This window comes from Nocardia amamiensis (assembly GCF_015477605.1).
Lineage (GTDB): Bacteria > Actinomycetota > Actinomycetes > Mycobacteriales > Mycobacteriaceae > Nocardia > Nocardia amamiensis_A.
Genome location: NZ_JADLQX010000006.1, coordinates 57,483 through 113,234, shown reverse-complemented (window position 1 = coordinate 113,234; position 55,752 = coordinate 57,483). Strand labels below are relative to the sequence as shown.

Below are 55,752 nucleotides of genomic sequence, written 5' to 3'. Positions count from 1 at the left end.
GGCTCGCGGACGGCACTCCAGCAGGCGCCCGCCGCGTTCCTCGGCGTCCTGTCCGGCGCCGATATCGGCAAGATGCCGGTGCGGCCGGCGTGATCAGTTCCGCCACACCTGCGCGGCGACCCGGCGGAAGTTCCCGCCGAACACCGCGGCCCGCTCTGTCGCGCTGAAGCCGCGCCCGGCCAGCACTTCGTCCAGGCCGGGCAGGTCGGTGGCGCCGAGCAGGTCCTCCGGTGGAACCCACTGCAGCGGGCCCCACCGGGTGTACGACTCGGAGAAGGCGCCCGGGTTCTGCCGCAGCTCGGCGTTGAAGTCCTCGGCGTCGAAGGAGTAGTCCGATCCGATTCCGATGTGCTCGATGCCGACCAGCTCGGCGCCGTACTCGACGTGCCGCGCCATCGCCTCGATCCGCGCGGCGCGCTCATCCTCGGCATTGCGCCCCAAAAAGATCCCTACCCCATTGATTCCGATTACGCCGCCGGTCGCGGCACAAGCACGCGCCTGCTCGTCGGTGATGTTGCGCGGGTGGTCCCACAGTGCGGCGAAATTCGAGTGGCTGTAGATCATCGGGACGGCGCTCAGGTCCGCGATCTCCAGGCCGGATCGCCGCGAGCAGTGCGACCCGTCGGCGAACATCCCGGCCTCGTCGAGCGCGTGGATTAGGTCGCGGCCGTACCGTGTGAGTCCGGTGTCCTCGGTATCCAGGCACCCGCAACCCGCGGCGTTGGCGTGGTTGTAGGCGGGCAGCAGCGATCGCACGCCGAGCTCGTAGAACCGCGCGACATTGTTCAGATCACCGCCCAGCGGCCCGGCGTCCTCGAGATCGAACGCCAGCGCGACCGTTTCGGGGACGCCGATGTCATCCACCGTGCGGACGAGATGAAACCGACCGTCCGCCAACGCATCCCGGCGAAATTGCCGCAGCAGCGCCAGAGCGTCGGCGGTCGACTGGCGGGAGTACCCGACGTTGACCGACAAGTACGACCCGGCCGGGTAGCGCGCGAGGTCGCCGATCCGGGCCGCGGACGACAGCGGCAGACAGCAGTGCTGTTCCCAGAGAAACGGCGGCAACCTCGAACCTCCTGGTCGGATCGGCCTCGGAGCAGCGATCCTACTGGCAAGGCGGGCCCATCGGCGGTGTGCAGCAAATACCGAGTCGCCCGAGCCGCATGCGATGGCCGATGGCCAAGCTCCCCAACACATTTCAGCATTCCTGTGCGTAACAGCCGGTTCTCGGCGGCCGATTCACCCAGTAGTTCATCCTCCCTGCCCACGAAGGCGGTGCGACCATGCGTCGCTTGCTTCTGCTGATTGTCTCCGCCGTGACCTTCGCCGGTCTCTGGATCGCGCCCGGCCCCGCGTCCGCGGCCCCGGATTGCACCGCGACCTGGGGTTCGCTACCCAAGACGAGCCAGGCCCGACCGTTCGCGACGCTGACCGGCGTGCGCGCCGGACGACACGAGTGCTTCGACCGGCTGGTGTTCGACATCGCCGGACCGGTCACCGGGTACCACGTCGGCTACGTCGAGCGGGTCGTCATGGATGGTTCCGGCGCAGTCGTCCCGCTGCGCGGCGGCGCTGCGCTGAGCATCAGCCTCAACGCGCCCGCTCACGACGACGCGTACAACGCCACCTACCACCCCGGCGACCGCGCCGAGCTCGCCGACGTGCGGGACTACCGAACCTTCCGGCAGGTGGCCTGGGCGGGCTCCTTCGAGGGCCAGACGACGGTCGGGCTCGGGGTGCGCGCCCGGTTGCCGTTCCAGGTGCACACCCTCACCGGACCGGGCAGCGGATCGCGCATCGTGGTCGACGTAGCACACACCTGGTGAACCCGGGTTGCGCCGCTCGGCAACAATGTGGGCATGAGCGGCGTTGAGCAGAACGTGACCGACCCTTACCTCTGGCTCGAAGAAGTGACCGACGAGCGGGCCCTGGACTGGGCTCGCGCGCGCAACGCCGTCGTGCACGAGCGGTTCGCCGACTCGGAGCGCTTCCGCGAGCTCGAACGCCGCATCCTGGACATGCTCGACACCGACACCAAGATCGCTTACCCAGCACGTCGCGGTCCTTGGCTGTACAACTTCTGGCGGGACGCGCAGCACCCGCGCGGCCTGTGGCGGCGCACCACGTTCGCCGAGTACGGCAAGGACGTCCCGGACTGGGACATCCTGATCGACCTGGACGCGGTCGCCGCCGCCGAGGACGAGAACTGGGTGTGGGGCGGCGCCGCGGTGCTGCGCCCGGAGCAGTCCCGCGCGCTGGTCAGTCTGTCGCGCGGCGGTGCCGACGCGAAGGTGGTGCGCGAGTTCGACCTCGAGCGCAGGGTGTTCCTCGACCCCGAGGACGGCGGCTACTTCCTGCCGGAGGCGAAGTCGGAGATCCGGTGGATCGATATCGACTCGGTGTATGTCGGCACCGATTTCGGACCTGGCTCACTGACCGATTCAGGCTATCCCCGGATCGCGAAACTGTGGCGCCGCGGGACCCCATTGGCCGAGGCGGCAACTGTCTTCGAGGGCGAGCCGAGCGATGTCGCGGTCTCGGCGGGCTACGACCGGACGCCGGGCTACGAGCGGCACTACATCGGGCGCGCCACGGACTTCTTCAACGAGGAGGTCTACCTGCTCGAGGCGGACGGCACGCTGCGGCACCTCGACATCCCCAGCGACGCCAGCGAGTCCTGGTACAAGGACTGGCTGCTGGTCCGGCTGAAATCGCCGTGGGAGGTGGGCGGGAATACCTTCCCCGCGGGCGCGCTGCTGGCGACCGATTTCGAGAAGTTCCTGTCCGGCTCCCGCGAATTCGAGGTGATCTTCACCCCGGACCCGCACACCTCGCTGCACGGGTACGGCTGGACGGAGAATCACCTGCTGCTGGTCACGCTCGAGGACGTGCAGACCAAGCTCCACGTGCTCACCCCCAGCGCGGCGGGCTGGCGGCGTGAGCCGCTGGCCGATACCCCGCCGATGGCCACCACCAGCGTGCTGAATCTCGACCCGCTGGAGGGCGGCGACGAGTTCATGCTGAACACCAGCGGATTCACCACCCCGGCCACCCTGCTGACCAGCGCCGTCGGCGGACAGACCGAGCAGCTGAAGCAGGAGCCCGGATTCTTCGACACCGAGGGGGTCGAGACCGAGCAGTTCTTCGCCGAGTCCGCCGACGGCACGCGGGTGCCGTACTTCGTGATCCGCCACCGCGACCGCAAGGGCCTGCCCGGCCCGACGGTGATGTCCGGCTACGGCGGCTTCGAGGTGTCGCGCACCCCGGGCTACAGCGGCGCGTCGGGCATGGGCTGGCTGGAGCGCGGCGGCACCTGGGTGATGACCAATATCCGCGGCGGCGGCGAGTACGGGCCGCAGTGGCACACTTCGGTGCAGAAGGCCAACCGGCACAAGGTATACGAGGACTTCTCCGCCATCGCCGAAGACCTCGTCGCGCGCGGCATCACCACCGCCGATCAGCTCGGCGCCGTCGGCGGCAGCAACGGCGGACTGCTCATGGGCGTGATGCTGACCCGCTATCCCGAACTGTTCGGCGCGATCGTCTGCCAGGTGCCGCTACTGGATATGAAGCGCTACCACCTGCTGCTCGCGGGCGCCTCGTGGATGGCCGAGTACGGCGACCCGGACAAGCCGGAGGAATGGGAGTACATCAGCAAGTACTCGCCCTACCAGAACGCGCGCGCCGACCGCGCCTACCCGCCGATCCTGCTCACCACCTCGACCAGGGACGACCGGGTGCACCCCGGCCACGCCAGGAAGATGGCCGCTCTGCTGGAGGCCCAGGGCCACGAATTCTGGTACCACGAGAACATCGAGGGCGGCCACGGCGGCGCGGCGGACAACAAGCAGTCCGCGTTCCAGGCGGCGCTGATCTACGAGTTCTTCACCCAGATGCTGCTCGAACGACGTAGCTGACCTCCACGAACGCCGCCGGATTCGCGAGCAGGTCTACCGGTCGCGCAGCCACTTCTCGATCTGATCGACGGTACTGGTGTACTGCCGGATCCAGCCGTTGTGGCCGAGCGCTTCCGGCTGCCGCCAGCGCGTCACCTCCGCGTTCGGCAGTTTGTCCAGCAGGTGCTCGGCGGAGCTGGGCGGAGTGAGCTCGTCGCCGGTCATCGTGATGGACAGGACGGGCAGTTTCAGCCGCGCGATCCGCTTCTCGTAATCGATGTCGGCGCCCACCGGGACGAATCGGCCGGTGCGGGCCAGCCGGGCCCAGTCCGAGATCAGGACCTTGGACTGGCGGCCGAAACCCATCGAGACGCGGTCGCCCGGCCAGAAGCCCGCCAGGTTCGCCGTCAGCGAGATCGCCGCGGTGCCGACCAGCATGCCGGGACCCGAAAGTCCGCGGTAGCCGCGGTAATACGGGGTGCCGGAGGCGACCAGGATGACCCCGCCCAGCCTGCCCCGGATCCGGGCGGCGTACATCACGCCGAGCTGGCCGCCCATGCTGTGGCCGAGCAGGTACGGCGTGCTGTCGGGGAACTGGTCGCGCACCACCTCGAAGATCGCCGGGAAGTCCACCGAGACCAGCTCGTGGTATCCGAAGGTGCTGGTGGAGCTCGGCTTCGGCCTGCTGTCGCCGTTGCCGCGCAGCTCGCCGATGGCCACGTCGAACCCGCGCGCGGCCAGGCCCGAGGCGAACAGTTCGTAGTATCCGGCCGGAACGCCGAGACCGGGCACGATCACCACGACCGGGCGCGGCGCGTCCGGCGTGACCTGGTGCCGGTGCGTGCCCTCGGCCGGGATCAACCGCACCGGAACCGTGGTGCCGTCCGGCATCTGGATCGGAACTGTCTGCATGTCCGCACGCTACCGCGCCGCTCTGGCCGAATCCGCAACACTATGCGCGGACCGCGCCGATGATCACCTTGCTCAGCACCCGGATGACGTCGTCCAGCGGTGGGCGCGGGTCCGCACCGCTCCACGAATCCACCACATAGTTGACCGCGCCGATGATCGCGAGCACACGCATCTCGTAGTCGCCGGTGGGTATCTCGCCGTGCAGGGCCGCGTCCTCGGCGGCTCCGGCCAGCAGCGAACCCCACTCCCGGCGCACCGCGAGGCGGAACTTCTCCACCTTCGGGCCCGCGCCGACGACCTCGACCAGCGCGACGCGCGCCTTGCGCGGATCGGATCCGATGGATTCGACGTAGGCGCGCACGGCGGCGTCGATGACATCCAACGCGCTCGCACCGGATTTCGCGTCCAACGCCTTCTTCACAGCGTCCCGCGACTCCCGATCGATCTGCTCGTAGAGCTCTAGGAGCAGGGACTCGCGACCGGTGAACTCCTCGTAGAACTGTCTCGAGGACAGTCCGGCGTCCTTGCAGATGGCGCCGACCGAACTATTGGCGTAGCCGTCGCGCGCGAAGACCGTCAGGCCTGACTCCAGAAAACGCGCACGCCGCTGACGTTGCCGGTCCTCCACGGGTTGCCCGGCATACATTCGACCCGTATTCGCATCCTGTGACATTGGGCCAGACAATACAGAAAGGGCCCGATCGCATCGTCATCGATCGGGCCCTTCGTTACAACCTCCGGCGGAAGACGCGTTTGCCGAAAGTTGGCTGTACAGTAGCTAGCTCATTAATTGGTCGCCGGACCAGAAGCCCGGCGACCATAGTAGTTTCCGCAGACGCACGTTCGTTAGCGGATAAGCCATTCAGCAACTCCGATCTGACCGTATGACTTGCCTGTCACTGGCTATTTGCCGACAGAGACGATACCCAGGCGCTCCGCGTTTGCGGGCAATTTTAGAGGGAAACCGTAGAATTTTTTGAATCAAACCGATTCGCCGGTTACGGGAGATTCGCCCGCTGCGCGCAGATCGGCCAGTAAATCGGGTAACACGGCCACGGAATCGATGACGTGATCGGGCGAACGCTCGGCCGATGCCAGCACTCCGGACCGGAATTTTCCGGTGCGCACCAACACGCCGGTCATCCCGACGTCTTGCGCCGCAAGCACATCCGAGTGCAGATCATCACCGATCATCAACACCTGCGCCGGATCGAGCCCCATCAATTCCGCGCAGGTGCGGAAGCCCGGCGCGGCGGGCTTTCCGAGCACCTCGATCCGCGCGTTTCCCGCGGCCTCCAAGCCGGGGATGTACGCACCCGCATCGATGCGCAGTCCATCGGCCGTCGCCCAGGTGAGACCGCTGTGCATCGCGACGACCGGCACGCCGTCCAGCATCAGCTCCGCAACCCGGCTCAGCGCCGGGTGCGTGAATTCCGGTCCCGCGCCGCCGATTACCACCACGTCGGGCTGGCCGTCGTCGAGGGTCACGCCGGTGAGATCCGCCGCGATGTCGCCGTGGTTGAGCACCCAGACACTCGCGCCGGGATAGCGCCGCCGGACGAACTCGGCGGTGAGCCTTCCGGCCGTGACGATCTCGGCTGGGTCGACGTCGATTCCGGTGCCGCACAGTCGTTCCGCGATCTCAGCGCAGGTACGCGATGTGGTGTTGGTGAGGAACGCCCGGCGCAGTCCGCTCTCGCGGATCCGGCGCACCGCGGCGGCGGCGCCCTCGATCTCCTGCCAGGAGGTCACCAGGACGCCGTCGATGTCGTACAGCACACCTCGGATCCGGCCGCGGTCGGACATGGCTTCAGCGTACGGCCAACGGCCTTCCAGCGCCCGGCGGGCGGCTCCCCGACGACCTGGACCGGCGGCTCGACGCGTCCACCCTGACTTAGGCTGAAGCATGCTCACCGCGCTGCTCTACGGACTCGGGACGGCCGTGCCGCTGGTCTTGGGCGCCGTGGTCGGATTGCACTGGCAGCTACCGAAAGCGGTGCTCGCCTCGCTGATGGCGTTCGGCTCCGGCACGCTCATCGCGGCGGCGTCGGTCGAGCTGTTCGAGCCCGCGTTCCACCAGGCGGGCGTCGTGATCGCCGGGGTGGCGCTGTTCGCGGGCGCGGGCGTCTACGTGGTGGCCAACCATCTCATCGAGAACAAGCTGGGGCCGCGCGCGCTCGGCTGGGCCCTGATGCTCGGCACGTTGCTGGACGGCATTCCGGAGAACACCGCGCTCGGCGTCTCGCTGACCGCGGGCGGCAGCCTGGTCCTGCTGGTGGCCGTGGTCGTCGGCAATGTCCCCGAGGCGATCAGCGGGGCCGCGTTGATGCGCGATCAGCACGGCGTCGCGCAGCGGCGCGCGCTGTGGCTCTGGACCGCGACGGCGGCGGCGCTCGTACTGGTCACCGTGCTGGGAAATCTCTTGTCCGACAATCTTTCCCTCACGCACATCAGCGCCGTGCAGGCGTTCGCAGGCGGCGCGACGATCGCGGTGCTCGCCGACTCGCTGATGCCCGAGGCGTACCGCGAGGGCGGCTGGTGGGTCGGAATGGCAACAGCGGCGGGCTTTCTCGTAGCCTTCGTACTCGGCGGCTGAGTCAGCGCCCGGCACCGGCGACGACCGCGCCCGTCGACCACTCACGGTTCGCAGCGCACGATGACCGTCGGGCTCGTCGGCACGGGCTGAGCCTCGCGCTGCTTCAGGCCCCGCGCGATCACACACTCGGCTCCGGGCGAATAGTGTCCAGCCGGTCGGCGCAGCGGACCAGCAGGGCGAGCATCGTCGCTCGCTCGTCTTCGGTGAATTCCTCGGCCAAAGCGCGTTCGACCCGGATGGCGCGGGCGTCCGCGTCGCGCATCACCGCCGTGCCCTCGTCGGTCAGGGTCGTCTCCAACACGTTCTTGTGCCACGCGTGCGGGGTGCGCGCGATGAGCCCGCGATCCTGCAGGTTGCTCAGCACGGTGTTCATGGTCGGCGGGGTGACTCCGCACAACCGCGCCAGAGCGGCGGCCGAGATGCCCGGATTCTCGGCGAGGAACAGCAGGGCGGCGTACTGCGACACGGTGATGCCCACCGGCTTCAACGCGGCGTTCTTGGCCGCGTTCAGGGATTGCTCGGCGCGCTTGAGATACGAACCGATCCGTTCAGAGGCGGGCATGGGCGTCATGACGGCATCGTATCCGCACGTCTTCTCGGAAGAGTATTGACGACAATTAGAACTCTAATCTAGATTCGTGCTCACACTTTAGAGTGATTACATATGATCGCATGATCTCGAAGAGGTAGAAGATGTCCCACACACTGCCCCGCCGCATCGTGTCGACCCTGGCCGCCGGAATCGCGAGCACCGCGCTGGCGGCCTGCGGAACCGGCGACGATGCACCCGCCACACACGTCCACACCGCTTACGAACTCCCCGGCGACCGGGTCTACCCGGAAGGCATCGCGCTGGACGCCCGCACCGGAGACAGCTACGTCGGCTCCTACGCCACGGGCGCGGTCTATCGCGCGACGCCGAACGCTCAGCGGGCCGAAGTTTTCCTGCCGGAAGGCGCACACGGCCACAAGACGGCCAACGGCTTGAAGGTCGACGCGGCGGGCCGTTTATGGGTGACCGACTCGACTACCGGCGTCGCGGTGTACGACATCGCGACTCGCTCGTTGCTGGCCGATTTCACCGTGCCCGGCGCCGACCCGCGTTTCGTGAACGACCTCGCCATCACCTCGGACGGCACGGCGTACTTGACCGACAGCATCCGGTCGGTCATCTATCGGGTCACCCCCGGCCAGCTGGCCGCCGCGATCGCGCAAGGAGGACGCGGCGAGCTGACCCCGCACGTCGACCTGCGCTCCGCCCTCGGACCGACCGAGCCGGGCACCTTCACGCTGAACGGCATCGTCGCCGACCCGGCCGGCCGCTATCTGCTCACGGTCGACATGCCCCGCGGCAACCTGTACCGCATAGTCCTCACCACGGAAGCGAATCCCATCACCAAAGTGACCCTGCACGGCGGCGATCTCCGGCAAGGTGACGGACTCGAACTGCGTGATGGCACCCTGTGGGTCGCCCACAACACGACAAACACCATCAGCCGCTGGACCATCACCGACGACGGCGCCACCGCCACGCGCACGCACCAGCAAACCGACGCATCCCTCGGTATCCCCACGACTCTGGTCCGCGACGGGAACCGAACCCTGGTCGTCTCCTCCCAATTCGACAAGGGCGGCCCGATGGGCCCAGGCACCCCGAAGCCGTTCGAGGTAGTCACCGTCGACGGAATCTGACCCCGAACGCCGGAAGCCGGCCCACCCGAAGGTGGACCGGCTTCCGGTTCGACAGAGGTTGCCGGGTGGCCGGACTCAGAAGTCCATGCCGCCCATGCCGCCGGTCGGGTCGGCCGCGGGAGCGGCGGCCTTCTCCGGCTTGTCGGCGACCACGGCCTCGGTGGTCAGGAACAGCGCCGCGATGGAGGCGGCGTTCTGCAGGGCCGAACGGGTGACCTTGACCGGGTCGGCGACGCCGGCGGCCAGCAGGTCCTCGTACTCGCCCGAGTCGGCGTTCAGGCCGTGACCCGCGGGCAGGTTGGAAACCTTCTCGGCGACCACGCCGGGCTCGAGGCCGGCGTTGAACGCGATCTGCTTCAGCGGAGCCGACAGCGCGACCTTCACGATGTTCGCACCGGTGGCCTCGTCACCGCTCAGCTTCAGCTCCTCCAGCGCGGGAGCCGACTGCAGCAGGGCGACGCCACCACCGGCGACGATGCCCTCCTCCACGGCGGCCTTCGCGTTGCGGACGGCGTCCTCGATGCGGTGCTTGCGCTCCTTGAGCTCCACCTCGGTGGCCGCGCCCGCCTTGATCACCGCGACACCGCCAGCCAGCTTGGCCAAGCGCTCCTGCAGCTTCTCGCGGTCGTAGTCCGAGTCGGAGTTCTCGATCTCGGTGCGGATCTGCGCGACCCGGCCCTTGATCGCCTCCGCGTCGCCTGCGCCCTCGACGATGGTGGTCTCGTCCTTGGTGACGACGACCTTGCGCGCCTGGCCGAGCAGCTCGACGCCCGCGGCCTCCAGCGAGAGGCCGACCTCTTCGCTGATGACCTCGCCACCGGTCAGGATGGCGATGTCGGCCAGCTGCGCCTTGCGGCGGTCACCGAAGCCAGGCGCCTTGACCGCGACGGACTTGAAGGTGCCGCGGATCTTGTTGACCACCAGGGTGGACAGGGCCTCGCCCTCGACGTCCTCGGCGATGATCAGCAGCGGCTTGCCCGCCTGGATGACCTTCTCCAGCAGCGGCAGCAGGTCCTTCACGGTGGAGACCTTCGAGCCGACCAGCAGGATGTACGGGTCCTCGAGGACCGCTTCCTGACGCTCCGGGTCGGTAACGAAGTAGCCGGAGATGTAGCCCTTGTCGAAGCGCATACCCTCGGTGAGCTCCAGCTGGAGGCCGAAGGTGTTGCTCTCCTCGACGGTGATGACGCCTTCCTTGCCGACCTTGTCCATGGCCTCGGCGATCAGCTCACCGATGGACGCGTCGCCCGCCGAGATACCAGCGGTGGCGGCGATCTGCTCCTTGGTCTCGACCTCCTTGGCGGTGTCGAGCAGCTTGGCGGTGACGGCCTCGACGGCCTTCTCGATGCCGCGCTTCAGGCCCAGCGGGTTCGCGCCGGCCGCGACGTTGCGCAGGCCCTCGCGCACCAGCGCCTGAGCGAGCACGGTCGCGGTGGTGGTGCCGTCGCCGGCGACGTCGTCGGTCTTCTTGGCGACTTCCTTGACCAGCTCGGCGCCGATCTTCTCGTACGGGTCCTCCAGCTCGATCTCCTTGGCGATGGACACACCATCGTTGGTGATCGTGGGGGCGCCCCACTTCTTCTCCAGGACAACGTTGCGACCCTTGGGGCCCAGCGTCACCTTGACCGCGTCGGCGAGGCTGTTCAGACCCCGCTCGAGACCGCGACGGGCCTCTTCGTCATACGCAATTGTCTTGGCCATGGCGTTGTTGAGATCCTCCATGTGTATGGCTGACACACAGGACGACCGCAGGTTTGGATCGCCCCATTTACGCTGGCCAGGTGCGGTGCCCGCGACGGACGACCGAGGGTGTCGTTGGAACCCGGTCTCACCGGCCCGACCTGGCACTCACAGGTCGGGAGTGCCAAAAGCATTTTTAGCACTCTGGGGTGCCGAGTGCAAGGTCATCCCGGGCCGCCGCGCCGGTTACGGACGGTCGTCGACGCGCAGCACCAAGGCGACGAAGGCGTCCGTGCGGCGTTCCTCCGGCGTGCGCGGCTCGCCGCCCTCGACGGTGACGAGCTCGGCATCGTGCAGCAGCAGCTCCGCCTCGACCCGCATGATCGCGCGAATGAACGGCGGCGCCACATCAGGCGGCAGGTCGCCGTTCACCACATAGCTGCCGTCGGGTTGGGACTCGGTGGACACATACGAAAGCGCGCGCAGCAGGTCTGCGCGCCGTTCCCCCGCTATTAGGTCGGAATCCGTTTCATCCGCCATTGCTATAGCTTAGCCGTCGCCGGTTCACATCTCGGGCCGGACGATCAGCCCGCCTCGGCTGCGACGGAAAAAGAACAGGTCGCAGCGCTGCTGCTGCGCTCGCCGGGAACCGGCACCACACCTGGACCTCCAACGCGGCGTAGATTCCGGATAAACCATGATCAGGTGATCCCGAAGGGGTGTGCGGTGGCCGACCTGCCGTTCGATTCGCTGTACCGGCACGGGTTCGCCCGGGTGGCGGTAGCCGTGCCACGGCTCCGGGTGGCCGATCCCGCCTACAACGTCGAGCAGACCGTCGAGCTGGCCGGCGAGGCCGCCGCGGCCGGTGCGGTGCTGACGGTGTTCCCCGAGCTGGGGTTGTCCTCGTATACCGCCGACGACCTGTTCCACCAGGACGCGCTGGACGTCGCGGTCGAGGCGGCGCTGGAGCGGGTGGTCGCGGCGAGCACGGACCTCGACACAGTGCTCGTGGTCGGCGCACCGGTGCGGGCGCAGGGCAGGCTGTTCAACTGCGCGGTCGCGATCTGCCGCGGCGTCGTTCTCGGCGTGGCGCCGAAGAGCTATCTGCCGAACTACCGGGAGTACTACGAGAAGCGTCAGTTCGCGGCGGCGCGGGAAGCGCTGGAAGACCAGGTCACGATCGCGGGGCACCGGGCACCGTTCGGGTCCGATCTGCTGTTCCACGCGAGCAACCTGGAGGATTTCACCTTTCACCTGGAAATCTGCGAGGACGGGTGGGTTCCCTTGCCGCCGAGCGGCTTCGCCGCGCTGGCCGGGGCGACCGTGCTGGTCAACCTGTCGGCGAGCAACATCGTGATCGGGAAGGCGGACTACCGGCGAGCGCTGTGCACTTCGCATTCGGCCCGCTACCTCGCGGCATACATGTATTCCGCCGCCGGGCACGGCGAGTCGTCCACCGACCTCGCCTGGGACGGGCAGGCGCTGATCTGCGAGAACGGCGACCTGCTCGCCGAAGGCGAGCGATTCTCCGATCATCCCCAGCTGGTCACCGCCGATCTGGACCTGCGCAGGCTGGCGGCCGACCGGTTGCGCACCACCAGCTTCGCCGACAACGTGCACGACCACCGCGACCGGCTGGCCGCGATGCGACGCGTCGAGGTGCGGCTGCCGATCCCCGAAGAACCGATCGCGCTGCACCGCGACATCGAGCGCTTCCCTTATGTCCCCGCCGATCCCGCCGTGCGCAACGAACGCTGCGCTGAAGTGCACCACATCCAGGTCGAAGGGCTGAGCACGCGATTGCGGGCGACCGGCCTCGAGCGTGTGGTGATCGGGGTGTCCGGCGGGTTGGACTCCACCCAGGCGCTGATCGTGGCGGCCAAGACGATGGACCGGCTCGGCCTGCCCCGGAGGAACGTGCTGGCCTACACCATGCCCGGGTTCGCGACCAGCACCAGGACCAGGACCGATGCGCACCGCCTGATGGCGGCGCTCGGCGTCACGGCGGGCGAGATCGACATCCGACCTTCGGCCACCCAGATGCTGCGCGACCTCGGCCACCCGGCCGCCGATGGCGCGGCGCACTACGACATCACCTACGAGAACGTGCAGGCGGGCGAGCGAACCTCGCACCTGTTCCGGCTGGCCAATCAGCACGGCGCGCTGGTGGTCGGCACGGGCGACCTGAGCGAGCTCGCGCTCGGCTGGTGCACGTTCGGCGTCGGGGATCACATGGCGCACTACAGCGTCAACGCGTCGGTGCCCAAGACGCTGATCAAATACCTGATCGCCTGGGCGGTGGACACCGATCAGTTCGGATCCGAAGCGGGCGAGGTGCTGTCGTCGATTCTGCGCACCGAGATCTCCCCGGAGCTGATTCCGCACACGGATACCTCGGTGCCGAGCCAGAGTTCGGAAGCCACGGTGGGCCCGTACGAGTTGCAGGATTTCCATCTGTACTACCTGTTGCGCTTCGGCTACCGACCCAGCCGCATCGCCTATCTGGCCCGGCACGCCTGGTCCGATCCCGCTGCCGGGCGCTGGCCCGACCTCGTGCCCGCCGACCAGCGCAATGCCTACGACCTTGCCGCGATCAAGCATTGGCTGGCCGAATTCCTGCGCCGATTCGTGCAGACCAGCCAGTTCAAGCGCTCGACGCTGCCGAACGCTCCGAAGGTCGGCTCCGGCGGATCGCTCTCGCCGCGCGGCGACTGGCGCGCCCCGAGCGACGCGTCGGCGGCGGCCTGGCTGGACGAGCTCGCCCGCAACGTGCCGGACTCCTGACCGGACCCAGCACGCGACGCCCCGAGTGCGGCCCGCCGGCGCGTGCTTATGGTGACGGGGTGAGTGAAAAACCCGGCTGGGATGCCATCGACGGCGCGTTGCGGCCGCTGTACGGCGATAGCGAGCCCTTTCACTGGGCCCCCGACCACCCGTGGTCCCTCGGCGGGCCCGACCCGCTCGACGGGATCAGCGCGTACTCCCGCACCGACCCGGTACCGCATTGGCACTACATCGGTTACGGCATGACCGAGCTGTACGAGAAGGAATGGGACAACCCCGCCGAATCCGGCTGGGGCTTCGAATTCACCTTCCGCTTGGCGCGCAGGCCGGAGCAGACCGAACCGCCCGCGTGGCCGGCGAACTTCCTGCAAAACCTGGCGCGCTACGTATTCCAGTCCGGCAAGTGGTTCGAGCCGGGACACACCATCAAGGCGAACGGACCGATCGCCGCAGGTCACACGGACTGCACCAATCAGGCCGTCTGCTTCGTGATCGACCCGGAACTGGGCAGCATCGACAGTGTGCACGGGCAGGTCAGGTTTCTGCAGCTCGTCGGCCTCACCATGCCGGAATACCGTGCGGCGCAGGGCGGGCGCGGTCTCGAATTGCTCACGCAGCTGGAACCCCGACTCCCCCTCTACGTCACCGACATCCACCGCGAGCCGCTGGTCTCCGAGCCGAAACCGCAGGCTCGCTGGCCGCGGTGGGGCGGCGGCCTGGCCGGGCGGGCGTGATCAGGCCGCGCGCATCATCTGGCGGGTGACCGGAGCGCCTCGGCGAGGTCGTGCGATCCCGGCTCCTCGAGTGCGCAGTGCCCGGCGCCGGCGCGCCCGCGCGGCATGCGCGCCGCGGAATCCGTTGACGGCATTGCGGAATCGGTGATCGGAAGCCGACCGGCGCGCCACGCCGATTACCAGCACGGCCACGGCGAGCACGCTTGCCGCCCGGAGCTGCCCGCCTTTCATCGCCGGATCAGGACTTCCCGGACGTGAACGACGACAGCAACTCGACCAAGTGCGCTTCGGTTCGCGCCTTGTCCATCCCGAGGTCGCTGAGCAGCCCGGAACCGTTCTCCTGTTCGAGCAGGGCGAGCAGCATGTGCTCGGTGCCGATGTAGTTGTGCCCCAAGCGAAGCGCCTCGCGGAAGGTGAGCTCGAGCACCTTTTTGGCCTCGGAGCCGAACGGCACCAGCGCCGGCACCTCGCCCTCGCTCGGCGGCAGCGACGCGGTGGCGGCCGCGGAGAGCACGTCCAGCGCGACGCCATTGGCGACCAGCTCATGCACCGCGAGCCCCTCGGGTTCGGTGAGCAGCCCGAGCACCACGTGCCCGACGGCGATCTCCGGGTTTCCGGCGGAGCGGGCGGCCTCTTGCGCGGCCATGACCACCTGGCGCGCGCGAGGAGTGAACCGGGCGAAGCCCGCGTTCGGGTCCATGGCCGCGGCGGCGGCCGGGTCGGGCACCTTGGGCACGAACCGCTTCTGCGCGGCCTGCTTGCTGACGCCCATGCTGGCGCCGATGTCGGTCCAGGAGGCCCCCGAGCGGCGGGCTTGGTCCACGAAATGGCCGATCAGGTGATCGGCCAGCTCGTCGATGTGATTCGCCAGGACAACGGCGTCGGACAGTTGCTCGAGCACGTTGTCGGGACGGGCTTTCTTGATGCCCTCGATCAGGTCGTCGAGGCGGAATTGCGATGTCATGCGTCAACCATAGGTTGACGTGCGACAGTCGTCAACCATTGGTTGACGATTTTTCAGGGCCGGGCGGCCCAGGCCGCTCCGCGCACTATCCGCTCCTTCACCCACGCCGCGGTTCGTCCGGTCAGCACCATCCCGCCCGGTGCGTCGTCGGCGTGCACGAATTGGACCAGCCCGTCGCGTCGGCCCAGGCTCAGGCACTGGAGCACGTACCGGAACCGCAGCGGCCGCGCCTGGGCCCCGCGCATCAGCGCGACGACGGCATCGGCCGCGTGCTTGCCGGTGGGCAACGCCGTGGCACAGGCCATGCGCAGCTCGCGGCCGCCGGGCCCCGCGACAACGGCGGCGTCACCCGCGGCATAGACGTCCGGATGCGAGACCGAACGCAGGGTGGCGTCGGTCAGCACACGGCCGTCGGAGTCCACCGCGATCCCCGAGCGAGCGGCGAGGCCCGGCACCCGAAAACCCGTGGTCCACACCGTCGCCGCGGCTTCGACCAGTGCACCGTCGGCCGATCGCACGCCCGTGGACGTCACTTCGATCACCTTGACGTCCGACCGGATCTCTACCCCGAGCCGCTCCAGTGTCCGCCGGATATGCGTTTGCGCGCGCGGCGACAGCCAGGCACCCGGTTCATCCGAACCGATCAATAACACCCGGTTATCCGGGTTGGATTCGGCCAGTTCCGCCGCCAGTTCGATCCCGGTCGCCCCGGCCCCGACCACCGCGACCGTTCCGCGCGGCAGCACCAGATTCTTCGTATCCTCCTGCGTCGCAATGGAGTAGGCGTGCTCAGCCACGCCCGGCACGCGCTCGGCATCGGCCACGCTGCCGAGTGCGTAGATCAGGGTGTCGTACTCCAGTGCGGGCGCCGAGCCGAGCACCACGCGTTTCCCGGCCGTGTCGATGTCGGTCGCGACGGCGTGTGCGAAGTGAATACCCTTGGGTTCCAGCAATTCACGCAGATCCCAATCCGGAATCCGTTGCCCGGCCGCCCGCTGGTGCAGCCGCACCCGCTCGACGAACGCCGTGTGGGCGTCGACCACGGTGATTCGCGCGTCCCGTGCCGTGCGGGCGAGCCTGCGCGCCGCCGCCAGCCCCGCGTACCCGGCCCCGAGGACGACGATCCGATGCTGTCCGGTCATGATGTGGCTCCTTTCGATCGGCCATCACCCCTCAGACCGGACAGGCCGTCGAATCCTGACAGACCAGCGCCGTGAAGCGCGTCACAGGGAGCGGCGAGGCCGCGCCGGGACCGTGCCCGCTACCCCGTCCGACCCGCTCGACCTGGCGAAATAGGCCAGCTTCTCCGGGTTGACGATCAACCGCAGCGCCTCGACCGCCCCGTCGGCCACATCGATCCCCACCACGAGCATCGGCGCCCCACCGACGCGCGCCACCACGGCGGGCGCGCCGTTGACCTCCTCGACGAGCAATCGCATTCCCGGCACTTCCCAGCGCAGCAAGCCCGCGAGGTACCGCGCCACATTGTTCGCGCCGCAGACCGGGCGGCGGGCCGCGTTGATCCGGCCGCCGCCGTCGGCCGTGGCGGTCACATCGGCGGTGAGCATCCGCTCCAGCGAGTCGATATCGCCGTCCCGCGCCGCCTTCAAGAACAGTTCGACCAGTTCACGGGCGCGCTCGGCCGGAATGCCGAAGCGGGCCCGCCCTTCTCGCACGCGCTGGCCCGCCCGCCGGAAGATCTGCTGCGAGTTGGCCTCGGTCACGTCGAGCATGTCGGCGATTTCGCGGTGCGCGTACCCGAATGCCTCGCGCAGCACGAAGACGGCCCGTTCGACCGGATTCAGTCGCTCCAGCGCCGTCAGCAGCGCGAACGAGACGAGTTCGCGCTCTTCGACGCTCTCCAGCGGACCGAGCTCGCCGTTCGCGGTCGGCACCGGTTCGGGCAGCCACGGTCCGACGTAGTTCTCCCGCCTGGCCCGTGCCGAAACCAGCCAGCTGCGGCACAAATTGACCAGCGCCGTGGTCAACCAAGCCTCGGCGGAGCGGATTCCGCCGCGCTCGGCACCGTCCCAGCGCAGATAGGTCTCCTGGACAGCGTCCTCGGCCTCGCTAGCCGAGCCGAGCATGCGGTAGGCGAGCGCGAAGAGCCGCGGTCGATGCTCCTCGAACTCGCGAAGTCCGTCGGCCTCCATGTCTACCTTCTTCCGCCCCGGGCCTCCCGGATACGACCGTACAGCTCCCGGAACGTATGGGTTGCGCGCGCGCCGTTCCCATCACCGGCACGGCGGCTCCCCGCCGCTTCGCACGCTGCTACGAAATATCCGCGCTCGGGGGCTGGTTCCCGTTCTGGCGCTGCTTACCGCCCGGTCGGCGCAGCCGCAGCCTGGCGGACGAGCCGCGGATCACCGGACGCCGGATCGCGGGCAGCCGCCGGTCCGCGCGGCGCTGAGCGCGCCGCTCGGCGGGCTTGTGCTGCCAGGTCTCCGGTCGTGCGGCCACCCAGCGCTGGGAATGCCAGGCGAACGGAATATGCGCCAGGTACAGCACGACCAGCACCAGCAGCAGCACGATCGGGTAGGTGACCAGCGCCGCCGCCGCCAGCGCGACCAGCACCAGCAGCCCGGCCGCCGCCTGCGGCGCCACCGACACCGACTTCATGGCCAGCGTCGGGATCGTGCTGACGCACAGCGCCGCCGAGAACACCGTCCACGCCGCGACCTCGTAGAAACCCACCCACCAGCCGTCGCCGAACTGCACGAACAGCCCCACCGGCACCATCGCGATGAGCGCGCCCGCCGGAGCGGGCACGCCGACGAAGTAATCCCGCGCCCAGTCCGGCCGGGTGTCGTCGTCCATCAGCGTGTTGAACCGGGCCAGCCGCAGCACGATGCTGACCGCGAACAGCAGCGCGACGATCCAGCCCACACTGTTGCTGCTGAGCAGGGTCACGTAGAGCACCAGCGCGGGGGCGACGCCGAAGGAGATGGCGTCCGACAGCGAATCGAGTTCGGCGCCCATCTTCGTGGTGGCGTCCAGCATCCTGGCCAGCCTGCCGTCCAGGGTGTCCAGCACGGCCGCCGCGCCGATCATGGCCAGCGCGATGCCGAGCTTGCCGTCGAGGCCGAACTTCACCGCCGACAACCCGGCGCACAGCGCCAGGATGGTGACGATGCTCGGCAGCAGCCGAATGGTCCGCCGCCGCCGCTGGGTGGGCACCGCCGCTTCCATCACGCGTCAGCGGTGGAGGCGAGCACAGCGAGCACGGACTCGCCGCCGATGGTGCGCTGGCCGGGCTGCACGAGCAGTTCGGTGCCGAGCGGGAAATAGGTGTCGACCCGCGAGCCGAAGCGGATCAGGCCGTAGGTGTCACCGATGGTGAGCACGTCGCCGACCTGAGCCTCGCAGACGATCCGGCGGGCGAGCAGACCGGCGATCTGCACGACGACGATCCGGCTGCCATCGGGCGTTTCCAGCACCATGCTGTTGCGCTCGTTCACCGAGCTGGCCTCGGGCAGATCGGCCGAACGGAACTGGCCGGGCTGGTGCAGCACGGTGCGCACCACGCCGGAGACCGGTGTGCGCTGCACGTGCACGTCCAGCACGGACAAGAAGATGCTGACCCGGGGCAGCGGCTGATCGCCCAGACCCAGTTCCGCGGGCGGAACCGCGGTGTCGACCAAGGCGACCTCACCGTCGGCCGGGGCGACCACGACGCCGGGCCGGTTCGGCGGCACCCGGTGCGGATGACGGAAGAAGGCCGCGCAGGCCGCCGCGGCGGCAAGTCCGGTCCGGCGCACCCACTTGCGCTTGCCGCCGAGAACGGCGACCGCCAGCGGTGCGGCCACGAACGGGAGCCCAGCGGGATGCAGCGGAGGGATCGCATGACGGACCAAGTCGACGACGTGGCCGACTCCGGTGCGTTCAGGCGTGCCGGGCGGGGTGGGACGGCGGGCCACAGGCTCCTCTTTCGTGCTCGATGCAGACGGTTGCGCCCTGTCAACAATAGGACCGGCGCAAGCGTTCACACCTTACGGGAAAGGAGCCGGTGGCACGCGGGGTCAGGACCTGACCCGCATCCCGGTGACCAGCCGCACCAGGAACAACAGGATCACCGCACCACCCAGGCAGGTGAAGAAGCTGAACCAGAGGCCGCCGCCCTCGACGTCGACGCCGAGCAACTTCAGCAGGAACCCGCCGAGCAGGCCGCCGATCACTCCGACGACGATATTGAGGAGGATGCCCTGCTGAGCGTCCGTCTTCATGATCTTGCTGGCGATCCATCCGGCCAAGCCGCCGATGATGATCCATCCGATGATTCCGAGACCGAGCATGGTGTCCTCGCATCAGTAGTTGGGTCAGCTCCGTTAACAGTTGGAGCGTGCTTCAGCGAGATACCCAGTGATTGTCGGAATACTCGCGCCAGATGAGCGACGCTCGGGCTAATATGAGGAAGCCTCATGTCTATTCTGTCGGATGGGCAGTGGCGGATGAGGGACAGATTTCGATGCTTCGGGGCAAACCCGGCGGCGCCGCCGCAGGTACATAGGAGACGCAGATGGCTGCTCGCATCACCCAGACCACCGGGGCAGAGCACACGGCGATCCTCGGGCTCGGCGTATACCGCCCTGCTCGAGTGGTCACCAACGACGAGGTCGCGGGTCCGATCAACTCGAGTGACGAGTGGATCCGGACCAGGTCGGGTATCAAGACCCGACGGTTCGCCGACGACTCGGAGACGATTCAGAGCATGAGCGTCGCCGCCGCGCGCGGGGCGCTGGAATCTTCCGGCATCGCGGTCGACCAAGTCGATTGCGTGATCGTTGCTACGTCGACGCACCTGTTGCTGACCCCGGCCGCTGCCCCGCGCATCGCCACCGAACTCGGCATGAACGGCGCCGCCGCCTTCGACGTCTCGGCCGGCTGCGCGGGTTTCTGCCACTCGCTGGCGCTGGCGTCGGACTTGGTCCGGGCCGGGACCGCCGGGCACGTCCTGGTGATCGGCGTGGAGAAACTGACCAACACCGTCAACCCGACCGATCGCTCCACTGCCTTCCTCTTCGCCGACGGTGCGGGCGCGGTGATCGTCGGCCCGTCCGACGAGCCGGGCATCGGTCCCACCGTGTGGGGGTCGGACGGCACCCAGCACCACGCCATCCGGCAGGACAAGGACTGGATGGAGTTCTTCGCCGAGATCGACGAAAAGGGCCTGGACGCGGTACGGCCCTACATGGCCATGGAGGGCACCGCGGTGTTCCGCTGGGCCGCGCACTCGTTGGAGAAGGTGTGCCGCGACGCGATCGACCGCGCGGGCCTGTCCCCCGACGACCTGGACGCGATGATCCCGCACCAGGCCAACGGCCGGATCATCGAGATCATGGCCCGGGTGCTGAAGCTGCCCGAGCACTGCGCGCTCGCCAACGACATCGAGGAGTCGGGCAACACCTCCGCCGCGTCGATCCCGCTGGCCATGGAGGCCCTGCTGCGCAAGGGCGAGTCGAAGCCGGGTGACACCGCGCTGCTCATAGCGTTCGGCGCGGGGCTCTCGTACGCGGCCCAGGTCGTGACCCTGCCCAACTGGAAGTAACGCTGTTCGCCGCGTGCGTCGGTGCCGAGCGAGACCTGCGTCCTCGCGTCGGCACCGCGCACCGTGTCATCGGTTCGCGCGCCTGCGCGCAGACCGCCTCGGCTCATCCTCCGTTCGGAAAACGGCAGCCGCGACGCCGTCGGCGATCACCGGCTCGGCACACCGCGGTGATCAGCCGCGCGCCTCGACCGCGGTCTTGATCTTGCCGAGGGTCTCGTTCATCCCCTGCACCAGCGCCTCCTCGAACGGGGCCTCGCCACCGAGGGCCGCGTTGATCGCCCTGCGGGAGACCCAGGTGGTGCCGTTCGGCACGTCCCGGCGTTCGATGAGCCTGGTTCCGGTCTCCGTCGGCTCCAGGGTGTAGCTCCACACGGTGCGGTTCTCGTTGATCCGGAAGGCGAATGCCTGGTTCGGCTCGTAGCGCACGATGCGGGAGGTGGTGGGCCAGTACTTCTTGCCGTCGCGATTGAGGTTGAGGGTCCAGGTGCCCGCCTTGAGCGAGCCGAGCACCACCATGCGCACGCACTGCGGGCTGAACTCCGGCATCCGCTTCAGGTCGGAGACCACCGCCCACACCTGCTCCGGCGGAGCGGAGATGTCGATGCTGGCTTCGAGGTTCTTCGGCAACGCTGCCTCCCGGATACGAGCGACGGACCGACGGCCGTCCGTCCGAACGCGTATGGACGATTCGCGCACATCTTAGATCGGAAGACAGTTGCGTCACATTTCCGCCACTTGGGCGGCAGCCGCTGTAATGGGCGGCGCAGAATAACAGATAGATGAAGCATCAGACACCGGCTCCAACTTTTCGGCGTCCCAACGTGAGGTGATCGGCCGTGAAACTGCGCTCCCTGCTGCATCGTCGTCCCGCGGACCAGGTTCCGCTGCTGCCCGCTATCGAGCCCGAGCACGGGCCCGCATTCCCGGACGCGCCGGCGTCAGCGCGCAGCGCTCGCGCGGCCGCCCAGGAAGAACGCCTGGAGCGACTGCTCACTCCGACCGAACTCGATCTCGTCCTGCACCACCGGCTCTGAGCTCTGCGCGAACGCCCACGACAGGCGCTACCCGGAGGCTCCATACTCGTCAGGTGACTTCACCCGCTGCTACGAAACCGGCCATCCTGAGCGTCGATGACGATCCGGGAGTTTCCCGGGCGGTGGTGCGCGATCTGCGCCGCCGCTACGGCGCCGATTACCGGATTCTGCGCGCGGAATCGGGTGCGCAAGCGCTCGACGCGCTTCGAGAGATGAAATTGCGCGGTCAGCCGGTCGCGGTATTGATCGCCGACTACCGGATGCCGGGTATGGACGGCATCGAATTCCTGGAGCAGGCGATGGACCTGCACCCGTACGCGCGCCGCGTGCTACTGACCGCCTACGCCGACACCAATGCCGCGATCGACGCGATCAACGTCATCGATCTGGACCACTACCTGCTCAAGCCGTGGGACCCGCCGGAGGAGAAGCTCTACCCCGTGCTGGACGGCCTGCTGGAGGCGTGGCGCAGCAGCGAGCACCGGCCGGTCACCGAGACCAAGGTGGTGGGCAATCGCTGGTCGCCGCGCTCGTCGCAGGTCCGCGAATTCCTGGCCCGCAACCAGCTGCCCTATCGGTGGTACCCGGCCGACGAGCCGGAGGGCGCGCGGCTGCTGGAGGCGGCGGGGGCCGTCCCGGAGCGGTGTCCGGTGGTGATCACGTCGGCGGGTGCGGCGCTGGTCCAGCCCTCCGACAGCGAGCTGGCCGAGCACGTCGGCCTCACGGTGAATCCCGCGGGCGAGTTCTACGACCTGATCGTGGTCGGCGGCGGTCCCGCCGGTTTGGGCGCCGCGGTGTACGGCGCGTCCGAGGGCCTGCGCACCGTGCTGGTGGAACGGACCGCGACCGGCGGACAGGCCGGGCAGAGCTCGCGCATCGAGAACTACCTCGGCTTCCCGGACGGGCTGTCCGGCGCGCAGCTGGCCGACCGGGCGCGGCGGCAAGCCGCGAAGTTCGGCGCCGAAGTGATCACCACCCGCGAGGTGGTCGGGCTGGAGGTGAACGGGTCCGCGCGCACCGTGCGGTTCGCCGACGGCGGCAGCCTGTGCGCGCACACGGTGATCATCGCGACCGGCGTCGACTACCGCCACCACCCGGCGCCGGGCGTCGACGACTTCACCGGGCGCGGGGTGTACTACGGCTCGGCCATGACCGAGGCGTCCGAGTGCGCCGATCGCGACGTCTACATCGTGGGCGGCGCGAACTCGGCGGGGCAGGCCGCGGTGTTCCTGTCCCGCAACGCCCGCACCGTGCACCTGGTGGTCCGGGGGGACTCGCTGGAGCGGTCCATGTCGCACTACCTGATCCAGCAGATCGCGCAGATCCCCAACATCGAGGTGCACACCTGCACCGAGGTGGTCGCCGCCCACGGCGACGAGCATCTGCGGCAGATCGTCCTGCGCGACAATCGGACAGGCGCCGAGGAAAAAGCCGAGGCGGAGCGGCTTTTCCTGTTCATCGGCGCCGCGCCGCAGACCGACTGGCTCGACGGCGTGGTCAAGCGCGACGAAGCGGGTTACGTGCTCGCCGGACCGGACCTGCTCGTCGACGGCGCGCGTCCCGCGGGCTGGGAACTACCCCGTCCACCACACCATCTGGAGACCAGCGTGCCCGGCGTGTTCGTAGCGGGCGACGTGCACGCCGAGTCGGCCAAGCGGGTCGCCTCCGCGGTCGGCGAGGGCGCCATGGCCGTCATGCTCGTACACCGCTATCTGGCGTGATCAGGAGGCAGGCAATGACTACGGAACAGACCGCGGAACGTCGCAGCAGGCTGGTGTGCGATCCCGCCGAGCTGCGCGCCCTTTTCCTGTTCGAGAAGCTGACCGACGAGCAGCTGGACTGGCTGTGCGCCGACGGCCGGATCGAGACCGTCGAACCAGGACTGGTCTTCCGCGAAGGCGCACCGGCCACCTGCTTCTACGTGTTGATGGACGGCGAGGTGGTGCTCACCAAGCAGTCCGGCGGCGCGGAGATCGAGCTGGTCCGCACCGAGCACCACGGCGCCTACGCGGGCGCCTGGATGTCCTATATCGGCGACAAGGTCGAGCAGAAGTACAACGGCTCGATGTACGTGACCAGGCCCTCCCGGTTCTTCGTGCTCGACGCGGACGTCTTCGCCCGGATGATGCACGAGTGGTTCCCGATGGCGGTGCACCTGCTGGAAGGCGTGTTCTTCGGCAACCGCAACACCAACGCGCGCATCGGCGAACGTGAGCGGCTGCTCGCGCTCGGGTCGCTCTCGGCGGGTCTCACCCATGAGCTGAACAACCCGGCCGCCGCCGCGGTGCGCGCCACCGCAGGCCTGCGCGAGCGGGTCGCGGGCATGCGGCACAAGCTCGCGATGGTGGCCGATGGCAAGTTCCATCCGGAGTCCCTCGGCGCTCTGGTGCGGCTGCAAGAAGAGGCGGCCGCCCAGGTCGCGAAGGCTCCTGAGCTCACGCCGATGGAGGCCGCCGACCGCGAGGACGCGCTCGGTGAATGGCTGGAGGACCACGGGATCAGCGACGGCTGGAACCTGGCGCCGAATTTCGTCCAGGCTGGTTTCGACGCGGATTGGCTGGAGCGGGTGGCGGCCACCTTGGAAGGCGAGCCGGAGAAGGTGTTCCAGGGCGCCATCCGCTGGCTGAACTACACCATCGAGACCGAGTTGATGATGAACGAGATCGCCGACTCGACGACGCGCATCTCCGCGCTGGTCGACGCGGCCAAGCAGTACTCGCAAATGGACCGGGCCCCGTTCCAGGTGGTCGACATCCACGAACTGCTGGACAGCACGCTGGTGATGCTCAGTCGCAAGATCGGCGACGGCGTGCGCGTGGTGAAGGAGTACGACCGGACGCTCCCGCCGGTACCCTGCTACGCCGCCGAGCTGAACCAGGTGTGGACCAACCTGATCGACAACGCGGTGTACGCGATGGGGGGGAACGGCACGCTGACCATCCGCACCAGGCGGGAAAACGAATGCGCGGTCGTGGAGATCGGCGACACGGGTCCCGGCATCCCGGCGGAGGCGCGCAACCGGATCTTCGAACCGTTCTTCACCACCAAGCCGATGGGCGAGGGCACCGGACTCGGTCTGGATATTTCGTTCCGGATCGTGGTGAACAAGCACAACGGGGATATCCGGGTGGAGTCCGAGCCGGGCGACACCACGTTCACCGTTTGGCTGCCGCTGCACCGGCCCGAACAGAATGAGATCGACACCGAATCGAACGCGGAAGGGCAGTCATGACCGAGCAGGTCGAGGGCATAGATCCCGCGGTACCGCCCAGCGGACCGGGTTGCGTGGAATGCGAGCGGAACTCGGGTTGGTGGGTCCACCTGCGCCGCTGCGCCCAGTGCGGGCACATCGGCTGCTGCGACACCTCACCAGCGCAGCACGCCACCAAGCACGCGACGGCCACCGGGCACCCGTTCATCCAGAGCTTCGAGCCGGGCGAGGACTGGTACTACAACTTCGAGACCGGGGAAATGTATGACGGTGGGCCGGAATTGGCCCCGCCGCGCAGCCATCCGGCAAATCAAGGCGTGCCAGGCCCGCGCGAGCGGGTTCCGGCGGACTGGCAGGCACACATCCACTGACCCGAGCCGGTACGCTGCACCGAACGTGCCGGAGGCTCCGGCACGACGATTTACCCGGGAAAGCACGGTATGAAGCGAACTTCCGCCATCGTCCTAGCCGTTGGGACGGTGGGTTTCTTGCTGGCAGGCTGCGGCGGAGCGGACGAGTCCACCGCATCGAACGGACTCCGCCAGGGCGCGTCGAGCACCAGCGCCTCCGCGCCCGCACGCACCTCGACCGCTCCCACTGCGGCGCCGAAAGCCGACGCGGGCACAGACGCGCCGGTCACCACGATGCAGGAGGACACCTCCTCGCTCGGGCCCGCGTCCAGCACCACCTGCGGTGAGTTCAAGAACCTGGATACCGACGGCGAGAAAGCGCTGATCGAGCAGATACTGGCGGAGAACCCGGGCGGCCCGTTCGAGGGCAGCCCGAACGTCGCGCTCGGCACCGCCAAGCTGGTCTGCCTGTCGCCGAGCGTGGCAGGCACTTCCGTCGCGGTCGCCGCCGGAATCGTCAAGAAGTAGCAATACCCTTTCGTCACCGCCCGCCCTCCCGTGAGAACACTAACGATTCGGTATCGCCACTTCGGGGCATGCGTCCCCTATGCCCGAGCACGACATAGTGACCGACACCAGGGATGCGCGGCAGAATGGCACAGTGGCAGAACTGGCACTCACCGCCCGGCTGAATCCGTCCGCCGCCGATGCCCGGCGCGGGGTGGTCCGGTTGCATCCGGAGGCCATCACCGCGCTCGGACTGCGGGAATGGGACGGGATTCTGCTCGTGGGGACGCGGCGTACGGCCGCGGTGGTCGGTGTCGCGCGCCCGGGCACGCCCGCCGGAGTCGCCCTGCTCGACGACGTCACGCTCTCCAACGCCGGCCTGCGCGAGAACGTGACGGTAGTGGTCTGCCCCGCGACGGTCTACGGCGCGAAACAGATCTCGGTGAGCGGCTCGGTCCATGCCACCCGCACGATTCCGGCCTCGACTCTGCGGCAGGCGCTGCTCGGCAAAGTGGTCACGGTGGGCGACGCGGTCTCCCTGCTGCCGCGCGATCTCGGCCCCGACATCAGCTCCACGGCGGCCACCCAGGCGCTCTCGCGCACCTTCGGCATCGCATGGACCACCGAGTTGCTCACCGTCACCGCCACCGATCCGCGCGGCCCGGTGAGCGTCCAGCCGAACACCGCGGTGGTCTGGGGCGCGGGAGCCGTCGCCGCGCGCGCCGCCGCCGATCTGGCCTCGGCCGGAACGCCCATCCCGGCCGGTGAGGCCTCGCGCGGCGCCACCGAGGCCGCCGCGTTCTGCACGGCGGCGGGCACCAACGGCGCTTCGGCGGGACGAACCGCACCCACCAGGGATCTCGCACCGCGCATCTCGATCGAGGACCTGCCCGGCATGCGCGGCCAAGCCGCGAAACTGGGCGAATGGCTCAGCCTCGCGCTGGACGAGCCCGAGCTGCTGCGCACGCTCGGCGCGAAACCGCATCTCGGCGTGCTGATCACCGGACCCGCAGGTGTGGGCAAAGCGACGCTGGCCCGCGCGGTCACGGCGCGGCGGCGCGTCGTGGAGCTGGACGGCCCCACCATCGGCGCGGCCGAGAGCGGCGCGCGGCTGCGCGAGGTCGCCCAAGCGGTGGCCGACATCGGCTCCGGCCAAGGCGGCATCCTGCTCGTCACCGATATCGACGCCTTGCTGCCCGGTGACCCAGAACCGGTCGCCACGCTCATCCTCGACCAGCTGCGCGCGGCCATCGCCGAACCGGGCGTCGCACTCCTGGCGACCACGGCGCACCCGGTCGGGATCGACCAGCGGCTGCGGGCCCCCGACCTGTGCGACCGCGAACTCGCCTTGCCCCTGCCCACCGCCGCCGTGCGCAAGGCACTGCTGGAGCAGCTGCTGCGCCGAGTGCCGACCGAGGACCTGAAACTCGACGAGATCGCCGCGCGCACCCCGGGATTCGTGGTGTCCGATCTGGCGGCGCTGTGCCGAGAAGCGGCGCTGCGCGCGGCGTCGCGGGCCAGGGAACAGGGCGAGCCACAGCTCACCCAGTCCGACCTGCTCGGCGCGCTCGAGGTGATCCGGCCGCTGTCCCGGTCCGGCATGGAGGAGCTCGCGATCGGCAGCCTGAGTCTCGACGACGTCGGCGACATGGCGGACACCAAGCAGGCGTTGACCGAGGCCGTGCTGTGGCCGCTGCGGCATCCGGACTCCTTCGCCCGGCTCGGCATCGACCCGCCACGCGGCGTGCTGCTCTACGGCCCGCCCGGCTGCGGCAAGACTTTCCTGGTGCGCGCACTGGCGAGTACCGGGCAACTCAGTGTGCACACGGTCAAGGGCGCCGAGTTGCTGGACCGGTGGGTCGGCTCGTCCGAGCGCGCGGTGCGCGAACTCTTCCAGCGCGCGCGCGATTCGGCGCCGTCGCTGATCTTCCTGGACGAGGTCGACGCGCTCGCCGCCCGCCGCGGGCAGAGCGCCGACGCGGGCGTCGGCGACCGGGTGGTCGCGGCGCTGCTCACCGAGCTCGACGGGGTGGAACCGCTGCGCGACGTGGTGGTGCTCGGCGCGACCAACCGGCCGGAGCTGATCGACCCGGCGCTGCTGCGGCCGGGCAGGCTGGAACGGCTGGTCTTCGTGCCGCCGCCGGACGCGGCGGCTCGGCGGGAGATCCTGCGCACCGCGGGCCGAGCGGTGCCGTTGGCCGCCGACGTCGACCTCGACGCACTCGCGCACGAGTTGGACGGATACTCCGCCGCCGACTGCGCCGCGCTGCTGCGCGAGGCCGCGCTCGCGGCGATGCGCCGGGATGTGGAGGCCGCCGACGTGACCGCGGCCGACGTCGTGGCCGCCACCGCGGTGGTGCGCCCCTCACTCGACCCGCTGCAGATCGATGCGCTGCGCCGCTACGCGCACGATCGCGGCCAAGCCGCGGCCAGCGAGGGCCGCTACCTCTGATCGAGCCGAACAGAGCACTCCATTGGTAAACCGGATCTTCGTGCATCTTTCACACTGGAGACATTTCCGAGCGAATCGCTAGCAATTACAAGATCGCGGGCGCACCGCGGGTAAGTTCGACAACCGTGCGCAGGATCGGGGAGGTGGTCGACGCGACGGCGGCGTTCGTGGGCGCCGTGGTCGCGGGCGTCACACTGTTCCTGCCGGTCAGCGTCACCACGCAACAGCAGACCACGCCGTACCGGATCGCCGGCCTGCTCAACAGCGTGCCGCGCAGCGCGGCGCTGGGGGTGATCGTCGCCGTCACGGTGGCCGTTTTGGTCAGCACGACCGCCCGCCCGCTCACCGGGTGGGCCACGGCGACGGCAGGCGCGCTGGGGCAGCTGATCAACCACTTCGCCGGGCGCCAAGGGTCGACGGCGGAGATGCTCACCACGCAGAATTACATCGACTCGGTGTTCGGCGCCGTCCTGCTGGGCGGGCTGGGCGCCGTGGTGCTACGCAGGCTGCTACCCGGCGCGGCGTTCGCGGTGGGCGCCGTGGGGTTCTTCGCCTTCGGCGATCTCGCCGAGTTGCTGGATATCGACGCCGATCCGTACGCGGTGCTGGAGACCCCGCCGCGCTGGATGATCGGCGCGGCGCTGGCCTTACTGGTGATCAGTACCTTGCGCAACTGGTCGCGCGCCGAGGAGCCGAAGGCGCCGCGCATGGCGATCGCGCTGCCGGTGACACCGATCCTCGCCGCCACGGTGCTCGCACTGGTGATCCTGGCCGGCACCGAATGGCTGGGCCGCCAATACGCCAAGCTCCCCGACGAGAGCCATGCTGTCGAAATAGGGATCGTCGTGGCCGCGGCGATCATCAGCGCGACGGCCGCGGCCATGCTGCTGCCCGGCCGGGACGGTACCGGGGTGTACCTGGCCGTGAGCCTGTCCGCGGCGGTCGACGCGGTGGGTTACGCGGTCCGACCCGGCTGGAGTGCGGTGCTGCTGATCCCGCTGGCGGCGGTCGGCGTCGCGCTCGGCATCCGGATGACCTCGGCCGCCATCGCCATCCTGCTGGTCGCGGGCATCGCGATCTTCGCGATGATCACCTCGACGACCGCCAGCCCGTTCGGTTTCGCCGTTATCAGCGCCGTCATGGCGCTGACCGCGGGCTATTGCTGCGGCACGGCACGCCCGCGCTACGCGCCGAGCGGCGTACTCGGGCTGTCCGCGCTCTATCTGCCCTCGGCGGTATCGGTGATGCCGGACAAGCTCGAGGACTGGCACGCCGACGTGCCGGTGCACGACCCGACGCCGGGCCGCACCGCGCTCGTCATCGTCATAGGCAGTGCGATCGGAATCGCCGTGCTCCGGAAAATGCGGCCCCGCAGCAAGCCGCGTCCGAAAGGGCGACCCGAGAGCCAATCGTTAGCGGACATATAGCCTCGGCTCCAAGGTATAGCCGACGCCATATTCGCCCGCTCCACGAAAGGCCCAGGCTTTACGTAGGCTTGTCCCGGACACCCCGCCGCCCCTACTCGACGGAGTGAAGTTTGCTCGCAATCCTGCTCGCGCATGCTGCTGCCGCCTTGACGGCGCCGCTGTGGGTGCGGGCACTGGGACGTAACGCTTACTACCTGCTGGCGTTGGTCCCGCTCGGCGGTCTGACTTGGGTGATCGCGAATTGGGCTGATCCCCAGCGGGTTCGGCTGACCTGGGCGCCGAGCATCGCGATGAACATCGATCTGCGTTTCGACACGCTCGCGGCCGTGCTGTCCGCGCTCGTACTGGGCGTCGGGGCGCTGATCCTGGCCTACTGCGCCAGGTACTTCGAGGACGACGAACCGCGGCTCGGTGTGTTCGCCGCCGAGCTGATCGCCTTCGCAGGCGCGATGTTCGGGCTGGTGACCAGCGACAACATGCTGCTGCTCTACGTGTTCTGGGAAGCGACGACGGTCTTGTCGTTCCTGCTGATCGGTCACAATGCCGAGCAGGCCGCCACCCGCAGGGCCGCGATCCAGGCGCTGCTGGTGACCGGCGCGGGCGGGCTGGCGATGCTGACGGGCATCGTCGTGCTGGCCGAATCGAACGACAGCTACCTGCTGTCGGATCTGCTCACCACGGGGAGTCCACCGAGCGGTACGGCCGCGAATGTCGCGGTGGCGCTGCTGCTGGTGGGCGCGCTGACCAAATCCGCCGTGGTGCCGCTGCATTTCTGGTTGCCCGGCGCGATGGCCGCACCCACACCGGTGAGCGCGTACCTGCACGCGGCGGCGATGGTGAAGGCCGGTGTGTACCTGGTCGCCCGGCTGGCACCGGTGTTCGCGCAGAACCCGGTGTGGCATCCGCTGGTGCTCGTCCTCGGTCTGGCGTCCATGCTGCTGGCGGGCCTGCGGTCGCTGCAAGTCGTGGATCTGAAGCTGGTGCTGGCCTTCGGCACGGTGAGCCAGCTGGGGTTCTTGATCGTGCTGGCCGGCCTCGGCACGCCGGACGCCGCGCTGGCCGCGATGACCATGCTCATCGCGCACGCGCTGTTCAAGGCGTGTCTGTTCCTGGTGGTCGGGATCATCGATCACGGTGCGGGCACACGTGATCTGCGCAGGCTGTCCGGGCTGGGCCGCCGGGCTCCGGTGCTGTGCGGCGCCGCCATCCTCGCCGCGCTGAGTATGGCCGGAATCCCGCCTCTGCTCGGCTTCGTGGGCAAAGAGAGCGCGCTGAGCGCTGTTCTGGACGCGGAGACACTCACCGCGCCGGCACGCGCCGCGGTGATCGCGGGCGTGGTGCTCGGGTCGATATTGACGGTCGCCTACAGCCTTCGGTTCGTGTGGGGCAGCTTCGGGGACAAGCACGCCGCGCTACAACCGGCCGCCGGCGCCACACCGGTCGCCCACCATCCCAGCGAAGTGCCGGTCGAGCAGGACCAGCCGGAAGCCGCGGACCGCGGCATCCGCTGGCATCCGCCGGGCGCCCTGTTCCTGGCTCCGCCTGTGCTGCTCGCGGTAGCGAGCCTGGTGGCCGGCCTCGCGCCGTCATGGCTGGACACACGAGTGCGTCCCTACGCCGAAACACTTCCCGGACAATCGCTTTCGCAGCTGGCGCTCTGGCACGGCGGCAACGCCGCGCTGGTGTGGACGGTCCTGATCGTCGCCGTCGGCATCCTGCTGTACCGGCTGCGCGACCGCTTCCCCGAATCGGCGCACCCGCGGCTCGGCAATGCCGACCGCGCCTACGACGCGACGCTGCGCGCGATGGACACGCTGTCGCTGCGGATGACCGCCGCGGTGCAACGCGGCTCGCTGCCGCTGAGCCAGGCGGCGATCCTGGTCACGCTGGTCGTCCTGCCGAGCGCGCTGCTCGCCCTCGGCACCCGCACCGGAGTCGCACTGCGCCTGTGGGATTCGCCGCTACAACTGGTCATCGGCGCGATCATGGTGGTGACCGCGCTGGCCGCGACGGTGCTGCGCAACCGTTTGGCGAGCGTGCTGGTCGTCGGGGTGACCGGCTACGGCTGCGGCGTGATCTTCGCCCTGCACGGCGCGCCCGACCTCGCGCTGACCCAATTCCTCGTGGAAACGCTGACTCTGGTGATCTTCGTCCTGGTGCTGCGCGCCTTTCCGGCGACGATCGAGGCGAGCAGGACGACCGCGTTCAAGGCGCGCAGAGCGATCCTGTCCGCGGTGGTCGGCGTGGTGGTCGCGGTGCTCGCCGGTTTCGCCGTCGCGGCACGCACCGCCGAGCCCATCTGGCATCGAATCCCCGATGCCGCATACGCATTGGGCGGCGGCAGGAACGCGGTCAACGTGCTGCTCATCGACCTGCGTGCCTGGGACACCCTAGGCGAGATCTCCGTGCTCGTGGTCGCGGCGACCGGTGTGGCCTCGCTGGTGTTCCGCAGCAGGCGTTTCGGCAGCGCGCCGCGCGCGGCGGACTCCCCCGACTACGACCCCGATCTGGTGAGCTGGCTGCCCGCGGGCCGGTTGGTCGCCCGAGCCGAACGGTCGATGGTCCTGCAGATCACCACCCGCCTGGTGTTCCCGACCATCATGGTGCTGTCGGTCTACTTCTTCTTCTCCGGCCACAACGCGCCCGGTGGCGGTTTCGCGGGCGGACTCACCGCGGGGCTCGCGCTTACGCTGCGATATCTCGCCGGCGGCCGCTACGAGCTCGGCGAGGCGCTGCCGGTCGACGCGGGACACGTCCTCGGCGCCGGCCTTACTCTGGCGGCGGGCACCGCGGTCTCCTCACTGCTGCTGGGCGCGCCGCCGCTGTCCTCGGCGATCATCGAGGTGACGCTGCCGGTGCTCGGTCACGTCAAGGTGGTCACCGCGCTGCTGTTCGACCTCGGCGTGTACCTCATCGTGGTCGGCTTGGTCCTGGACGTGCTGCGCAGCCTCGGCGCGCGCCTCGACAGCGAGCTCGCCGACGCCGAGACCACTTCGGAGCAGGGGGATTCCGGCAGATGACGGCGAATCTGACGCTATTGGTCGTGATCGGCGTCCTGGTCGCGTGCGGTGTGTATCTGATCCTGGAACGCGCCGTGTCGAAGATGCTGCTCGGGTTGATCTTGTTCGGCAACGCGGTGAACCTGCTGATCCTCACCGCGGGCGGCGGCGACGGCAAACCGCCCATCCGGGGCGAGACCGGGACCGCGACCGAGGACATGGCCGACCCGTTGGCCCAGGCCATGGTGCTCACCGCGATCGTGATCACCATGGGCGTCGCGGCATTCGTACTCGCCCTCGCCTACCGCGCCTACATGCTCACCACCACCGACGACGTGGCCAACGACCAGGAAGACGTCGACGTCGCCCGGCGGCGCGCGGGAGAGGACCCGGAAACGTGAACCTCCCTCCGGGCCTGCTGCCGATCCTCGCTCCACTGCCGGTACTCGTGCCGCTGCTCGGCGCCGCGGCCACGCTCGTCTTCGGCCGCAGGCCACGCGTGCAGAGCGCGGTGAGCTTCGCCGCACTCGCGGGCGTGGTGGTGATCTGCGGGCTGCTGCTGTTCCTGGTCGACCGGGACGGCACCACCGCGCTGCAGGTCGGCAACTGGCCGGTGCCGATCGGCATCACGCTGGTGGTGGACCGGCTGTCGGCCGCGATGCTGCTGGTCTCGTCCATCGTCTTGCTGTCGGTCTGGCTCTACGGCGCGGGCCAGAACATCCGCGACGGCGACGAGCGGCAACCGACCTCGATCTACCGGCCCACGTATCTCGTGCTCACGGCCGGTGTTTCGGCGGCGTTCCTGGCCGGGGACCTGTTCAACCTGTTCGTCGGCTTCGAGATCCTCCTCGCCGCCTCGTTCGTGCTGCTCACCGTCGGTGCGACTACCGAGCGCGTCCGCGCGGGCGTGGGCTACGTGATGGTCTCGATGGTTTCCTCGCTGATCTTCCTCACCGGCATCGGTCTGACCTACGCGGCCACCGGAACCCTGAACCTCGCCCAGCTCGCGGTCCGGTTCGGCGCGGTGCCGGAGGGCACCCGGACCGCGATCTACGCGGTTCTGCTAGTGGCGTTCGGCGTCAAGGCGGCCGTCTTCCCGCTGTCCAACTGGCTGCCCGACTCCTATCCGACCGCCCCGGCCCCGGTTACCGCCGTATTCGCCGGGCTGCTCACCAAAGTAGGCGTGTACGCGATCATCCGGACGCACTCGCTGCTGTTCCCAGCGGGCGGTTTCGACTCGGTGCTGCTGGTGTGCGGTCTGCTCACCATGCTCGTCGGCATCCTCGGCGCGATCGCGCAGAGCGACATCCGCCGGTTGCTCTCGTTCACGCTGGTCAGCCACATCGGATACATGGTCTTCGGGGTGGGGGTCGCCAATACGGCCGGGCTGGCGGGCGCGGTGTTCTATGTGGCCCACCACATTCTGGTGCAGACCTCGCTGTTCCTGGTGGCCGGACTGATCGAGCGGCAAGCCGGATCGACCTCGCTGCGCAGGCTGGGCGGGCTCGCTGCCGCGAGTCCGCTGCTCGCGGTGCTGTTTCTCGTGCCCGCGCTGAATCTCGGTGGTATTCCGCCCTTCTCGGGGTTCATCGGCAAGGTCGCGCTGTTGCAGGCGGGCGCGGAGCGGGGCAGCGCGCTGGCCTGGGTGCTGGTCGGCGGAGCCGTGCTCACCAGCTTGCTCACCCTCTACACCGTCGCGCGGGTGTGGAGTAAAGCGTTCTGGCGTCCACGCGAGGACGCGCCCGAGGGGCATCTCACCGCGGCGCGACCGCCCACGCTGATCGAGGAGTCCACCGTCGTGCACTACGACGAGCGCATCGATCCCGGCCGGATGCCCGCGCTCATGGTGCTGTCCACGGCGGCGCTGGTCACGGTCGGCCTGTGTCTCACGGTGCTGGCCGGTCCGATCCTCGCCATCGCCGACCGAGCCGCGACCGATCTGCGTGATCCGGGCGTGTACATCGGTGCGGTGCTCGGTGGTTCGCCCGACGACCCGGGAGCGTTGCGATGAGCGACGAGCAGACCGCGCGCGGCACGCGGCGCGACACGGTGGTGCGGATCGCCATTCTGATCTGGCTCACCCTCGTCTGGATCGCGTTGTGGGGCGATCTCAGCGTGGCCAACCTGCTGGGCGGGCTGGTAGTCGCCGCACTGATCATGGTGGCGCTGCCATTGCCGCGCGTGCCGGTGGCCGGACGGCTGAGCCTGCTCCCGCTGCTCGAATTACTCGTGGTGAGCGCGTATTACGCGGTGGAGTCCAGTCTCCAGGTCGCCTGGTTCGCGATCCGCCCGGCGCCGACGCCGGTGTCCGGAGTGCTGCGGGTGTACTCCGGCACGCGGTCGGATCTGGTGCTCGTGTTGTGGGCCGACCTGCTCAACCTGATCCCCGGCACCATGGTGCTGGAGATCGACCGCAGCCGCTGCGTGGTCTATGTTCACGTCCTCGACGTCGGCAGCGACGCCGCCGTGGACAAGTTCTACCGGACCACTCGGCGGCTGGAACGCCTGCTGATCGAAGGGTTGGAGCGTCCGACCGGATGGCCGTTCGCCCGACCTACCTCGCCACCGGAGGTGACCCCGTGACCGTAGTCGCCATTCTCGCCGCCGTCTTGCTGACGGCCGCCGCCCTGCTCACCACCTATCGCGTCGTGGTGGGCCCGAGCACACTGGACCGAGTCGTCGGCGTCGACTCGCTGATGGCCATCGCCGCCTCCGGACTGGCCGTGTGGGCGGCCTACAGCGCCGATACCACGCCGATCCCGGCGATCGTCGCGCTGGCGCTGGTGGGGTTCCTCGGTTCGGCCGCGGTGTCGCGTTTCCGAGTGCGGGACGACACATGAACCTCTGGTACGTGGTCGCGGGCTTCCTGATCCTGTTCGGCTCGACGCTCGCGCTGACCGCCGCGATCGGGCTCGTGCGCTTCCCGGATACCCTGACCCGGATGCATGCCGCGACCAAACCCCAGGTGATCGGGCTGATCCTGGTGCTCGTGGGCGCCGCGATCCAGCTGCGCGGGCACGGCGACGTGTGGGCGCTGGCGCTGGTCGGGCTGTTCACGCTGCTCACCGCACCGGTGATCGCCCATCTCATCGGCCGCACGGCCTACCGCGAGCAGCGCCACCGCGACGGGCTGCTGCGCGTCAACGAGATGCGTGACGACGACGTCGACTAGACGTCGAAGGACTGCGTAGCCGGGTAAACCGCGCTCAGCGCGCGGCGTGCTCGACCTCCCGCGGCGCCTGCTGCGGTTCCCGCACACTCGCGAACCAGGTCGCGTGGAATGCCGCGGCCAGTCCGGCCAGCAGTCCGAGCACGACCGTGCCGGCGAACACCGGATAATCGGCCATCGGCACGGCCAGATACCGGTAGGACAGCAGCAGCGCGGCCAGCACAGCCACACCGCTGGCGACCAGCCGGATCCGGAACCATCCCCAGCCGCGCTCCGGCTCGCGCAGCGCGGACTCGACGGTGAGGCACAGCACCGCGCCCGCCACCAGATCCACGCCGTAGTGGTAGCCGAAGCCCAGGGTGGCCGCCAGGGTGGCCAGCAGCCAGAACGCACCGCCCCAGCGCAGCCAGCGTGGCGCCGGCGCGCCGTCGATGTCGCGGCGGGTGTGCAGGAAGACCGACAGCGCCCAGGCCGTGTGCATAGATGGCATGCAGTTGCGGGGGATCGCCGCGTCGAACGGCAACGGCATCGGATTCCGGTCGATCGGCGGCACAACGCCGGGCCAGTAGTTGCCCAGTTGCAATCCATTGCCGTCCGGCCCGTAGGCGAACATCGGCCCCACGACCGGGAACAGCACGTACACCAGCGGGCCGATCAGCCCGAGCACGAGAAATGTGCGCACCAGATAGTGCGACGGCCAACGGCCCGACGACACCACATGGCGCAGCTGCCACACGGCCACGACAATCGCCGCCACCGGCAGCTCGATGTAGACCCAATGCAGCACCGCGTAGACCACCGGCCCCAGCGCGTCGATCGCGCGACCGAGTACCCAGGACGGATCGCCCAGCGCATGGTCGGCCAGGATCACGTACTCGTCGAGCACTGTCGGCCTGCCGATCACGGTGATGTGCAGCCACACGTCGCCGACTTTGGTGGCCAGGATGAGCAGCGCGCCGAGCGCGGCCGCGTGCAATGCGTCGCGCCGTTCGGCGCCCGTCCAGCGCAGCCAGGCCAGCAGCGCCAACGCGGTGAGCACGATGACCGGGCCGTTGCCGATCGCGAACGGCTCCCCGGCCAGCAACCGGGCGCCGGCCCACGCCACATCGATGGCCACCGCGACACCGACCGCGACCAGCCTGCGCCGGACCGAAATACCCACCAGCGCAAGGATCAGCCCCGCCCACGGAACAGACATGGACTTGGGTGTACCGACGTAATCCCGCCACAAGCTGTCCAGCGGTCCTTCGAAACCCTCGCGAATGGCGATGACCTGCAATGCGATCAGCAAAACGGGCACCGCGGCCACCGCGGCCGCGACCCCGGTCCGGGTCCGCGACTCGCGACTGCGCACGACCGCGCTTCCTGCTCTGGCACCCGGGTTTTCGACAAGCACGACGACCATAGTAAACAGGGGGTGAACGACATCCCCCTGGCCAGCTGAACAGCAACCGACTTACCCGCGGCGCTTCGCTACTGGTTCAGCTCCTTGACCAGCGCGTCCACCACCGCGACCAAATCACCCTGCGACGCCGCGGCAACCCGGCGCTGCCGCTGATACGAGGCGCCCCGCTTCGGGATCTCGGCGACCGACGCGAGCTCGTCGGCGCAGCCGATCCGCGCCGCCGTCGGCTCCAGCCGGTTCAGCAGGTCATCGAGGTCGTCGGTGACCAGCCGCTCGTTGCTGTCGGCGTCGGTGATGATGATCGCGTCCAGCCCGTACCGGGCTGCCCGCCACTTGTTCTCCTGCACATGCCACGGCGGAAGGGTCGGCATGGTCTCGCCGTCCACGACGCGCCGATCCAGGTCGACGATCAGGCAGTGGATGAGCGCGGCCATCGCGGCCAGTTCAGCGCGCGTGGAGATCCCGTCGCACACCCGAACCTCGATCGTGCCCCACTTCGGCGCCGGGCGAATATCCCAGTGCATGCCGCCGAGCTGGGTGAACACACCGGTCTTGAGCTGGTCGTGCACGAAATGCTCGAACTGCGTCCAGTTTTCGAACTGGAACGGCAGGCCCGCGGTCGGCAACTGCTGGAACATCAGCGTCCGGTTGCTGGCGTAGCCGGTGTCCGAACCGGACCACATCGGCGAGGACGCGGACAGCGCGAGCAGATGCGGGTAGGACAGCAGCAGCGAGTTCAGGATCGGAAAGACCTTGTCGCGGTGGGACACTCCGACGTGCACGTGCACGCCCCAGATCATCATCTGGCGGCCCCACCACTGGGTGCGCTCGATCAGCTCGTCGTAGTGCTCCGAGCGGGTCAGCTGCTGCGCCGACCACTGGGCGAAAGGATGGGTACCCGCGCAGAACAGGTCGACACCGAGCGGGTCGGCCGCGCGCCGCACGGTGTCCATGGTGCCGGACAGGTCCTCCACCGCCGCGCCGACGGTGTCGTGCACGCCCGTGACGATCTCCACGGTGTTGCGCAGCAGCTCCTTGGTCACCTGCGGCGTGCCGTCGTGTGCGCGCAGGTCACCGACCGAGTCGAAGACCGCCGCCGCGGTATTCGACAAGTCGCGGGTCGCCTTGTCGACCAAGGCGATCTCCCATTCGATCCCGATGGTGGGGCGGGGCGAGCCACCGAAGGGAACGTGTTCGATTCCTGCCCCGGCCATATGACACCGTTCTACTGAATGACGCCACAGGCGACACGACCGCCAGCATCGCCGGTCGCCAGTGTCGTCTCGTCCGGGCCCGCGACGCCGTCGGCGCGGACATAGCGATTGGGGATGTTGCCGAAGTTGTCGGAGTCGGCGTGGATGATCAGGGCCTTCCCCTTGATCTCGTCCAACGTGACCGAGTCGGTGGTGGTGATCAGCTTCGCGGAGCCGTCCGAGCGCACCTCGAGCGAGGTCAGGTCACCGCTGGCCGGGTGTGCGTTGGCGCTGCCGACCTGCAGATGGCCGCCCGCCGAGAGGAAGTCGCCCGCCGGTCCGCCAGTCGGGGCGACCGAGTTGGGTTCGCACTTGCCCACCGAGTGAACGTGCAGGCCGTGGAAGCCGGGACGCAGGCCGTGCGCCTCCACCGCGACCTGGAGATGATTGCCGTCCTTGGCGAAGTTCGCGGTGCCGACCGAGGCACCCGACGGGTCCTTCAGCTCCACGTTCACTCCGGGGTCGGTGTGCGGCGTGCCGTGCTCGGAGGCATGCTCGCCTGCCGGAGCGGGGGAACCGGTCCACACCGGCGGCGTGGTGCCCTTGACGTCACTCGACTCCTGGCTGTTCGTGCAGGCGGCGAGGCCGAAGACCGCGACCGCGAGCAGCGGGGTCGCAGTCCGCCAAGACGGGCGTCGAGTAGTGGACGGGGCCATCGGGGAACTCCTTTACGAGTACCGAGTTTACGAGTAAAGCTGGGTGGACACGTTCGTTACCGCACAGAATGATGCCACGCCCGCCGTTTCGCGCCCCCGACCGGGCCGCCCGACTTCTTCCTCCGTCCGGCACACGCGAACGGCGGCTTACACCCCTCAGTTACCCGTGACGATCACGGTTACACCCGGCGCCGAATCCCCGATCGCGCTCGACTTCGGTGCGACGGCCGCGTCGAGCTCGTCCGCGATGGCCTGTGCCGCCTCCTTGTCACCAGGCGAATTTCCGTAAAAAACGGTGGTTTTCGGGATATTGGCCCCTGGATAGTTCCCGGTTTCCGCGATCGTCCACCCGTTCGACGAGAGCTGGGTCGCCGTCTTCGCCGCGAGCCCTGCCACCATGCTGTTGTTGAGCACGCGCACCGGCACCGAACGGGCCGCCACGCCGCTGGTCGCCGCCGCGGACGTGCTGGTCGACGCGGCGGTCGAGGACGCGGCCTGCGCCTTGGGCGCCGTGGTGCCCGCCGGGACCTGAGGCGCCGCGGTCGCGGTGGAGGTCTCGGGCTGACTCGGTCCCGAGGCGTCGGTGTCGGCGTCGGAATTCGACAGCGACATCGCGCCGAGACCTGCGAAGACGATGGCCAACGCGATCAGCACCATCGCCAGGGCGCGCAACGGTGGCCCACCGGAGGTGGGATTCGGGTAGCTCACCCCCGCGAGCCTAGTCGCACCGGGTGGGTCGAGGCCCGCATCGCGGGGTCAGACCTGAAAACCGAGTCGCCGCGCCGCCCGCGCCTTCTGTCTGCTCGCGCGCAGCCTGCGCAGCCGCTTCACCAGCATCGGATCCGCGGCCAGCGCCTCGTTCCGGTCGACGAGGGCATTGAGCACCTGGTAGTACCGAGTCGGCGACATGCCGAACAGCTCGCGGATCGCTTCTTCCTTGGCTCCCGCGTACTTCCACCACTGCCGCTCGAAGGCGAGGATGTCGAGATCGCGCCGGCTCAGACCGTTGCCGTCGCCGTGGTCGGCATGCGCCGATTCCGCCGTGCCCTCGCCGCGCACGGAAGGGCCGTCCTGGATCTCGGAAAGATTCCGTGCCGCTGCGCCGTCCATCTCGCTCCCTCGCCGAGTAACCACCAGACGAAAATGGTGCTTGTACGTCGCGGATCATTCAACCACGTGCGCCGTGAAACCCCTGGGCCACGGCACGGCGTGTTCGCTACCTGCCGGTAGCCAGGCGCGTCGTGGTTGCGGCACCCGCGGCGCTGGGCCCAGGATGCCACGGCAATAATTGGGCCCATGGCAATCCTCCCGATCGTGATCGTCGGCGACCCGGTTCTGCACAATCCGACCGAGCGGGTCACCCAATCGCCGGAGGAGTTGGCTCCGCTCATCGCGGACATGTACGACACGCTGGACGCGGCGCACGGCGTCGGGCTCGCGGCCAACCAGGTCGGCGTCGGCCTGCGCCTGTTCATCTACGACTGCCCGGACCTCGGCGCGGACGGCACCACGACGCGGCGGCGCGGCGCGGTGATCAACCCGGTGCTGGAGACCTCGGAGATCCCGGAGACCATGCCCGACCCGGACGACGACGAAGAAGGCTGTCTGTCGGTGCCGGGCGAGCAGTTCCCCACCGGCCGCGCCGAATGGGCCAAGGTGACCGGCACCGACGAGCACGGCAACCCGGTCGAGGTGGAGGGCAAGGGATTCTTCGCCCGCATGCTCCAGCACGAGGTCGGTCATCTGGACGGGTTCCTCTACGTGGACGTGCTGATCGGCCGCAATGCACGGGCGGCGAAGAAGGCGATCAAGCGCAACGGTTGGGGTACACCGGGTTTGAGCTGGCTGCCCGGCACCGACCCCGATCCGTTCGGGCATGACGACTGACCCCGGCCCCGGTCTGCCCGATATCCCGCTCGGCCGCCGGGTGGTGCTGCGCTATCAGCTGCCCGCGGGCTATCCGCAACCGCTCACCGATGTGATCGGCGAACTCGTCTCGCTGGACCCGCCGACCGTGCGCGGCGCCGACGGCCAGGTCGTGTCGGTCGCGCCGGACCGGGTGGTCGCGCTGAAAGCAATCGGCCCGCGGCCGATTCGCACCAAAGAGATCCGCGCCCTGGAAGCCGCCGCCGCCTACGCCTGGCCCGGCGTCGAGCACGCCTGGATCGACGGCTGGCTGGCGCGCGCGGGCCACGGCTACACCGGCCGCGCGAACTCCGCTGTGCCACTGGGCAGTTCCGACCGCCCGGCGGTCGTGTCCGCGGAGACGCTGCACCGGATCGGCGAGTGGTACACCGCGCGCGGCCTGCCGCTGCAACTCGCGCTGCCCGATCGGCTCGCCCCCGTGCCGCCCGGCTGGCACAGCTGGCGGGAGACGCTCATGCTGGCCATCGATATCGATAATTTCGTTCTGCCCCAGGGCCCTCCGATGGTGCGCATCGCGGCGGAACCGAATGACGACTGGCTGACGATGCACCGTTACAGCGGCGAAGACCCTGCCGTACAAGAGCTTTCGTCTCCGCTCGTGGTTCCCGAGGTGCTGACCGCGGTCCACGACGGCGAACTCGGCTTCGCCTCACTCGGCCTGCCGCGTCCCCTCGCGATCGGCCGCGGAGCACTCACCACCGCGCCGGACGGACGGCGCTGGGTCGGCCTCAGCTGCGTGGCGGTCGCCGCCGCGCACCGCAGGCACGGACTCGGCTCGCTGGTCTGTGCCGAGCTGCTGCGCTGGGGCAGTGACCGCGGCGCGACGCACGCGTACCTGCAGGTGGAGGCCACCAACGTGGCCGCAGGCGCGATGTATCGCGAACTGGGCTTCGTCGCGCACCACGCCTATCGGTACGCGGGGCCTTGGCCTCTCGCCGAACCCGGCGGCCTGCGGTAGAACAGACCTGTCACTACTCGTGAAGGAAGGCCTTCGGTGCGTCTCGCCACCTGGAACGTCAACTCGATCCGCTCCCGGCTCGATCGCGTCGCGGACTGGCTGGACCGCCAGGACATCGACGTGCTGGCCATCCAGGAGACCAAGTGCCGGGACGACCAGTTCCCGTTCGAGCGCTTCGACGAGTTCGGCTACGAGGTGGCCCACCTCGGCATCAACCAGTGGAACGGGGTGGCGATCGTCTCCCGGGTCGGCCTCGCCGACGTCGAGCTCGCCTTCCCGGACCAGCCGGGTTTCGACCGGGACGCGGGCGACGCACTGATCAGCGCGCCGGTGGTCGAGTCCCGTGCGATCGGCGCCACCTGCGGCGGCGTGCGAGTCTGGAGCCTGTACGTGCCCAACGGCCGCACGCCGCACGATCCGCACTACGCCTACAAGCTGGAATGGCTTGCCGCGCTGCGCGACAACGGTGCGCGCTGGCTGGCCGAGGATCCGCAGGCGAAGATCGCGCTGATGGGCGACTGGAATATCGCCCCGACCGACGACGATGTGTGGTCCGTGGAGTACTTCGCCGACAAGACGCACACCTCGCAACCGGAACGCGACGCCTTCCACGCCGTCGTCGACGCCGGGTACGCGGACGTCATGCGTCCGTTCGCGCCCGGCCCCGGCGTCTACACCTACTGGGACTACACCCAGCTGCGTTTCCCGCGTAAGGAGGGGATGCGCATCGATTTCATCCTCGCGTCCCCGGCGCTGGCCGCCACCGTGACCGACGCGACGGTCGACCGGGAGGCGCGAAAGGGCAAGGGCGCCAGCGATCACGCTCCGGTGATCGCCGAATTCACCGACGGCCCGCAGCACCCGTGACCCGGCCGTCACAACCGCCCTTCCCGCGCCGGACCAGCGGGAATCGGGCGACCGGAACGCCTAGGTCGAGCGGCATCGGCGGCGACCCGGCCGCCAGGCAGCGGCAGCGGGCGCAACATCTCGGTCCGCAGCGGCGCCGCCCGCAGGTACTCGACACCGCGCTCGCCATCGCCGTGGAGAACGGCATCGCCGCGGTCACCATGGCCGCCATCGCGGAGCGCATGAACGTGACCAGGCCGGTGGTGTACGCCTGCTTCGCCGATCGCGTCGAGCTGATCGAGGCGCTGATCCAGCGCGAGGAGGGCTACTTGGTCAGCGGCGTGCTAGAGGTGGTGACGCCGTACGACGTCGACGCCGACGAGACCGTCTTCGTCGCGGGATTCCGCCGGCTGTTGGCGAAGGCCGCGGAGCGACCCGACGCCTGGCGGCTGGTCTACGGCAATCCCGATCCGGCCGTGGCCAATTCATTCGGCCGCGGCCGCGCGCTCGTCGTCGAGCGCTGCGCCGAATTGCTGCGTCCGACCCTGCGTGCCTGGGGCACGGAGGACGCCGAGCGCAAGCTGCCCGTGCTGGTGGAGCAGTGGGTGTCCGCGGGGGAAGCGGCGGTGCGCGCGCTGCTCGCGGACCAGGACGGCTGGACACCGGAGGACCTCGGCGCGTTCGTCGGCGCCGCGGTCTACCGGTCCCTGCGGAACGCCTGAACACCAGGCTGACATTTGTTCGACGAAGACGGGCGTCACTCGGCAATTCGACAGGCCACCGGGCGGATATCCGCCAAAAGTTGGCGTCGACCGGGTCGCGTTTCCGCTCCGCCTACCAGCCCCGATCACTACGATGGTGATCAAATATCCGACCACCGGCTGGCGGAGGAACGGTCATGGCGTTCTATCGGCACGTGGGTGCGGTACCGCCGAAGCGGCACACCCAGCATCGCGACGAGCAGGGCCGGCTCTACTACGAGGAGCTGATGGGCGAGGAGGGCTTCTCCGGCGACTCCTCGCTGCTGTATCACCGCGGCCTTCCGCCCGCGCTCGTCGATTCGACCGTGTGGGAGCTGCCCGATCAGAGCACGAAGCCGAATCATCCACTGCGCCACCGGCATTTGCGACTGCACGCGCTGTTTCCCGGTGACACCCCGGCCGATACCGATCCGGTCACCGGGCGGCGGCTGCTGCTCGCCAATGCGGACGTGCGCATCTCATACGTGGCCGCCAAGGGCGGATCACCGCTGTACCGCAACGCCATCGGCGACGAGCTGGTGTACGTGGAATCCGGCGCAGCGATGGTCGAAACCGTGTTCGGTCCGTTGTCGGCACGCCAGGGCGACCAAGTGCTCATCCCGCGGGCCACGACCCATCGCTGGCGACCCACCGGACCGGACCCGTTACGCGCATACGTGATCGAGGCGACCGGCCACATCACACCGCCCAAGCGCTACCTGTCCAAGTTCGGCCAGCTGCTCGAGCACGCGCCGTACTGCGAACGCGACCTGCACGGACCAACCGAGCCGATCACCGCGACCGGCACCGACGTGGAGGTGCTGGTCAAACACCGGCCCGGCGGGCAGGTCGTCGGCACGCGGATGGTCTACGCCACCCACCCGTTCGACGTCGTCGGCTGGGACGGCTGCCTGTACCCGTTCACCTTCAACATCGCCGACTTCGAACCGATCACCGGGCGCATCCACCAGCCACCGCCGGTCCATCAGGCTTTCGAAGGCGGCAACTTCGTGATCTGCAATTTCGTCCCGCGCAAGGTGGACTACCACCCGCTGTCGATCCCGGTGCCGTACTACCACTCCAACGTGGACTCCGACGAGATCATGTTCTACTGCGGCGGGAACTATGAGGCGCGTAAGGGGTCCGGGATCACACAAGGCTCGGTATCGGTGCACCCCGGCGGCTACGCACATGGACCGCAGCCCGGCGCCTATGAGAACAGCATCGGCGTCGAGTTCTTCGACGAACTGGCCGTCATGGTGGACACCTTCCGGCCGCTGGAACTCGGCGAAGGCGCGCTGGCCTGCGAGGACCCCACCTACGCGTGGACCTGGTCCGGGCGGGGACCCGCGTGAGGACCAGGGTCGATGTACCCGCCGACTCTCTGTTCGGTCCGGACAATCTGCCCTATGGCGTGTTCGCCCCGACCGGTCAGGACTTCCGGGTCGGTGTGCGGTACGGGGACCATGTCATCGACCTGGCTGCTGCCCTCGAGGATTCGGTGTTCGCCGGTCCGGATCTGAATGGTTTTTTGGAGCAGGGGCCAGCACGCTGGCGCGAAATACGTGAGCAGATCCGAGAACTCGTAGATCGCGAAATAGATGATGCCGCAGTGCATCCGATTGCCGATGTGGCGCTGCGGCTGCCAGTACGGATCGGCGACTACGTGGACTTCTACGCGAGCATCGATCACGCGACGAACCTCGGCCGTCTGTTCCGGCCCGATGCCGATCCGCTACTGCCCAACTGGCGTCACCTGCCGGTCGGGTACCACGGCAGAGCGGGCACCGTGGTGGTCTCGGGCACCGAGGTGACCCGGCCGTGTGGTCAGCGCAGAACTGGTTCGGGCGCACCGGATTTCGGCCCTTCCCGGCGCTTGGACATCGAAGCGGAGCTCGGGTTCGTGATCGGACTCGGCTCGGACCTCGGCACGCCGGTCGAGATCGACCAGTTCGCCGATCGCGTCTTCGGCGTCGCACTGGTCAACGACTGGTCCGCCCGCGACATCCAGGCGTGGGAGTACCAGCCGCTCGGCCCGTTCCTCGGCAAGTCGTTCGCGACCTCGATTTCCCCATGGATCACCCCCCTGGCCGCCTTGGAGTCCGCACGGATACCGCTGCCCGAGCAAACGCCCACGCCGCTGCCCTACCTGCGCGGAACACAGGACTGGGGCCTGGACATCGATCTCACCGTGACATGGAACGGCCAACCGGTCGCGTACCCGCCCTACTCCCGGATGTACTGGTCCCCAGCACAGATGCTGGCCCATCTCACCGCAAACGGCGCCTCCACGCGCCCCGGCGATCTATACGCCTCCGGCACCATCTCCGGCCCCGCCCCGAACCAACGCGGCTCATTCATCGAATTGGCCTGGGGTGGAACCGAACCGATCCTGGTGAACGACCAGAAACGCACCTTCCTGGAAGACGGGGACGAGGTCACCATCACCGCGTCGGCTCCCGGCCCGCACGCGGCACGAATCGCATTGGGCGAAGTCACGGGCCGAATCCGCCCCGCCCGCACGCGCTGATACCCCGGAATTGGCACCCCCGAAATCGAGGTCTTCGCAGGGCCTGACGGCTCGAAGACGGTGAGCGCTACGAGTTTGAGAGGATCTCAGACGCCGCCTGGGTAGCGCATCGCATGACGTGACGCGCGATCGGTGATCACGGGCAGCTCCAGCGTCGCCTCGGCGGCCATCGCGAAGTACTCGACGCTGTGCCGTCCCGGTGGACGGGATGTGGAGCGACGGCGGCCCAGCACGTACCCGAGCACGAACGACGCAACCACGGCGAGCGCGAAGGCGGTCACGACCATAGCGACTCGCAAGGCAGGCGCGGCATGTCGTCGCGGACATCATCGTCTATCAGCACGGGAACACCGAGCCAGGCCCCAACGTCCTTCGCGTACAGAATCGCTGCTTGCCTCGCTGCGCAGAAGTCGAACACGAAAGACCCGAACACGATGCGCACGTGGCACTGACCGTCCTGCAACCAGGCCCTTTCGGTGAACGGATTGGCTCTGAGCCGGGTGAACGACATCGACAGCTCACCCGGCCCATTGCAGATGACGCTAAGAAACTGGCCCCGAGATACCGAAGAGGTTTGCTACAGTTTGCGACTGGAGGCGATTTTTGTTGACCGGTTCCTCCCGGTCACCGACGATCGAAGTGCGCGAGGAAATTCGCGCAACTCCTCATGAAGGACAGAGCCCATGAAGATACGTTTCCTCGGCAAGAACACAAACAAAAATGGCTGTCCGACGCTGTACATCACCGATCGCGGCACTTACGTCGTGCAAGGTTGGCGGGTAGCAGGCCCTCCCAACATGATCGAGATTCCACACCCGCTACTCGCGTTCCTGGAACCGGGAACGTGCCTGGGCGTGCTGCTTCAGGACACTGGTCACGGAACGTTCTTGCTGTCCGGCGAGGCAGTCACCGACCCGGAAACGTTGTCGAAGATGGATATACCGGACCACGAGACCTGCGTTGAGGTTCTCGTAGGACAGGAGATCAGGCCCGATGCAACTGTTGCAAGGTGAGGCGTTCGACGAGTTCTTCCACAAGTTCGAGCGGACGGCGTACCACCTCGAAGTACTCGACACGTACTCGACGCCCGAGGAAGACGAGCCCTTCCGCCAGTTTTTAGCCGGCGAGCCCGACGACTACGAGTGGTTCAAGGACTGGGAAGAATTGGTCCGCGAGATAACGGCGTCCGGGAGGGTGATGCACCGTGCCCGCGTCGTCACCGAGCCGCATACCGACTACACCCGATGGTCGCTCGTCGTCGCCCATCAGAACATCGCTGCCGGTGAAGACATCCGCTATCTGGCTCGGCACCTGATCGACCCGTCCGAGCTGACTACGGATGACTTCTGGCTGTTCGATGACAACCTCGTGGCGTTCACCGTCTTCGAGCCATCAGGGCAGTTCGTGGGCGGTGCATTCACAGAAGACCCCGTGATCGTCGGGCACTGCCGGGCGGTGTGGAATCGGGTGTGGAACAAGTCTCTACCCCACGCCGAGTACATCAAGGCGTGACCACAACCGCGAAAGAGGCACGCGAGGCGTTCGGTGAGCGCCTGCGCAACCTCCGCAAGGACGCTGGGCTGACCGGCAGGCAACTCGCTGAGCTTGCCGGTTGGCATAGTTCCAAGGTCTCGAAGATCGAGTACGGCAAGCAAACGGCAACCGAAGAAGACCTCCGCACATGGTGCATCCACACCAGCGCCGCCGATCAGATACCCGACCTCATTGCCAACCTGCGAAATGTCGAGACGGCGTACCTTGAGCAGAAGCGAATGCGCCTGCCACACAGGCAGAAACAGTCGATCGCGACTGAGGCAAAGGCCAATCTCATGCGCTGGTACGAGCCCGTCGTCGTACCCGGCCTGTTGCAGACCCCGCCCTACGCTGAGGCGATTCTCCGGATGGTGCTCGACTTCTACGAGGACCCGCCCGGAGACCTCGACCCCGGTCTCGCTGCGCGTCTCGAACGTCAGCAAGTCCTCTACCGAGGCAATCACCGCTTCTACTTCATCATCGCCGAACAGGTCCTCCACACGCCCGTGGGCACCGCGGACGTGATGCTCGAGCAGCTGGACCGCTTGCTCACGGCGATGTCGCTGCCTCGCGTCGTTTTGGGCATCCTGCCAACGGAGGCCGCCTACCGGACACCGGTGATGAACAACTTCATCATGTTCGACAGCCGAATGGTGCAAGTCGAGACCATCTCTGCTGAGCTGACGATCACCCAGCCCAGCGAGATAGTGGTGTACGAGAGAGCATTCCACCGACTCAAGGACCAAGCCATCCACGGACAGGACGCGCGGGCCATGATCGCTGCGGCTATGGACGAGCTGCGCGACAGCTGACCCTGGCGACCAGTTCTGTCCGACCGGAGCACGGGGAGGCTACACTCGCGCTCCGGGCGTCTGTTCCGCCCATTGGCGAGTCACTGCCGCGATGAAGTCTCGCCGCCGCCCGCCGAAGTGCGGCGGGCGGCGGGCGGTCGTTACGAGACGACGGGCAGATAGACCGCGTTGCCGCTGCTGGCGAACTCGGCGGACTTCTCCGCCATGCCCGCGGACAGCGCCTCGTTCTCGTCCAGGCCCTGCTTGGCGGCGTATTCGCGTACGTCGGCGGAGATCCGCATGGAGCAGAACTTTGGGCCGCACATGGAACAGAAGTGCGCGGTCTTGGCGGGCTCGGCGGGCAGTGTCTCGTCGTGGTATTCACGGGCAGTGTCCGGGTCCAGCGACAGTGCGAACTGGTCGCGCCAGCGGAATTCGAAGCGCGCCTTGGATAATTCGTTGTCCCGGTCTTGTGCGTGCGGGTGTCCCTTGGCCAGGTCGGCGGCGTGTGCGGCGATCTTGTAGGTGATCACGCCCACTTTCACGTCGTCACGGTTGGGCAGGCCGAGGTGTTCCTTCGGCGTGACGTAGCAGAGCATGGCGGTGCCCGCCTGTGCGATGATCGCGGCGCCGATCGCCGAGGTGATGTGGTCGTAGGCGGGTGCGATGTCGGTGGCAAGCGGGCCGAGGGTGTAGAAGGGCGCCTCCTCGCACAGCTCCTCCTCCAGCCGCACGTTCTCCACGATCTTGTGCATCGGCACGTGGCCCGGGCCTTCGATCATCACCTGCACGCCGTGCGATTTCGCGATCTTGGTCAGTTCGCCCAGGGTGCGCAGCTCGGCGAACTGCGCCTCGTCGTTGGCGTCGGCGATGGAACCGGGACGCAGGCCGTCACCGAGGGAGAAGGTGACGTCGTAGCGCGCGAGGATCTCGCAGAGTTCCTCGAAGTGCGTGTACAGGAACGATTCCTGATGATGCGCGAGGCACCACGCGGCCATGATCGACCCGCCGCGCGAGACGATGCCGGTGACGCGCTTCGCGGTCAGCGGCACGTAGCGCAGCAGCACGCCCGCGTGCACGGTCATGTAGTCCACGCCCTGCTCGCACTGCTCGAGCACGGTGTCGCGGTAGATCTCCCAGGTCAGCTTGGTCGGATCGCCGATCACCTTCTCCAGCGCCTGATAGATCGGCACGGTGCCGACCGGAACCGGGGAGTTGCGCAGAATCCACTCGCGGGTCTCGTGGATGTTCTTGCCGGTGGACAGGTCCATGATGGTGTCGGCGCCCCAGCGGGTGGCCCACACCATCTTCTCCACCTCCTCGGCGATCGAGGAGGAGACGGCCGAGTTGCCGATATTCGCGTTGATCTTGACCAGGAATTTCTTGCCGATGATGGTCGGCTCGAGTTCCGGGTGCTTGTGGTTGGCCGGGATCACCGCACGGCCCGCCGCCACCTCGTCGCGTACCAGCTCCGGCGAAACACCCTCGCGCGCGGCGACGAAGCGCATCTCCGGCGTGACGATGCCCTGGCGCGCCCAGGCTAGCTGGGTGCGCGGACCCGCCACTGTGGGCTTGGTCCAGGTATCGCGCAGTTTCGGTAGACCGGCTTCCACATCGATGGACGCCGTGTCGTCGGTGTACGGACCCGACGTGTCGTAGACGTCGAAGTGCTCACCGTTGGTGAGGTTGATCCGGCGCACCGGAATGCGCAGGTCGTCGACTTCGAGATAGTGCTTGACGCTGCCCTCGATGGGGCCGGTGGTGACGCTGTCGACAGGCGCGGAGCTGCCGTCGGACGCAGCGGTGGGTGCCATTCTTCCTCCCTACGCCGGCATTACCCGGTCAGGTTCATACGGTCGACGGCCCTGACGCCTCTCGGCTAGCCGTCCTCTCAGCCCGCTGGTGCGAGCCCCCGTTGGTGGTGAAATTTCCCGCCCGACCATACCCGGCCGAGCCGCGCGCGTGCCGGGGGATTCGACAGGACGGGGTGAAATCCGAGGTCGGCGGCCCCAAGGACGACGCCGACCCCGGAGCCGTCGGCCGACTCCTCCGCGCTTCAGCGCTCCCGCGGCCCGATCGGGAACCCGAGCGCGCCGAAAGTCGCGTTGAGGTTGATCTCGATCTGGGACAGCAGCGCGTCGGCGTCGGCGAGCATGGACACCACATTCTCGGTGCGACAGCCGACCTGGTCGGGTGCGCTCGGCGCCAGCCGCGCCTTCAACCAGTTGAAGGTGTCCGCCATGCCGAGCGACGGCAAGCTCAGGTGCTCGCTGAGGTGGTCGCGTCGGTAGGTCACGGACGCACCGCCTGCGCAATACCGCTGGGCCAGAATGTCATTGGTCCAGATCGGCACCGCCTCGTCCCAGACGCCGTGGTAGAGGAAGATCGGTGCGGTCGGGATGTTCCGGCCGAGCACCGTCGCGTCGAAGACCTCCGCGATCTCCGGTACGGCGAGGAAATCCGCGATCGGAATCGTCAGCATGCGCTGGTAGTCGACGAACATCTGGGTCAGTGCGTTACGCGGAAGACATTGCGCCGCAGTGCGATCCATCAACGCTCGACCTTCGGGCGTCAGGTAGCGGTCGGAAGCCGCGCGGAATTCCGGGTACGCCTTGCGCAGCGAGGAGATGCCGATGCCGATGAGACTGGAAAACATCGAGCCGTTGACGTGCAGCAGGGAGACCACATCCGAGGTCGGCGCGCCGAGCGCGATGCCCTTGACGTTCAGTTCGGGTGCATAGGTCGGCTGCATCTCCGCCGCCCAGCCCGAGGCCATCCCGCCGCCGGAGTACCCCCACAGCGCAACCGGGGTGTTCGCGCCGTCCAGGCCCAACGGCTCGAATCGTTCGGCGGCGCGAATACCGTCGAGGGTCATGTAGCCGGGCTCCTCGGCCACCGCGAGGTGACCCTCGAGGCCTTCGTAGTCCGGGATGGAGACCGCCCAGCCCTGGCTGAGCAGCGCGGCGACCGCGATCAATTCACTTTGCGAGTGGATGCCTTCGGCACCCGGCAACCCCGCGCCCTGTCGCAGCACGAACGACGGGGCGCAATCGGGGCTCGCGCTGTCGTAGTAGAACTGCAGCGAGACCAGCGGGCGAGACCGGTTCGGATCCGCGCCGGCGGGCAACAGCACCGTGGTCACCGCCGCGGCGGGTTGCCCGAACAGATCGGTGGTCCGATACAGCAACTGCCAGGACCGGACGTTCAGCGGCAGCACGGTGAGCACCGCCAGCCGCACCTCCCGTGCGCGCAGAATATCGCCCGGCTCACGGGACTCGAAGCCTTCAAGCGGCTGATAGAACGAATCCGCTTGCGGCAGCGGCACGGCCGTAGCCGGCGCGCCTCCCGCGAGCAGGCAGCCCGCCGTCACCACCGTCACGATCGCCGTCGCCAGCACGCGTACCCCGCGGCGGGTCAGATCTCCGTTGATCACCGACACGTCCTTCCCTCATCGACGTGACAGTGATTACAACATGATGACAAGTTACCAACAAGAGCGCTTGTTGAAATCGAGCAGAGCTCAGATAGCGGTGGCCGGAGTCGTGGTCAGTTGCTTTCGGTCGATTCCGGTGTGGCGGAGTGGTCCGGCAAGCCGTGGGTGCGGCGGGCTTCCTTCATCTCGGCCTCGTAGATGTGCCTGCGGCCGTCGAGGAGTTCGTCCCGGACCGCGCGTTCGATGCTGCGGAACAGGTCGAAGTATCCGTCGTCGTATTCCTCGACGACCTGGAATGTCCAGCGTCCCGCGAGCACGTTGCGGCCGATCAACTCGGTGGAGATCCGGTCGGCGATCTGGAGGTGACCCGCCACGCGGAACAGGTCCACCGCGAGGTCGAGCATGAGGTCGGCACGGCCGGTCAGCTGGTGGAAGGCGTACAGGTGGCCGCGGGCGCGCTCGGCGGTCTCCAGCGCCTCGGAGAGCTTCCCGGTGGCGGCGACCGTGGCATCGTCGACGCCGTCGGGCCTGCGGTGACGAACCTCCGGGCGGTCGGTCATGACCTCGCTCCTTCGTCTGCTCCGGGTTGCGGTCGCGATCTCCGCGGGGCTGACCGGCCTGGTGTCGGAGATCGAGTTCGTGTAGCGGCGGTACCCGGGTACGCCGCTCTCAAGCACCGGCGCGGCGGACGCGCGGTTCGGTCCCCGGCTATCGTCGAGACATGACCCGCAGCACCTCCGCCGCGCGGCCTGCCGCTACCGGGTCCCGGCGCCGGATCCGTGGCCTCGACGCCGAGCAGCGCAGCGCCCAGCGGCGTAGCCAACTGCTCGACGCCGCCACCGAACTGTTTGCCGAGCAAGGATTTTCGGGAACCTCGATCGAGCAGATCTGTCAGCGCGCCTACGTCGGAACCAAGGGCTTCTACGATCATTTCGACAGCAAGGAAGCGTGCTACATCGCGCTGCTCGAGCAGGTGACCGCACAGATCCAGCAACGCGTCGCCGATGTCGCGGCCGGAGTCGCGGATTCGCCGTGGCCACATCGAGTGGAGGCGATCGTCGGCGCCTTCGTGCACGCCATCACGGACGATCCGCGGCTGGGCAAGGTGACCTTCGGCGAAGCCGGTGGCATCTCGCCCGCCGTCGAGCGGCAACGCCGGAGCAATCGACGCTGGGCGGCGGCGTTCCTGGACCGGCAGTGGGCGGAGGGGGACGCGAATGACCAGGACCAGGAGCGCGGACGCCTGGCGTTGGCGCTCGCCACCATCGGCGGCATCTTCGAATTGGTCACCGACTGGCTACATCACGACAACACGGCCGACTCGGCTCCCACCCTTATCGACGACCTGACCAGATTCATCACTGTCGTCGACGCGGGACGCCGAGCCTCCCCGTGAACCGCGCACCCTACTTTCCCGCGCGCAGCAGCGCGGTCACCCGCAACGATGTCTCATGCAGCCGGTTGAACACTTCGAGCACGAGTTCCATCTGCTCGGCGGTGTAATCCGCCATCGCCGCCCCGAATTCCCGCGCCAGGATCTCGTAGTGTGGGGCGATCTCGTCGATCCGCTCCTGGATCACGCTCACGATGACCCGTCGCCGGTCCTGCTCGTCGTGTTCGCGGCGGACGTAGCCCGCCTTCAGTAACCGGTCGATCATCCGGGTGATCGCGCCGGTGGTCAGACCCGTCTGCGTCGCGAGTTCCCCCGCGGTCGCCGGACCGCCGAGGCGCAGCAGGTTCAGGCAGCGCAGGTCGGTCACGTGCAGGCCGAGTCGATCGGCCACCGCCTGGTGCATCATCACGGCGTCGGTGGCGCTGCGCTGGGCGGCCATGGTCAGCGCGGCGTCCAGCTCGGCACGCTTCGGCATATTGACAACCTCGCGTTACTCGGTCAGTATCTTACTCAGTCAACTATTTACTCGATCAGTTGTTGATCGATTCATTCTACTGGAGATGCCATGACCGTCGACCAGCGCACCGACGAGGACGCTATCCGTCAACTGATCACCCGCCAGGGCGAAGCCTGGGCCAAGGGCGATGCCGAAGCCTTCGCCGAGGTGTTCACCGAGGACGCGGACTACGTCACCTGGGTTGGTTCGCACTTCAAAGGCCGCGCCGCGATCGCCGCCTCCCACGTGCCACTGTTCGAGAAGTACCTGAAGGGCACCCGTTTGGACGGGGAGATCACCCAGCTCCGTTTCCTCTCACCGGATGTCGCCGTCATCCACAGCAAAGGCGCGGTACTCAAAGGCAAGCAGCGGCGCACTCGGCGCAACACCAAGGTGCAGACCACCATTGCCGTACGACAGGACGGCCGATGGTTGTTCGCCGCCTTCCAGAACACCAAATACCACTGGCTTATGGAAAGCCTTGCCGCTTGGTTCGATTCACGTCAGGCACCGTCCGCAGTGGCCGGATAGGGTCTCGTTCCAGTGGATCGTCATTTCCAGGGGAGGCAACCTGCGATGCGGAGGCGGGTCGCCAATCCGGAGGAAACGCCGGCGCTGGAACCGTTGCCTGCGGTGAGAGCCAGCAGCACGTCCGCGCCGAGCCCGGCACCGAAGGAACATCCCAGCACGTTGAGGTCGATCCAGATGACTTCGTCCGGCCCGCTGGGCGCGGGCTCTTCGGCGTGCGCCGGGCTTGCTCCGGCCACGGCGGCGGCCAGGATCAGAGCGATAAGGCCGCCCTTGATGGATCGCACTTGTCCTCCTGGTGCGCACTCGGCGCGGTTGTCGTGCCTGATGGTCGATTGATGCGTTGCGGGCGTCCGTCGCACCGGCCGACGCTTCGCCGCGGAAATGATTGACCGATCGACAGCGCGGGAAACACACTGAGCGGCACATCACACCATCACGGCTTGCCTACTACGCCAACGACTTTCGATATACCGCTAGCGGAGCATCTGGTCGATCAAACGCCGGGCGGCGCGATCCGTTCGCTCGACCTCGCCGGTGATCAATCGATCCTGGAGAATGCCGCGCAGACCTGAGACCAGCAGCGTCGCCATCACTTCCGGATCGTCGGCAACGTCGAGACGGCGCAGCCCGCCGGTGAGTGCCGAGATGAAAGTGGCGATGGCCGCGGTGGCGTAGTCCATATATGGACTGCGCGGCGCACAGGCCGCACCGAGGACTTGGAGCATCACCTTGACGCTCGTTACGCCCGCGCCCGAAGTATTGGTGGTCCAGAAATCCCACAGCCGTTTCCGGAGTTCAGCCACGTCGGTGATGTCGGCGAACAGGGCCGCGATGTCGGGTCGCTGGGTCGCCAGCGCCTGGACCAGGAGCTCTTCCTTGGTCGTGAAGTAGTAGATCAGCATGCGCGAACTGGTGCCGAGTTCGGCGGCCAGCGGCCGCAGCGACAGGTCCGCGAGGCCGTGTTCGGCGATGTAGCGCACGACGGCGGCGAGGAGTTCGGCGCGTTTGGCGTGATCTAGGGGGCGGGCCATGAGTTGACTGTAGCGATTGGTACAGGTATTCATGACATCGTGACTGTAACAATCGCTTCAGAAACTCGGGATTCGGTCGTGGTCACCGGATACGCGGCGACCACGTCACTCGCCGGCGACATGGACACGACCTGGTCCGAACTGCTGGCGGGACACAGCGGGATCGGCATGCTCCAGGACGATTTCGTGGCCGAATACGACCTACCGGTCCGCATCGGCGGAAAGCTGAAGTCACACCCCGGCGCCGAACTGACCCGCATCGAACAGCGCCGCCA

Annotated in this window: 59 protein-coding genes and 1 riboswitch (1 of these 60 cut by a window edge); of the genes, 32 read left to right on the top strand and 27 right to left on the bottom strand. The window is 68.2% G+C overall.

Going from position 1 to position 55,752, the window contains the following annotated elements:
• Positions 1-93: 93 nt before the first annotated feature.
• Entirely contained in the window at positions 94-1,068 is a 975-nt protein-coding gene (locus IU459_RS09990; protein ID WP_228837675.1) for a dipeptidase, read from the bottom strand.
• A gap of 218 nt (positions 1,069-1,286) precedes the next feature.
• Between IU459_RS09990 and IU459_RS09985 the strand changes: the two genes are divergently transcribed.
• Positions 1,287-1,829, top strand: coding sequence for an AMIN-like domain-containing (lipo)protein (locus IU459_RS09985; RefSeq protein ID WP_195129200.1), 543 nt, complete (start codon positions 1,287-1,289; stop codon positions 1,827-1,829).
• Between the two features lie 33 nt (positions 1,830-1,862).
• Positions 1,863-3,920, top strand: coding sequence for a prolyl oligopeptidase family serine peptidase (locus tag IU459_RS09980; protein WP_195129199.1), 2,058 nt, complete (start codon positions 1,863-1,865; stop codon positions 3,918-3,920).
• A gap of 33 nt (positions 3,921-3,953) precedes the next feature.
• Here IU459_RS09980 and IU459_RS09975 read toward each other — a convergent pair whose 3' ends face one another.
• The 3 genes from IU459_RS09975 to IU459_RS09965 all read right to left on the bottom strand — a co-directional run bounded on the left by IU459_RS09975 (position 3,954) and on the right by IU459_RS09965 (position 6,617).
• Positions 3,954-4,811, bottom strand: coding sequence for an alpha/beta hydrolase family protein (locus tag IU459_RS09975; RefSeq protein ID WP_195129198.1), 858 nt, complete (start codon positions 4,809-4,811; stop codon positions 3,954-3,956).
• 40 nt (positions 4,812-4,851) lie between these two features.
• The gene (locus IU459_RS09970) at positions 4,852-5,484 is read right to left on the bottom strand and encodes a TetR/AcrR family transcriptional regulator (RefSeq protein WP_228837674.1); all 633 of its coding nucleotides are present in this window, start codon (positions 5,482-5,484) and stop codon (positions 4,852-4,854) included.
• Between the two features lie 308 nt (positions 5,485-5,792).
• Positions 5,793-6,617, bottom strand: coding sequence for an HAD-IIA family hydrolase (locus IU459_RS09965; RefSeq protein ID WP_195129197.1), 825 nt, complete (start codon positions 6,615-6,617; stop codon positions 5,793-5,795).
• Between the two features lie 100 nt (positions 6,618-6,717).
• Here IU459_RS09965 and IU459_RS09960 point away from each other — a divergent pair, with 100 nt between their 5' ends.
• Positions 6,718-7,407, top strand: coding sequence for a ZIP family metal transporter (locus IU459_RS09960; protein WP_195129196.1), 690 nt, complete (start codon positions 6,718-6,720; stop codon positions 7,405-7,407).
• 118 nt (positions 7,408-7,525) lie between these two features.
• Here IU459_RS09960 and IU459_RS09955 read toward each other — a convergent pair whose 3' ends face one another.
• Positions 7,526-7,978, bottom strand: a complete 453-nt coding sequence (locus IU459_RS09955; RefSeq protein WP_228837673.1) for a MarR family winged helix-turn-helix transcriptional regulator — start codon at positions 7,976-7,978, stop codon at positions 7,526-7,528.
• Positions 7,979-8,100: 122 nt separating this feature from the next.
• Here IU459_RS09955 and IU459_RS09950 point away from each other — a divergent pair, with 122 nt between their 5' ends.
• A complete protein-coding gene (locus IU459_RS09950) occupies positions 8,101-9,099 on the top strand; it encodes an SMP-30/gluconolactonase/LRE family protein (protein ID WP_195129195.1) in 999 nt (332 codons plus the stop codon).
• 75 nt (positions 9,100-9,174) lie between these two features.
• Here the strand turns inward: IU459_RS09950 and groL are convergent, their stop codons facing one another.
• Positions 9,175-10,800 carry a chaperonin GroEL gene (gene groL, locus IU459_RS09945; protein ID WP_195129194.1) on the bottom strand — a complete coding sequence of 542 codons (1,626 nt, stop codon included), beginning with the start codon at positions 10,798-10,800 and terminating at the stop codon, positions 9,175-9,177.
• Between the two features lie 225 nt (positions 10,801-11,025).
• Complete coding sequence (locus IU459_RS09940) at positions 11,026-11,319, bottom strand: hypothetical protein (RefSeq protein WP_040784153.1); 294 nt, start codon at positions 11,317-11,319, stop codon at positions 11,026-11,028.
• Between the two features lie 165 nt (positions 11,320-11,484).
• On the opposite strand from IU459_RS09940, the gene IU459_RS09935 reads away from it, so the two are divergent.
• Both IU459_RS09935 and IU459_RS09930 read left to right on the top strand, forming a co-directional pair.
• Positions 11,485-13,563, top strand: coding sequence for an NAD(+) synthase (locus IU459_RS09935; protein ID WP_324198812.1), 2,079 nt, complete (start codon positions 11,485-11,487; stop codon positions 13,561-13,563).
• 59 nt (positions 13,564-13,622) lie between these two features.
• A complete protein-coding gene (locus IU459_RS09930; protein ID WP_195129193.1) occupies positions 13,623-14,297 on the top strand; it encodes a suppressor of fused domain protein in 675 nt (224 codons plus the stop codon).
• A gap of 238 nt (positions 14,298-14,535) precedes the next feature.
• Here the strand turns inward: IU459_RS09930 and IU459_RS09925 are convergent, their stop codons facing one another.
• The 6 genes from IU459_RS09925 to IU459_RS09900 all read right to left on the bottom strand — a co-directional run bounded on the left by IU459_RS09925 (position 14,536) and on the right by IU459_RS09900 (position 19,553).
• Complete coding sequence (locus IU459_RS09925) at positions 14,536-15,261, bottom strand: Clp protease N-terminal domain-containing protein (protein ID WP_195129192.1); 726 nt, start codon at positions 15,259-15,261, stop codon at positions 14,536-14,538.
• 53 nt (positions 15,262-15,314) lie between these two features.
• Positions 15,315-16,403, bottom strand: a complete 1,089-nt coding sequence (locus tag IU459_RS09920; RefSeq protein WP_195129191.1) for an NAD(P)/FAD-dependent oxidoreductase — start codon at positions 16,401-16,403, stop codon at positions 15,315-15,317.
• An 81-nt stretch (positions 16,404-16,484) separates the two neighbouring features.
• Positions 16,485-17,414, bottom strand: a complete 930-nt coding sequence (locus IU459_RS09915; protein ID WP_195129190.1) for an RNA polymerase sigma-70 factor — start codon at positions 17,412-17,414, stop codon at positions 16,485-16,487.
• Positions 17,415-17,532: 118 nt separating this feature from the next.
• Positions 17,533-18,450, bottom strand: a complete 918-nt coding sequence (locus tag IU459_RS09910) for a CDP-alcohol phosphatidyltransferase family protein (protein WP_195129394.1) — start codon at positions 18,448-18,450, stop codon at positions 17,533-17,535.
• The gene (locus IU459_RS09905) at positions 18,450-19,178 is read right to left on the bottom strand and encodes a phosphatidylserine decarboxylase (RefSeq protein WP_195129189.1); all 729 of its coding nucleotides are present in this window, start codon (positions 19,176-19,178) and stop codon (positions 18,450-18,452) included. The genes IU459_RS09910 and IU459_RS09905 overlap by 1 nt, the downstream gene beginning before the upstream one ends.
• A 102-nt stretch (positions 19,179-19,280) precedes the next feature.
• The gene (locus IU459_RS09900; protein ID WP_195129188.1) at positions 19,281-19,553 is read right to left on the bottom strand and encodes a GlsB/YeaQ/YmgE family stress response membrane protein; all 273 of its coding nucleotides are present in this window, start codon (positions 19,551-19,553) and stop codon (positions 19,281-19,283) included.
• A gap of 224 nt (positions 19,554-19,777) precedes the next feature.
• Here IU459_RS09900 and IU459_RS09895 point away from each other — a divergent pair, with 224 nt between their 5' ends.
• Entirely contained in the window at positions 19,778-20,806 is a 1,029-nt protein-coding gene (locus tag IU459_RS09895; RefSeq protein ID WP_195129187.1) for a beta-ketoacyl-ACP synthase III, read from the top strand.
• 171 nt (positions 20,807-20,977) lie between these two features.
• Here IU459_RS09895 and IU459_RS09890 read toward each other — a convergent pair whose 3' ends face one another.
• Positions 20,978-21,433, bottom strand: coding sequence for an SRPBCC family protein (locus IU459_RS09890; protein ID WP_195129186.1), 456 nt, complete (start codon positions 21,431-21,433; stop codon positions 20,978-20,980).
• A 209-nt stretch (positions 21,434-21,642) separates the two neighbouring features.
• Here IU459_RS09890 and IU459_RS09885 point away from each other — a divergent pair, with 209 nt between their 5' ends.
• From IU459_RS09885 to mnhG, 13 genes are all read left to right on the top strand, one after another.
• A complete protein-coding gene (locus IU459_RS09885; protein ID WP_195129185.1) occupies positions 21,643-21,840 on the top strand; it encodes a hypothetical protein in 198 nt (65 codons plus the stop codon).
• Positions 21,841-21,893: 53 nt separating this feature from the next.
• Positions 21,894-23,561, top strand: coding sequence for an FAD-dependent oxidoreductase (locus tag IU459_RS09880; RefSeq protein WP_195129184.1), 1,668 nt, complete (start codon positions 21,894-21,896; stop codon positions 23,559-23,561).
• Positions 23,562-23,575: 14 nt separating this feature from the next.
• Complete coding sequence (locus tag IU459_RS09875) at positions 23,576-25,072, top strand: ATP-binding protein (protein ID WP_195129183.1); 1,497 nt, start codon at positions 23,576-23,578, stop codon at positions 25,070-25,072.
• Positions 25,069-25,422 carry a UBP-type zinc finger domain-containing protein gene (locus tag IU459_RS09870; RefSeq protein ID WP_195129182.1) on the top strand — a complete coding sequence of 118 codons (354 nt, stop codon included), beginning with the start codon at positions 25,069-25,071 and terminating at the stop codon, positions 25,420-25,422. Before IU459_RS09875 ends, IU459_RS09870 begins: the two co-directional genes overlap by 4 nt.
• 69 nt (positions 25,423-25,491) lie before the next feature.
• Positions 25,492-25,929, top strand: a complete 438-nt coding sequence (locus IU459_RS09865; RefSeq protein WP_195129181.1) for a hypothetical protein — start codon at positions 25,492-25,494, stop codon at positions 25,927-25,929.
• Positions 25,930-26,008: 79 nt separating this feature from the next.
• Positions 26,009-28,360, top strand: a complete 2,352-nt coding sequence (locus tag IU459_RS09860) for an AAA family ATPase (RefSeq protein WP_195129180.1) — start codon at positions 26,009-26,011, stop codon at positions 28,358-28,360.
• A 125-nt stretch (positions 28,361-28,485) separates the two neighbouring features.
• Entirely contained in the window at positions 28,486-29,787 is a 1,302-nt protein-coding gene (locus tag IU459_RS09855; protein ID WP_195129179.1) for a hypothetical protein, read from the top strand.
• Between the two features lie 110 nt (positions 29,788-29,897).
• Entirely contained in the window at positions 29,898-32,807 is a 2,910-nt protein-coding gene (locus IU459_RS09850) for a Na+/H+ antiporter subunit A (RefSeq protein WP_195129178.1), read from the top strand.
• The gene (locus tag IU459_RS09845) at positions 32,804-33,187 is read left to right on the top strand and encodes a Na(+)/H(+) antiporter subunit C (RefSeq protein WP_195129177.1); all 384 of its coding nucleotides are present in this window, start codon (positions 32,804-32,806) and stop codon (positions 33,185-33,187) included. Before IU459_RS09850 ends, IU459_RS09845 begins: the two co-directional genes overlap by 4 nt.
• The gene (locus IU459_RS09840; protein ID WP_195129176.1) at positions 33,184-34,797 is read left to right on the top strand and encodes a Na+/H+ antiporter subunit D; all 1,614 of its coding nucleotides are present in this window, start codon (positions 33,184-33,186) and stop codon (positions 34,795-34,797) included. The genes IU459_RS09845 and IU459_RS09840 overlap by 4 nt, the downstream gene beginning before the upstream one ends.
• Entirely contained in the window at positions 34,794-35,369 is a 576-nt protein-coding gene (locus tag IU459_RS09835; RefSeq protein ID WP_195129175.1) for a Na+/H+ antiporter subunit E, read from the top strand. Before IU459_RS09840 ends, IU459_RS09835 begins: the two co-directional genes overlap by 4 nt.
• Positions 35,366-35,626 (top strand): monovalent cation/H+ antiporter complex subunit F, encoded by a 261-nt coding sequence (locus IU459_RS09830; RefSeq protein WP_195129174.1) that lies wholly within the window; start codon positions 35,366-35,368, stop codon positions 35,624-35,626. Before IU459_RS09835 ends, IU459_RS09830 begins: the two co-directional genes overlap by 4 nt.
• Entirely contained in the window at positions 35,623-35,958 is a 336-nt protein-coding gene (gene mnhG / locus IU459_RS09825; RefSeq protein WP_195129173.1) for a monovalent cation/H(+) antiporter subunit G, read from the top strand. Before IU459_RS09830 ends, mnhG begins: the two co-directional genes overlap by 4 nt.
• A gap of 34 nt (positions 35,959-35,992) precedes the next feature.
• Here mnhG and IU459_RS09820 read toward each other — a convergent pair whose 3' ends face one another.
• The 5 genes from IU459_RS09820 to IU459_RS09800 form a co-directional block, all read right to left on the bottom strand.
• Positions 35,993-37,360 carry a phosphatase PAP2 family protein gene (locus IU459_RS09820; RefSeq protein ID WP_195129172.1) on the bottom strand — a complete coding sequence of 456 codons (1,368 nt, stop codon included), beginning with the start codon at positions 37,358-37,360 and terminating at the stop codon, positions 35,993-35,995.
• Positions 37,361-37,428: 68 nt separating this feature from the next.
• On the bottom strand, positions 37,429-38,574 hold the full coding sequence (locus tag IU459_RS09815; RefSeq protein WP_195129171.1) for a glutamate--cysteine ligase: 1,146 nt from the start codon (positions 38,572-38,574) through the stop codon (positions 37,429-37,431).
• Between the two features lie 11 nt (positions 38,575-38,585).
• On the bottom strand, positions 38,586-39,269 hold the full coding sequence (sodC, locus tag IU459_RS09810; RefSeq protein WP_195129170.1) for a superoxide dismutase[Cu-Zn]: 684 nt from the start codon (positions 39,267-39,269) through the stop codon (positions 38,586-38,588).
• Between the two features lie 156 nt (positions 39,270-39,425).
• Positions 39,426-39,977, bottom strand: coding sequence for a LytR C-terminal domain-containing protein (locus IU459_RS09805; protein ID WP_195129169.1), 552 nt, complete (start codon positions 39,975-39,977; stop codon positions 39,426-39,428).
• A gap of 48 nt (positions 39,978-40,025) precedes the next feature.
• Positions 40,026-40,379, bottom strand: coding sequence for a DUF3263 domain-containing protein (locus IU459_RS09800; RefSeq protein WP_195129168.1), 354 nt, complete (start codon positions 40,377-40,379; stop codon positions 40,026-40,028).
• Positions 40,380-40,565: 186 nt separating this feature from the next.
• On the opposite strand from IU459_RS09800, the gene IU459_RS09795 reads away from it, so the two are divergent.
• The 6 genes from IU459_RS09795 to fahA all read left to right on the top strand — a co-directional run bounded on the left by IU459_RS09795 (position 40,566) and on the right by fahA (position 46,269).
• Entirely contained in the window at positions 40,566-41,156 is a 591-nt protein-coding gene (locus tag IU459_RS09795) for a peptide deformylase (RefSeq protein ID WP_195129167.1), read from the top strand.
• A complete protein-coding gene (locus IU459_RS09790) occupies positions 41,146-42,153 on the top strand; it encodes an N-acetylglutamate synthase, CG3035 family (protein WP_195129166.1) in 1,008 nt (335 codons plus the stop codon). Before IU459_RS09795 ends, IU459_RS09790 begins: the two co-directional genes overlap by 11 nt.
• Before the next feature lie 36 nt (positions 42,154-42,189).
• On the top strand, positions 42,190-43,020 hold the full coding sequence (locus tag IU459_RS09785) for an exodeoxyribonuclease III (RefSeq protein WP_195129165.1): 831 nt from the start codon (positions 42,190-42,192) through the stop codon (positions 43,018-43,020).
• Positions 43,021-43,094: 74 nt separating this feature from the next.
• The gene (locus IU459_RS09780) at positions 43,095-43,721 is read left to right on the top strand and encodes a TetR/AcrR family transcriptional regulator (RefSeq protein ID WP_195129393.1); all 627 of its coding nucleotides are present in this window, start codon (positions 43,095-43,097) and stop codon (positions 43,719-43,721) included.
• 176 nt (positions 43,722-43,897) lie between these two features.
• Positions 43,898-45,094: a homogentisate 1,2-dioxygenase gene (locus IU459_RS09775; RefSeq protein WP_195129164.1), complete on the top strand. Its 1,197-nt coding sequence runs from the start codon at positions 43,898-43,900 to the stop codon at positions 45,092-45,094.
• Positions 45,091-46,269: a fumarylacetoacetase gene (fahA, locus tag IU459_RS09770; protein ID WP_324198810.1), complete on the top strand. Its 1,179-nt coding sequence runs from the start codon at positions 45,091-45,093 to the stop codon at positions 46,267-46,269. Before IU459_RS09775 ends, fahA begins: the two co-directional genes overlap by 4 nt.
• Before the next feature lie 86 nt (positions 46,270-46,355).
• Here the strand turns inward: fahA and IU459_RS09765 are convergent, their stop codons facing one another.
• Both IU459_RS09765 and IU459_RS09760 read right to left on the bottom strand, forming a co-directional pair.
• Entirely contained in the window at positions 46,356-46,550 is a 195-nt protein-coding gene (locus IU459_RS09765) for a hypothetical protein (RefSeq protein ID WP_195129162.1), read from the bottom strand.
• Complete coding sequence (locus IU459_RS09760) at positions 46,547-46,780, bottom strand: hypothetical protein (RefSeq protein ID WP_195129161.1); 234 nt, start codon at positions 46,778-46,780, stop codon at positions 46,547-46,549. The genes IU459_RS09765 and IU459_RS09760 overlap by 4 nt, the downstream gene beginning before the upstream one ends.
• A 172-nt stretch (positions 46,781-46,952) precedes the next feature.
• On the opposite strand from IU459_RS09760, the gene IU459_RS09755 reads away from it, so the two are divergent.
• Genes IU459_RS09755 through IU459_RS09745 form a run of 3 tightly spaced genes read left to right on the top strand, consistent with a single transcriptional unit; the run spans position 46,953 to position 48,614 of the window.
• Positions 46,953-47,282, top strand: a complete 330-nt coding sequence (locus IU459_RS09755; protein ID WP_195129160.1) for a hypothetical protein — start codon at positions 46,953-46,955, stop codon at positions 47,280-47,282.
• Positions 47,263-47,781: a DUF6879 family protein gene (locus IU459_RS09750; RefSeq protein ID WP_195129159.1), complete on the top strand. Its 519-nt coding sequence runs from the start codon at positions 47,263-47,265 to the stop codon at positions 47,779-47,781. Before IU459_RS09755 ends, IU459_RS09750 begins: the two co-directional genes overlap by 20 nt.
• Positions 47,778-48,614, top strand: coding sequence for a helix-turn-helix domain-containing protein (locus tag IU459_RS09745; RefSeq protein ID WP_195129158.1), 837 nt, complete (start codon positions 47,778-47,780; stop codon positions 48,612-48,614). Before IU459_RS09750 ends, IU459_RS09745 begins: the two co-directional genes overlap by 4 nt.
• A gap of 140 nt (positions 48,615-48,754) precedes the next feature.
• Here the strand turns inward: IU459_RS09745 and thiC are convergent, their stop codons facing one another.
• The 3 genes from thiC to IU459_RS09730 all read right to left on the bottom strand — a co-directional run bounded on the left by thiC (position 48,755) and on the right by IU459_RS09730 (position 52,586).
• Positions 48,755-50,407, bottom strand: a complete 1,653-nt coding sequence (thiC, locus tag IU459_RS09740; RefSeq protein ID WP_228837672.1) for a phosphomethylpyrimidine synthase ThiC — start codon at positions 50,405-50,407, stop codon at positions 48,755-48,757.
• Positions 50,397-50,519: riboswitch (TPP riboswitch) on the bottom strand. (Overlaps the previous gene by 11 nt.)
• A 130-nt stretch (positions 50,520-50,649) precedes the next feature.
• Positions 50,650-52,026: a lipase family protein gene (locus tag IU459_RS09735; RefSeq protein WP_195129157.1), complete on the bottom strand. Its 1,377-nt coding sequence runs from the start codon at positions 52,024-52,026 to the stop codon at positions 50,650-50,652.
• 113 nt (positions 52,027-52,139) lie between these two features.
• Positions 52,140-52,586, bottom strand: a complete 447-nt coding sequence (locus tag IU459_RS09730; protein WP_195129156.1) for a hypothetical protein — start codon at positions 52,584-52,586, stop codon at positions 52,140-52,142.
• 161 nt (positions 52,587-52,747) lie between these two features.
• On the opposite strand from IU459_RS09730, the gene IU459_RS09725 reads away from it, so the two are divergent.
• Complete coding sequence (locus IU459_RS09725; protein WP_195129155.1) at positions 52,748-53,422, top strand: TetR/AcrR family transcriptional regulator; 675 nt, start codon at positions 52,748-52,750, stop codon at positions 53,420-53,422.
• A 10-nt stretch (positions 53,423-53,432) separates the two neighbouring features.
• On the opposite strand, the gene IU459_RS09720 is transcribed toward IU459_RS09725, so the two are convergent.
• Positions 53,433-53,894, bottom strand: coding sequence for a MarR family transcriptional regulator (locus IU459_RS09720; RefSeq protein WP_195129154.1), 462 nt, complete (start codon positions 53,892-53,894; stop codon positions 53,433-53,435).
• Between the two features lie 90 nt (positions 53,895-53,984).
• On the opposite strand from IU459_RS09720, the gene IU459_RS09715 reads away from it, so the two are divergent.
• Complete coding sequence (locus tag IU459_RS09715; protein WP_195129153.1) at positions 53,985-54,446, top strand: SgcJ/EcaC family oxidoreductase; 462 nt, start codon at positions 53,985-53,987, stop codon at positions 54,444-54,446.
• Between the two features lie 20 nt (positions 54,447-54,466).
• On the opposite strand, the gene IU459_RS09710 is transcribed toward IU459_RS09715, so the two are convergent.
• Both IU459_RS09710 and IU459_RS09705 read right to left on the bottom strand, forming a co-directional pair.
• Positions 54,467-54,730: a hypothetical protein gene (locus tag IU459_RS09710; RefSeq protein ID WP_195129152.1), complete on the bottom strand. Its 264-nt coding sequence runs from the start codon at positions 54,728-54,730 to the stop codon at positions 54,467-54,469.
• A gap of 189 nt (positions 54,731-54,919) precedes the next feature.
• Positions 54,920-55,477, bottom strand: coding sequence for a TetR/AcrR family transcriptional regulator (locus IU459_RS09705; protein WP_195129151.1), 558 nt, complete (start codon positions 55,475-55,477; stop codon positions 54,920-54,922).
• Positions 55,478-55,516: 39 nt separating this feature from the next.
• Between IU459_RS09705 and IU459_RS09700 the strand changes: the two genes are divergently transcribed.
• Positions 55,517-55,752 carry the beginning of a KasA/KasB family beta-ketoacyl-ACP synthase gene (locus IU459_RS09700; RefSeq protein ID WP_195129150.1) on the top strand. It continues 1,009 nt past the right edge of the window, so only the first 236 of its 1,245 coding nucleotides appear in the window; it begins with the start codon at positions 55,517-55,519; its stop codon lies beyond the right edge, outside the window.

What these genes read in the sequence shown, in the direction of transcription:
- IU459_RS09985 (WP_195129200.1), top strand. Translation starts at nt 1,287, where the DNA reads ATGCGTCGCTTGCTTCTGCTGATTGTCTCCGCCGTGACCTTCGCCGGT.
- IU459_RS09980 (WP_195129199.1), top strand. Translation starts at nt 1,863, where the DNA reads ATGAGCGGCGTTGAGCAGAACGTGACCGACCCTTACCTCTGGCTCGAA.
- IU459_RS09975 (WP_195129198.1), bottom strand. Translation starts at nt 4,811, where the DNA reads ATGCAGACAGTTCCGATCCAGATGCCGGACGGCACCACGGTTCCGGTG.
- IU459_RS09970 (WP_228837674.1), bottom strand. Translation starts at nt 5,484, where the DNA reads ATGTCACAGGATGCGAATACGGGTCGAATGTATGCCGGGCAACCCGTG.
- IU459_RS09965 (WP_195129197.1), bottom strand. Translation starts at nt 6,617, where the DNA reads ATGTCCGACCGCGGCCGGATCCGAGGTGTGCTGTACGACATCGACGGC.
- IU459_RS09960 (WP_195129196.1), top strand. Translation starts at nt 6,718, where the DNA reads ATGCTCACCGCGCTGCTCTACGGACTCGGGACGGCCGTGCCGCTGGTC.
- IU459_RS09955 (WP_228837673.1), bottom strand. Translation starts at nt 7,978, where the DNA reads ATGACGCCCATGCCCGCCTCTGAACGGATCGGTTCGTATCTCAAGCGC.
- IU459_RS09950 (WP_195129195.1), top strand. Translation starts at nt 8,101, where the DNA reads ATGTCCCACACACTGCCCCGCCGCATCGTGTCGACCCTGGCCGCCGGA.
- groL (WP_195129194.1), bottom strand. Translation starts at nt 10,800, where the DNA reads ATGGCCAAGACAATTGCGTATGACGAAGAGGCCCGTCGCGGTCTCGAG.
- IU459_RS09940 (WP_040784153.1), bottom strand. Translation starts at nt 11,319, where the DNA reads ATGGCGGATGAAACGGATTCCGACCTAATAGCGGGGGAACGGCGCGCA.
- IU459_RS09925 (WP_195129192.1), bottom strand. Translation starts at nt 15,261, where the DNA reads ATGACATCGCAATTCCGCCTCGACGACCTGATCGAGGGCATCAAGAAA.
- IU459_RS09920 (WP_195129191.1), bottom strand. Translation starts at nt 16,403, where the DNA reads ATGACCGGACAGCATCGGATCGTCGTCCTCGGGGCCGGGTACGCGGGG.
- IU459_RS09915 (WP_195129190.1), bottom strand. Translation starts at nt 17,414, where the DNA reads ATGGAGGCCGACGGACTTCGCGAGTTCGAGGAGCATCGACCGCGGCTC.
- IU459_RS09910 (WP_195129394.1), bottom strand. Translation starts at nt 18,450, where the DNA reads ATGGAAGCGGCGGTGCCCACCCAGCGGCGGCGGCGGACCATTCGGCTG.
- IU459_RS09900 (WP_195129188.1), bottom strand. Translation starts at nt 19,553, where the DNA reads ATGCTCGGTCTCGGAATCATCGGATGGATCATCATCGGCGGCTTGGCC.
- IU459_RS09895 (WP_195129187.1), top strand. Translation starts at nt 19,778, where the DNA reads ATGGCTGCTCGCATCACCCAGACCACCGGGGCAGAGCACACGGCGATC.
- IU459_RS09875 (WP_195129183.1), top strand. Translation starts at nt 23,576, where the DNA reads ATGACTACGGAACAGACCGCGGAACGTCGCAGCAGGCTGGTGTGCGAT.
- IU459_RS09870 (WP_195129182.1), top strand. Translation starts at nt 25,069, where the DNA reads ATGACCGAGCAGGTCGAGGGCATAGATCCCGCGGTACCGCCCAGCGGA.
- IU459_RS09865 (WP_195129181.1), top strand. Translation starts at nt 25,492, where the DNA reads ATGAAGCGAACTTCCGCCATCGTCCTAGCCGTTGGGACGGTGGGTTTC.
- IU459_RS09860 (WP_195129180.1), top strand. Translation starts at nt 26,009, where the DNA reads ATGCCCGAGCACGACATAGTGACCGACACCAGGGATGCGCGGCAGAAT.
- IU459_RS09845 (WP_195129177.1), top strand. Translation starts at nt 32,804, where the DNA reads ATGACGGCGAATCTGACGCTATTGGTCGTGATCGGCGTCCTGGTCGCG.
- IU459_RS09835 (WP_195129175.1), top strand. Translation starts at nt 34,794, where the DNA reads ATGAGCGACGAGCAGACCGCGCGCGGCACGCGGCGCGACACGGTGGTG.
- mnhG (WP_195129173.1), top strand. Translation starts at nt 35,623, where the DNA reads ATGAACCTCTGGTACGTGGTCGCGGGCTTCCTGATCCTGTTCGGCTCG.
- IU459_RS09820 (WP_195129172.1), bottom strand. Translation starts at nt 37,360, where the DNA reads ATGGTCGTCGTGCTTGTCGAAAACCCGGGTGCCAGAGCAGGAAGCGCG.
- IU459_RS09815 (WP_195129171.1), bottom strand. Translation starts at nt 38,574, where the DNA reads ATGGCCGGGGCAGGAATCGAACACGTTCCCTTCGGTGGCTCGCCCCGC.
- sodC (WP_195129170.1), bottom strand. Translation starts at nt 39,269, where the DNA reads ATGGCCCCGTCCACTACTCGACGCCCGTCTTGGCGGACTGCGACCCCG.
- IU459_RS09800 (WP_195129168.1), bottom strand. Translation starts at nt 40,379, where the DNA reads ATGGACGGCGCAGCGGCACGGAATCTTTCCGAGATCCAGGACGGCCCT.
- IU459_RS09795 (WP_195129167.1), top strand. Translation starts at nt 40,566, where the DNA reads ATGGCAATCCTCCCGATCGTGATCGTCGGCGACCCGGTTCTGCACAAT.
- IU459_RS09790 (WP_195129166.1), top strand. Translation starts at nt 41,146, where the DNA reads ATGACGACTGACCCCGGCCCCGGTCTGCCCGATATCCCGCTCGGCCGC.
- IU459_RS09775 (WP_195129164.1), top strand. Translation starts at nt 43,898, where the DNA reads ATGGCGTTCTATCGGCACGTGGGTGCGGTACCGCCGAAGCGGCACACC.
- IU459_RS09760 (WP_195129161.1), bottom strand. Translation starts at nt 46,780, where the DNA reads ATGTCGTTCACCCGGCTCAGAGCCAATCCGTTCACCGAAAGGGCCTGG.
- IU459_RS09755 (WP_195129160.1), top strand. Translation starts at nt 46,953, where the DNA reads ATGAAGATACGTTTCCTCGGCAAGAACACAAACAAAAATGGCTGTCCG.
- IU459_RS09750 (WP_195129159.1), top strand. Translation starts at nt 47,263, where the DNA reads ATGCAACTGTTGCAAGGTGAGGCGTTCGACGAGTTCTTCCACAAGTTC.
- thiC (WP_228837672.1), bottom strand. Translation starts at nt 50,407, where the DNA reads ATGGCACCCACCGCTGCGTCCGACGGCAGCTCCGCGCCTGTCGACAGC.
- IU459_RS09730 (WP_195129156.1), bottom strand. Translation starts at nt 52,586, where the DNA reads ATGACCGACCGCCCGGAGGTTCGTCACCGCAGGCCCGACGGCGTCGAC.
- IU459_RS09725 (WP_195129155.1), top strand. Translation starts at nt 52,748, where the DNA reads ATGACCCGCAGCACCTCCGCCGCGCGGCCTGCCGCTACCGGGTCCCGG.
- IU459_RS09720 (WP_195129154.1), bottom strand. Translation starts at nt 53,894, where the DNA reads ATGCCGAAGCGTGCCGAGCTGGACGCCGCGCTGACCATGGCCGCCCAG.
- IU459_RS09715 (WP_195129153.1), top strand. Translation starts at nt 53,985, where the DNA reads ATGACCGTCGACCAGCGCACCGACGAGGACGCTATCCGTCAACTGATC.
- IU459_RS09705 (WP_195129151.1), bottom strand. Translation starts at nt 55,477, where the DNA reads ATGGCCCGCCCCCTAGATCACGCCAAACGCGCCGAACTCCTCGCCGCC.